The 56946-nt window shown below is 63.4% G+C and carries 56 protein-coding genes (2 of these 56 only partly in view); 25 read left to right on the forward strand and 31 right to left on the reverse strand.

The window, feature by feature from the left end:
• Positions 1-65 carry the end of a hypothetical protein gene (locus tag FR699_RS05620; RefSeq protein WP_158854635.1) on the forward strand. The gene continues 700 nt to the left of window position 1, outside the view, so 65 of the gene's 765 nt are visible here — the last part of the coding sequence; the start codon falls outside the window, past its left edge; its stop codon occupies positions 63-65.
• A gap of 18 nt (positions 66-83) precedes the next feature.
• Here FR699_RS05620 and FR699_RS05625 read toward each other — a convergent pair whose 3' ends face one another.
• Complete coding sequence (locus FR699_RS05625; protein WP_158854637.1) at positions 84-1034, reverse strand: metallophosphoesterase; 951 nt, start codon at positions 1032-1034, stop codon at positions 84-86.
• A complete protein-coding gene (locus FR699_RS05630) occupies positions 1031-1504 on the reverse strand; it encodes a hypothetical protein (RefSeq protein WP_158854639.1) in 474 nt (157 codons plus the stop codon). The genes FR699_RS05625 and FR699_RS05630 overlap by 4 nt, the downstream gene beginning before the upstream one ends.
• A gap of 151 nt (positions 1505-1655) precedes the next feature.
• Here FR699_RS05630 and FR699_RS05635 point away from each other — a divergent pair, with 151 nt between their 5' ends.
• From FR699_RS05635 to FR699_RS05660, 6 genes are all read left to right on the forward strand, one after another.
• A complete protein-coding gene (locus FR699_RS05635; protein WP_158854641.1) occupies positions 1656-3584 on the forward strand; it encodes an ABC transporter substrate-binding protein in 1929 nt (642 codons plus the stop codon).
• 104 nt (positions 3585-3688) lie between these two features.
• The gene (locus FR699_RS05640) at positions 3689-4756 is read left to right on the forward strand and encodes an ABC transporter permease (RefSeq protein WP_158854643.1); all 1068 of its coding nucleotides are present in this window, start codon (positions 3689-3691) and stop codon (positions 4754-4756) included.
• A 1-nt stretch (position 4757) separates the two neighbouring features.
• On the forward strand, positions 4758-6221 hold the full coding sequence (locus FR699_RS05645; protein ID WP_199268288.1) for an ABC transporter permease: 1464 nt from the start codon (positions 4758-4760) through the stop codon (positions 6219-6221).
• Positions 6218-7246 (forward strand): ABC transporter ATP-binding protein, encoded by a 1029-nt coding sequence (locus FR699_RS05650; RefSeq protein WP_158854645.1) that lies wholly within the window; start codon positions 6218-6220, stop codon positions 7244-7246. Before FR699_RS05645 ends, FR699_RS05650 begins: the two co-directional genes overlap by 4 nt.
• On the forward strand, positions 7243-8574 hold the full coding sequence (locus tag FR699_RS05655; protein WP_158854647.1) for an ABC transporter ATP-binding protein: 1332 nt from the start codon (positions 7243-7245) through the stop codon (positions 8572-8574). The genes FR699_RS05650 and FR699_RS05655 overlap by 4 nt, the downstream gene beginning before the upstream one ends.
• Before the next feature lie 58 nt (positions 8575-8632).
• The gene (locus tag FR699_RS05660) at positions 8633-9448 is read left to right on the forward strand and encodes an inositol monophosphatase (RefSeq protein WP_255470261.1); all 816 of its coding nucleotides are present in this window, start codon (positions 8633-8635) and stop codon (positions 9446-9448) included.
• A gap of 113 nt (positions 9449-9561) precedes the next feature.
• Here FR699_RS05660 and FR699_RS05665 read toward each other — a convergent pair whose 3' ends face one another.
• From FR699_RS05665 to FR699_RS05700, 9 genes are all read right to left on the reverse strand, one after another.
• Positions 9562-10341, reverse strand: coding sequence for a 2-phosphosulfolactate phosphatase (locus tag FR699_RS05665; protein ID WP_158854651.1), 780 nt, complete (start codon positions 10339-10341; stop codon positions 9562-9564).
• Positions 10342-10433: 92 nt separating this feature from the next.
• Entirely contained in the window at positions 10434-11408 is a 975-nt protein-coding gene (locus FR699_RS05670) for an AbrB/MazE/SpoVT family DNA-binding domain-containing protein (protein ID WP_158854653.1), read from the reverse strand.
• Complete coding sequence (gene phoU, locus FR699_RS05675; protein WP_158854655.1) at positions 11408-12082, reverse strand: phosphate signaling complex protein PhoU; 675 nt, start codon at positions 12080-12082, stop codon at positions 11408-11410. Before phoU ends, FR699_RS05670 begins: the two co-directional genes overlap by 1 nt.
• A gap of 4 nt (positions 12083-12086) precedes the next feature.
• Complete coding sequence (gene pstB / locus FR699_RS05680; RefSeq protein WP_158854657.1) at positions 12087-12992, reverse strand: phosphate ABC transporter ATP-binding protein PstB; 906 nt, start codon at positions 12990-12992, stop codon at positions 12087-12089.
• Entirely contained in the window at positions 12985-15162 is a 2178-nt protein-coding gene (pstA, locus tag FR699_RS05685) for a phosphate ABC transporter permease PstA (protein WP_158854659.1), read from the reverse strand. The genes pstB and pstA overlap by 8 nt, the downstream gene beginning before the upstream one ends.
• Positions 15159-16277 (reverse strand): phosphate ABC transporter permease subunit PstC, encoded by a 1119-nt coding sequence (gene pstC / locus FR699_RS05690; RefSeq protein ID WP_154551367.1) that lies wholly within the window; start codon positions 16275-16277, stop codon positions 15159-15161. The genes pstA and pstC overlap by 4 nt, the downstream gene beginning before the upstream one ends.
• A gap of 64 nt (positions 16278-16341) precedes the next feature.
• The gene (locus tag FR699_RS05695) at positions 16342-17478 is read right to left on the reverse strand and encodes a PstS family phosphate ABC transporter substrate-binding protein (RefSeq protein ID WP_158854661.1); all 1137 of its coding nucleotides are present in this window, start codon (positions 17476-17478) and stop codon (positions 16342-16344) included.
• Positions 17479-17705: 227 nt separating this feature from the next.
• Positions 17706-17873, reverse strand: a complete 168-nt coding sequence (locus FR699_RS13125) for a hypothetical protein (RefSeq protein ID WP_195837618.1) — start codon at positions 17871-17873, stop codon at positions 17706-17708.
• A 205-nt stretch (positions 17874-18078) separates the two neighbouring features.
• Complete coding sequence (locus tag FR699_RS05700) at positions 18079-19347, reverse strand: DNA double-strand break repair nuclease NurA (protein ID WP_154551366.1); 1269 nt, start codon at positions 19345-19347, stop codon at positions 18079-18081.
• A 168-nt stretch (positions 19348-19515) separates the two neighbouring features.
• On the opposite strand from FR699_RS05700, the gene gpmI reads away from it, so the two are divergent.
• Both gpmI and FR699_RS05710 read left to right on the forward strand, forming a co-directional pair.
• Positions 19516-21084, forward strand: a complete 1569-nt coding sequence (gene gpmI, locus FR699_RS05705; RefSeq protein WP_154551365.1) for a 2,3-bisphosphoglycerate-independent phosphoglycerate mutase — start codon at positions 19516-19518, stop codon at positions 21082-21084.
• Between the two features lie 315 nt (positions 21085-21399).
• On the forward strand, positions 21400-22206 hold the full coding sequence (locus FR699_RS05710) for a M48 family metalloprotease (RefSeq protein WP_195837650.1): 807 nt from the start codon (positions 21400-21402) through the stop codon (positions 22204-22206).
• A gap of 17 nt (positions 22207-22223) precedes the next feature.
• Here the strand turns inward: FR699_RS05710 and FR699_RS05715 are convergent, their stop codons facing one another.
• From FR699_RS05715 to FR699_RS05725, 3 genes are all read right to left on the reverse strand, one after another.
• Positions 22224-22688 (reverse strand): hypothetical protein, encoded by a 465-nt coding sequence (locus FR699_RS05715; protein WP_158854663.1) that lies wholly within the window; start codon positions 22686-22688, stop codon positions 22224-22226.
• A gap of 21 nt (positions 22689-22709) precedes the next feature.
• On the reverse strand, positions 22710-23024 hold the full coding sequence (locus FR699_RS05720; protein WP_154551362.1) for a YbjQ family protein: 315 nt from the start codon (positions 23022-23024) through the stop codon (positions 22710-22712).
• 70 nt (positions 23025-23094) lie between these two features.
• Positions 23095-24018 carry a sulfite exporter TauE/SafE family protein gene (locus tag FR699_RS05725; protein WP_158854665.1) on the reverse strand — a complete coding sequence of 308 codons (924 nt, stop codon included), beginning with the start codon at positions 24016-24018 and terminating at the stop codon, positions 23095-23097.
• Between the two features lie 248 nt (positions 24019-24266).
• On the opposite strand from FR699_RS05725, the gene FR699_RS05730 reads away from it, so the two are divergent.
• On the forward strand, positions 24267-24470 hold the full coding sequence (locus FR699_RS05730) for a hypothetical protein (protein WP_158854667.1): 204 nt from the start codon (positions 24267-24269) through the stop codon (positions 24468-24470).
• Here the strand turns inward: FR699_RS05730 and nadC are convergent.
• From nadC to nadA, 3 genes are read right to left on the reverse strand one after another with little or no spacing between them, the layout of a single operon-like run.
• Entirely contained in the window at positions 24467-25291 is an 825-nt protein-coding gene (gene nadC, locus FR699_RS05735) for a carboxylating nicotinate-nucleotide diphosphorylase (protein ID WP_158854669.1), read from the reverse strand. The genes FR699_RS05730 and nadC overlap by 4 nt on opposite strands.
• A gap of 5 nt (positions 25292-25296) precedes the next feature.
• On the reverse strand, positions 25297-26799 hold the full coding sequence (locus FR699_RS05740; RefSeq protein ID WP_154551358.1) for an L-aspartate oxidase: 1503 nt from the start codon (positions 26797-26799) through the stop codon (positions 25297-25299).
• Positions 26800-26801: 2 nt separating this feature from the next.
• Positions 26802-27920, reverse strand: coding sequence for a quinolinate synthase NadA (gene nadA / locus FR699_RS05745; protein ID WP_195837617.1), 1119 nt, complete (start codon positions 27918-27920; stop codon positions 26802-26804).
• Between the two features lie 327 nt (positions 27921-28247).
• On the opposite strand from nadA, the gene dpsA reads away from it, so the two are divergent.
• On the forward strand, positions 28248-28796 hold the full coding sequence (dpsA, locus tag FR699_RS05750; protein WP_154551356.1) for a DNA starvation/stationary phase protection protein DpsA: 549 nt from the start codon (positions 28248-28250) through the stop codon (positions 28794-28796).
• Between the two features lie 33 nt (positions 28797-28829).
• Here the strand turns inward: dpsA and truA are convergent, their stop codons facing one another.
• The gene (gene truA / locus FR699_RS05755; protein ID WP_158854671.1) at positions 28830-29639 is read right to left on the reverse strand and encodes a tRNA pseudouridine(38-40) synthase TruA; all 810 of its coding nucleotides are present in this window, start codon (positions 29637-29639) and stop codon (positions 28830-28832) included.
• Positions 29640-29719: 80 nt separating this feature from the next.
• On the opposite strand from truA, the gene FR699_RS05760 reads away from it, so the two are divergent.
• On the forward strand, positions 29720-30355 hold the full coding sequence (locus FR699_RS05760) for an HAD family hydrolase (RefSeq protein WP_158854673.1): 636 nt from the start codon (positions 29720-29722) through the stop codon (positions 30353-30355).
• Between the two features lie 69 nt (positions 30356-30424).
• On the opposite strand, the gene FR699_RS05765 is transcribed toward FR699_RS05760, so the two are convergent.
• The 4 genes from FR699_RS05765 to FR699_RS05780 form a co-directional block, all read right to left on the reverse strand.
• Positions 30425-31018, reverse strand: coding sequence for an asparagine synthase-related protein (locus FR699_RS05765; protein ID WP_158854675.1), 594 nt, complete (start codon positions 31016-31018; stop codon positions 30425-30427).
• Positions 31018-31374: a DNA-binding protein gene (locus FR699_RS05770; protein WP_154551352.1), complete on the reverse strand. Its 357-nt coding sequence runs from the start codon at positions 31372-31374 to the stop codon at positions 31018-31020. Before FR699_RS05770 ends, FR699_RS05765 begins: the two co-directional genes overlap by 1 nt.
• 77 nt (positions 31375-31451) lie before the next feature.
• Complete coding sequence (locus FR699_RS05775; RefSeq protein ID WP_154551351.1) at positions 31452-31913, reverse strand: 30S ribosomal protein S19e; 462 nt, start codon at positions 31911-31913, stop codon at positions 31452-31454.
• Between the two features lie 74 nt (positions 31914-31987).
• Entirely contained in the window at positions 31988-33016 is a 1029-nt protein-coding gene (locus FR699_RS05780) for a flippase-like domain-containing protein (RefSeq protein WP_154551350.1), read from the reverse strand.
• A gap of 128 nt (positions 33017-33144) precedes the next feature.
• Between FR699_RS05780 and thiL the strand changes: the two genes are divergently transcribed.
• Positions 33145-34026, forward strand: coding sequence for a thiamine-phosphate kinase (gene thiL, locus FR699_RS05785; RefSeq protein WP_154551349.1), 882 nt, complete (start codon positions 33145-33147; stop codon positions 34024-34026).
• A gap of 42 nt (positions 34027-34068) precedes the next feature.
• Here thiL and FR699_RS05790 read toward each other — a convergent pair whose 3' ends face one another.
• From FR699_RS05790 to FR699_RS05800, 3 genes are all read right to left on the reverse strand, one after another.
• On the reverse strand, positions 34069-35001 hold the full coding sequence (locus FR699_RS05790; RefSeq protein ID WP_233263375.1) for an LTA synthase family protein: 933 nt from the start codon (positions 34999-35001) through the stop codon (positions 34069-34071).
• Between the two features lie 54 nt (positions 35002-35055).
• On the reverse strand, positions 35056-36204 hold the full coding sequence (locus tag FR699_RS05795; RefSeq protein WP_158854677.1) for a site-2 protease family protein: 1149 nt from the start codon (positions 36202-36204) through the stop codon (positions 35056-35058).
• 135 nt (positions 36205-36339) lie between these two features.
• Positions 36340-36600 carry a hypothetical protein gene (locus FR699_RS05800; RefSeq protein WP_154551347.1) on the reverse strand — a complete coding sequence of 87 codons (261 nt, stop codon included), beginning with the start codon at positions 36598-36600 and terminating at the stop codon, positions 36340-36342.
• Between the two features lie 341 nt (positions 36601-36941).
• Between FR699_RS05800 and pyrH the strand changes: the two genes are divergently transcribed.
• The 4 genes from pyrH (at position 36942) to FR699_RS05820 (ending at position 42962) form a co-directional block, all read left to right on the forward strand.
• On the forward strand, positions 36942-37634 hold the full coding sequence (pyrH, locus tag FR699_RS05805; protein WP_154551346.1) for a UMP kinase: 693 nt from the start codon (positions 36942-36944) through the stop codon (positions 37632-37634).
• A 60-nt stretch (positions 37635-37694) separates the two neighbouring features.
• Complete coding sequence (lysS, locus tag FR699_RS05810; RefSeq protein WP_158854679.1) at positions 37695-39335, forward strand: lysine--tRNA ligase; 1641 nt, start codon at positions 37695-37697, stop codon at positions 39333-39335.
• Between the two features lie 48 nt (positions 39336-39383).
• The gene (locus FR699_RS05815) at positions 39384-41090 is read left to right on the forward strand and encodes a site-2 protease family protein (protein ID WP_158854681.1); all 1707 of its coding nucleotides are present in this window, start codon (positions 39384-39386) and stop codon (positions 41088-41090) included.
• Between the two features lie 105 nt (positions 41091-41195).
• Complete coding sequence (locus FR699_RS05820) at positions 41196-42962, forward strand: site-2 protease family protein (RefSeq protein ID WP_158854684.1); 1767 nt, start codon at positions 41196-41198, stop codon at positions 42960-42962.
• Between the two features lie 302 nt (positions 42963-43264).
• On the opposite strand, the gene FR699_RS05825 is transcribed toward FR699_RS05820, so the two are convergent.
• On the reverse strand, positions 43265-43573 hold the full coding sequence (locus FR699_RS05825; protein WP_154551343.1) for a hypothetical protein: 309 nt from the start codon (positions 43571-43573) through the stop codon (positions 43265-43267).
• Positions 43570-43923, reverse strand: a complete 354-nt coding sequence (locus tag FR699_RS05830) for a helix-turn-helix domain-containing protein (RefSeq protein ID WP_154551342.1) — start codon at positions 43921-43923, stop codon at positions 43570-43572. The genes FR699_RS05825 and FR699_RS05830 overlap by 4 nt, the downstream gene beginning before the upstream one ends.
• Positions 43924-44051: 128 nt before the next feature.
• On the opposite strand from FR699_RS05830, the gene FR699_RS05835 reads away from it, so the two are divergent.
• Together FR699_RS05835 and FR699_RS05840 are read left to right on the forward strand one after the other, a co-directional pair.
• Positions 44052-46040 (forward strand): heme-binding protein, encoded by a 1989-nt coding sequence (locus tag FR699_RS05835; RefSeq protein ID WP_154551341.1) that lies wholly within the window; start codon positions 44052-44054, stop codon positions 46038-46040.
• A 100-nt stretch (positions 46041-46140) separates the two neighbouring features.
• Positions 46141-46491: a hypothetical protein gene (locus FR699_RS05840; protein ID WP_158854686.1), complete on the forward strand. Its 351-nt coding sequence runs from the start codon at positions 46141-46143 to the stop codon at positions 46489-46491.
• An 11-nt stretch (positions 46492-46502) separates the two neighbouring features.
• Here FR699_RS05840 and sufU read toward each other — a convergent pair whose 3' ends face one another.
• Positions 46503-46937: a Fe-S cluster assembly sulfur transfer protein SufU gene (gene sufU, locus FR699_RS05845; protein ID WP_154551339.1), complete on the reverse strand. Its 435-nt coding sequence runs from the start codon at positions 46935-46937 to the stop codon at positions 46503-46505.
• Positions 46938-47094: 157 nt separating this feature from the next.
• On the opposite strand from sufU, the gene FR699_RS05850 reads away from it, so the two are divergent.
• A complete protein-coding gene (locus FR699_RS05850; RefSeq protein ID WP_154551338.1) occupies positions 47095-48351 on the forward strand; it encodes a hypothetical protein in 1257 nt (418 codons plus the stop codon).
• Positions 48352-48800: 449 nt separating this feature from the next.
• Positions 48801-50114: a PH domain-containing protein gene (locus FR699_RS05855; protein ID WP_158854688.1), complete on the forward strand. Its 1314-nt coding sequence runs from the start codon at positions 48801-48803 to the stop codon at positions 50112-50114.
• A 55-nt stretch (positions 50115-50169) separates the two neighbouring features.
• Here FR699_RS05855 and FR699_RS05860 read toward each other — a convergent pair whose 3' ends face one another.
• From FR699_RS05860 to FR699_RS05870, 3 genes are all read right to left on the reverse strand, one after another.
• Positions 50170-51417 carry a cysteine desulfurase gene (locus tag FR699_RS05860; RefSeq protein WP_158854690.1) on the reverse strand — a complete coding sequence of 416 codons (1248 nt, stop codon included), beginning with the start codon at positions 51415-51417 and terminating at the stop codon, positions 50170-50172.
• 87 nt (positions 51418-51504) lie between these two features.
• Positions 51505-51813, reverse strand: a complete 309-nt coding sequence (locus FR699_RS05865; protein ID WP_158854691.1) for a hypothetical protein — start codon at positions 51811-51813, stop codon at positions 51505-51507.
• A 14-nt stretch (positions 51814-51827) separates the two neighbouring features.
• A complete protein-coding gene (locus tag FR699_RS05870; protein ID WP_154551334.1) occupies positions 51828-52352 on the reverse strand; it encodes a DoxX family membrane protein in 525 nt (174 codons plus the stop codon).
• A gap of 308 nt (positions 52353-52660) precedes the next feature.
• On the opposite strand from FR699_RS05870, the gene FR699_RS05875 reads away from it, so the two are divergent.
• The 4 genes in view from FR699_RS05875 to FR699_RS05890 are tightly spaced (at most 47 nt apart) and all read left to right on the forward strand, a layout consistent with a single transcriptional unit that may run on beyond the window.
• Positions 52661-53209: an NUDIX hydrolase gene (locus FR699_RS05875; RefSeq protein WP_158854693.1), complete on the forward strand. Its 549-nt coding sequence runs from the start codon at positions 52661-52663 to the stop codon at positions 53207-53209.
• Positions 53210-53256: 47 nt separating this feature from the next.
• Complete coding sequence (gene tgtA / locus FR699_RS05880; RefSeq protein WP_158854695.1) at positions 53257-54747, forward strand: tRNA guanosine(15) transglycosylase TgtA; 1491 nt, start codon at positions 53257-53259, stop codon at positions 54745-54747.
• 27 nt (positions 54748-54774) lie between these two features.
• On the forward strand, positions 54775-56523 hold the full coding sequence (gene arcS, locus FR699_RS05885; RefSeq protein ID WP_158854697.1) for an archaeosine synthase subunit alpha: 1749 nt from the start codon (positions 54775-54777) through the stop codon (positions 56521-56523).
• A 36-nt stretch (positions 56524-56559) separates the two neighbouring features.
• A protein-coding gene (locus tag FR699_RS05890; RefSeq protein WP_154551330.1) for a VanZ family protein crosses the window boundary here: on the forward strand, positions 56560-56946 show its 5' portion. Its footprint extends 27 nt past the window's final position; only the first 387 of its 414 coding nucleotides appear in the window; the start codon lies at positions 56560-56562; the stop codon falls past the right edge of the window.

Here is a 56946-nt window from a genome sequence, read left to right on the forward strand (position 1 = left end):
TGCTTGCTGCTATCGCGGCCCGCCTGGAAACGATTCGCTCCCATCGAGTTCGCTGCCTCCACTGAGTGGGACCGAACGCGCCCTCACTCCGTACGCTCGACGGCCAGTGGCATCGACGCGAGGCGAGCCGCGCCGATCGACGTGAGTCCGCGAGCCGTTACTGAGTCGCGCGCCCGCCGATCGTGTGCGAGTTCGAGGCCGTCGACGTCGGCGATGGGGACGAGACGGACGTCTGTTCCTGCGGGGGTGATCTCGAGGAGAAGATACGATTGGGGGAACGAACAGGTCGTCGGCGTGGCGAGTTCTCTGACGCCACGATCGACGCCGAGCAGTGGGAGGTGGAAATGGCCAGTGAGGACCAGTGAAACGTCGCCATCGGCGAGGACGTCGACCAACCTGTCGGTCTCACGCATCGTCGGCGGGATCGCCATGGTCTCGGCCACGCGATCACGGTGGCGGCGAAGCTGCTCGGTCACCGAACCGAGATTGTGATGGACGACGACGAGAGACTCGTCCGTCCGGTCGAGCTCGCTTGCGAGCCACGCGCGCTGGTCGGCGTCGACGTGGCCGTCGTGGGTGTCAGTGAGCCGGTCGGCATGCCCGGCTGAATTCACGCCGAGCACGTCGATATCACCGACCTGTTCGTGAAAGGGGTAGGATCCGGGGCCGAACTGGTCGGCGAAGTCCCCGACCGTGATCGCGTCGTGGTCGTCACCGTCTTTCGGGACATCGTGATTGCCCGGGACAGCGTAGACGGGGACGTCGAGCCCATCGAGCGCGTCCGCGGCCGCCTCGGCGTTCCAGGGTTCCCCGTCTTTCGTGAGGTCGCCCGGCGAGACCACCGCGTCGACGTCCCGACTCGCGATGTCGTCGACGGCGGCCACGAAGTGATCGAGGGTGTGTTCGAACAGTTTCGACGTGCCGTCCGCGCGCGTCGAGACGTGCGGATCGGCAATCGCCGCCAGGCGGACCGGCGTACTGGTCGTGGGCCGATCGAGCTGCGCCATGAGGAGCCCCGGTTCGGCGTCGCTCATCGTTCTTCCGGGAAGACGTGGGCCGGATCTTCGTGGTGAAATGTCGCCAGATGGGTGCCATCGAGGAGGCGGACGTGTGAATAGAGTTCCTCGCGTTCGCGTGCGTCGACTGCGAGGTCGCTGGCCTGTTGCCGATCGATCGCCCCCACCAACACCACCGCGCGCTTGGCTTCGAGGGCCATCATCTGTGTCACGACGAACAGATCCCTCGCGACGGCCTCACGGAATACGACGTAGCGGTCGAACGTCGTGCCCGCGACGAGGCCAGGAAGCTCCGCTTCGACGCTATCGGGAGCGACATAGACGAGCCCGTGTTGGGCTGGTGATTCACCTGACGGGACAGCCGAGACGTGTCCCGCCCGGACGAGACAGACGTCCCAACCGTCTTCGCGTAGCTCGCCGGCCATCTCCTCGGCGACTTCGAGCACCTGCGCCCAGGCTGTCTGGTCGTGGGCTGTCGTAGCTGACATCGACGTAATTACTGTTCAAATATTCAAAAATATTCCGATAGAACTGAAATTATATACAAATATATAGGTATAAAGTCGGTAATTTTTGATATTACGTAGGAGGTACTGCTATTATCAACTTCTATAAATGTAGGGCAGGACCTCACAGCTGATGGCCCGTGATACGACTCGCCGTCGATTTCTGACCGTTGCCGGAACTGGTGCGCTTGGGGCAGTTGCCGGTTGTGGCGGAAACAACGAGACGACAACCGCCGACACGCCGACTGACACCGAAGCGGCGTCTTCGGGCGATTCGACCGACGGATCCGGTACTGATACTGATGGGTCGACGAGCCAAGAGACAACGCAGTCGGGAGGCACCCTGCAGATGATGGCGGATGGCTCAGTCCAGACGCTGGATCCGATCAACGCGAAGGGGTCCGGGGCGGGGTACAACCAGTACAACCAGCAGCTCATGGCCTTCCCAGACGGGCACTATCCGCCCGAGCCCGCACTTGCGACGGGCTATGAACTCTCCGAGGACGGCCGCACGTACACGTTCACGCTTCGCGAGGACGTTACCTTCCACGACGGCAGCGAGTTTACTGCCGCGGACGTTGTCTACTCGTATCGCCGCCTCGCCGAGTCGCCAAACTCCCGGAACAAAGACGACATCGTCGGAGAGACACTGACGATCGACCACGAGAAAGACCCGTCGCTGTCGGAGCCGACCGACGAGGAAACCCTTGCGGACGTGGTTCCGGGGAGTCTAGCCGTCGAGGCAGTCGACGACTACACCGTCGAGATAACCCTCGCCTCGCCGTTCGAATATACACTCTTCCAGATCGCTGGCGGTGCCTTCGCCATCATTCCGGAGAACTCCGTCGGGGACATCGAGGGCTACGACGGCGAGTACGCGTACAACGAGTTCTTCAGCACCCAAGGCGACGGACCGATGTTCGCCGCAGCCGGCCCCTTCCAGGTCGAAGACTGGGAGAAAGGCAGCCAGATCACGCTCAGTGCGTTCCCGGACTATTACGGGGGCGAACCCGATCTCGATGCGATCACGTTCACGGTCGTCAGCAGCGGCAACACCCGCCTCCAGCGGTTTGCCAACGGGAACGCAGACATCCTCGAGAGCGTGCCGACTGCCTCGTTCAACCCGAACAACGTCTCGATCGACCGTGAGGAAGGCAACCAGGCGACTGGTTCCTACGACCTCGACAACGGGACGACGGTCAACTACGGTGAGATCCCGGCGCTGACGACCGAGTACATCGTGTTCAACACGCTCAAAGTCCCGCTGGCCGTCAGGCGCGCGTTCGCCTACGCGATGAATCAACACGACATCGCCCAGAACGTCTACAAGGGGACGGGCAAGCCCGCCTATCACATCGTCCCGCCGGCGGCCTATCCGACCTTCGAGGAGGGCCAGTCCGGTGCGGACGCCTACGACCGCCACGCCGAGAACGGCTACCAGTCCAACACGGACTTCGCTGCCGACGGGTATCCCTACGGCTACGGCGAGACGCGCCTCGAAGACGCCCGGGCTGTCATGGAAGCGGCAGACTACGGCCAGGACAATCGCTTCGAAGTCACCGCGACGACGATCACCGGCAACAGTGGCTATCAGCGCGTGTTCACGCGCCTGCAGTCGAAGCTTCGCTCGGCTTACATCGACATGGAGATCGTCGAGGCGGAGTTCGGGACGATCATCAGCAAGGCAATCAGCGGCGAGATGGCCGTATTCGGCCTCGGAGACGGCATGGAGTACCCCGGCCCGCAGAACTTCCTGCGATTCCTCCACGGACAGAACCCTTCGAACCAGTTCACCCGCTGGGGAGCTGAGGGCAGCTACGCCACGGAGCAATACCGCCAGACTGCCCGGGAATCCTGGGACACCAACTACGCGGCCGACGGCACGACACGAGCCGATCACAACGAGGCGTTCCAGACTGTCGAGGAGATGAATTGGGCTTCCGTCCAGGAACTCCCCTTCGTTCACCCTGTCAGCCAGCGCTTCTGGCACGACGACGTCGACGTCGAGATGTACGGCGTCATGGAGAACCAGGCCTTCGACGACACGACGATCCAGCGGTGATGGCCCGTCAGTGACGGATGGCCGTTTCCAGAGTATATGTTTCCGAACTCAGCAGATGATTGGTGGAACCGGGACCGAACGAGACGTCGCTGGGCCAGCTATCGATGAGTAGACTCGGCTATCTCGCCAAACGGTTCGCGATGGCGATTCCGGTCGTCTGGCTTGGGACGACGATTACGTGGTTCATCATCTTCATGGGGCCGATCGACCCGGCCGCCCGGTTGCTCAGCGAAGGCCAGATGCGCAACCCCGCTGCCTACCAGGCTGCACAGGTCCAACTCGGCTTGAACCAGCCTCCGCTCCAGCACTATCTCGACTGGATGGTGAATCTCCTCACCTTCGATCTGGGCCAGACGTGGGTGCTCTATGAGGGCTCGAACGTGAACGCACTCATCCTCGATTTCCTGCCCCGGACCCTCTGGCTCGGGCTGTGGTCGGTCCTCATCGCCGTCATGATCGGGGTGCCACTCGGCTTCTACGCCGGGCTTCGCTCGAACACGCTGTCTGACTACATCGCGTCGTTCAGCGGGATCGTCTGGCGCGCGATGCCGAACTTCTGGCTCGCGATCATGCTGCTTGCCGTTCTGAGTCTCTCACCGACGCTCCCCTGGATCCACTTCGAGTTGCAGCCACTGGCCGTCTCCATCGAGTCCGTCCAGTTCGAGTGGGAGTTGCTCGCGGTGCCGATCGACGCGATATCGGGGAGTCCGGACCTCTCTCGGCTCGGAAGCGTCGAGGGGTTCCTGGCTGCGACCAAGAAAGTCCTCCCGGCGGCGCTGGTCCTCGGGTCGGCCTCGATGGGCAACGAGATGCGGATCGGCCGAATGGCGATGTTAGAGGTGCGAAACGCAGAGTACATCGATTTCGCGAAGGCAAAGGGCGTCTCCGATCGCGTCCTGGTCTGGAAACACATCTTCCGGAACGCGCTGGTCCCGCTGATCCCGATCATCACCAGCGAGGCGTTCTTGCTCATCGGTGGATCGGTGCTGGTCGAGACCGTCTTCGGCATCAACGGGATCGGCCAGTTGTTCTACGAAGCGGCCACGTCCGGCGAACTCCCGCTGGTTGGAACGCTGATGTACATCTTCATACTCATGACCGTTGGCATCAACCTCGTCCAAGACGTACTGTACACGATCATCGATCCCCGCGTCGGACTGGAGGGGAGCTGACGTGTCCGACGTCACGCCCGTCGAGGACCGACGACTGTTCGAGACGGTCGGGATCGACACGACGCTGGCGGCGTGGCTGGGGATCGGCGTCGTCCTCCTCGCGCTGGAGGCCGGTGCGGTCGCGAACTTCCTGACCGGGCTCCTGGCCGATTTCCTCGGCACACTGCCGACCGCCGGCACCGAGGGATCGCTGCTGGCGAACGCGACTGGCCTGTTCGAGGCCGCACAACAGCAGACGACGGCGATCCCGACACTGCTGTCGCGTGACGTCGTCCCGAACGGGGGCTACTGGAACGGGCACCGCTGGGTTGGAACCTTCGTGGGTCTCTCGCCCGGTGTCTCGTGGGCCATCCGGACGACACTGGTGTATGCCTACGCGTTCGCGTGGGTCGCCTGGGCGATCTTCGGGTACCGGTATTATCGCCGGGAGATGCGAGTCGCCGACTGGACGCCCCGCGACGACGTCGTCGATCGCTTCCGGTCGCACACGTGGGGCCTGTTTGGCGCACTCGTCGTGTTCATGTTCGTCGTGATGGCAGTGTTCGCTCCCACGCTCGGTCCGACGACCGTCGAGGAGAATATGCGCAACTCCTACTCCCACGAGATGCAGTACTGGGACGGGGAGTCGGGTTCGGTCGAGACGACGCTGATCGGCGACGCCAACCTGAACGCCCAGTCGACCGGCGATAGCTCCCGAGTGATGCCGCTAACGTACGACGACTACGGGCGATTTCACCCCTTCGGGACACTGCCAAACGGCCGTGACCTGTTTACGTTCATCGCGGCCGGCTCCCGGATCTCGCTGGTCATCGGGCTCCTCTCGGTCGGCCTGAGCGCGCTGTTTGCGGTCACGCTCGCGCTGGTCGCTGCCTACTACAAGGGCCGTGTCGATCTGACGACGGTCCTCGTCTCCGACGGGGTGATGGCGATGCCCCAGTTGCTCCTGTTGATCATGCTCACGACCGTCCTAGGGGAGACTTGGGTCGGCGAGGTCTACAGCGGTGGGTTCGTCCTCGCACTCATCTTTGCGTTCACCGGGTGGACGTACATGTGGCGGTCGGTCCGGGGGCCAGCCTTGCAAGTCTCGGAACGGGCCTGGATCGACGCCGCCAAGAGCTTCGGCCAGCGGCCCCGGACCATCATGCGCACACACATGCTCCCGTACGTCACCGGGTACGTCCTGATCTACGGCTCGATGACGCTTGGCGGAGCGATCATCTCGATCGCCGGCCTCTCGTATCTCGGCCTGGGGGTCGCCCCGCCGACTCCCGAGTGGGGCCGGGCGATCAAGCTCGGCCAGGATTACGTCACGACCGGCTCCTGGCACATCTCGCTCATCCCGGGCGTGTTGATCACACTCGTCGTGACCGGCTTCAACGCGCTGGGCGACGGCGTCCGTGACGCGATCGATCCTCAGTCCGACAGCGCGATGGGCTCACAGGCCGGCCGCGGGGGTGGCGCATGAGCCAGCCCGCCCCACCGGAGGGAGCTGGCGATACCCGCCGCGAGGAGCCGCTGTTGTCCGTCCGGGACCTGCGGACGGTCTTTTACACCGAAAGAGAGACGATCCACGCCGTCGACGGGATTTCCTTCGACATCCATCCCGGCGAAACAGTCGGCCTCGTCGGCGAATCGGGCTCCGGGAAGTCCGTCACGGCACGGTCGGTTCTCGGTCTCGTCGACCAACCAGGCGCCATCGAAAACGGGGAGATCCGGTTCAAGGGTGACAATCTGGTCGACGACGGCTGGGACGACCACCGCGGAGACATCTCGATCATCTTTCAGGACCCGACGAACGCGCTCAACCCGGTGTACACGGTTGGCAACCAGCTCCGTGAGGCCCTCTCGATTCATCAGGGCCTGACCGGCACGGCAGCAACCGAGCGCGCGATCGAGCTCTTCGAAGCCGTTGGCATCCCCGACGCTCCCCGTCGACTCGGGGAGTACCCACACCAGTTTTCCGGCGGGATGGCCCAGCGAGCGGTCATCGCGATCGCACTCGCCTGTGATCCGGACCTGCTGGTCTGTGACGAGCCGACGACCGCTCTCGACGTGACCATGCAGGCACAGATCCTGGATCTGCTGGCCGAGTTACAACGCGAGGAAGACCTCGCTTTGCTGTGGATTACCCACGACATGGGCGTCATCGAGGAGACCGCAGACCGGGTCAACGTCATCTACGCCGGCGAGATCGTCGAGCATGCACCGACCGAGCGGCTGTTTGCCGCTCCCGAACACCCCTACACCGAAGCCCTACTCCAGAGCATCCCCGGCCGGACCGCGCCCGATCAGCGCCTGCCGACGATCGAAGGCGAGGTCCCGACGCCCGACGGCCCGGCCACAGCCTGCCGGTTTGCGCCCCGGTGCCCGATGGCCGTCGAGGCGTGTCGCACCGACGCGCCAGACACCATCTCCGTAGACGACACAGTGAATCACACCGCAGCCTGTGTGTTTGCCGACGACGACCCCGACGGCGGTGACCAAGCATGACAGCCACAATCCCACAGCCAGCCCACGCGGGCGTCGACGAACCGGAGCCGTTCCTCGAGATCAACGACCTGGAAACACACTACACGGATGGCTCGCTGTTGAACCAGCAGCCACCGGTCAGGGCGGTCGATGGCGTGTCCCTGACCGTCCGTCGCGGTGAAACCCTCGGCCTGGTCGGCGAAAGCGGGTGTGGAAAGACGACGCTGGGACGGACTCTCGTCGGTCTGGAGTCCGCAACGGCCGGCTCCGTCACCGTCGACGGGACCGACGTGACTGAACTATCCGGTGAGAACCTTCGAGACTGGCAGCGGCGTGTGGGCATGGTCTTTCAAGACCCCCAAGAGAGTCTCAACGACCGCCAGACCGTCGGTGAGATCGTCGCCGAACCGCTCGATGCCCACGACTGGCAGACCCCCGCCGACCGCGAGGAACGCGTCTTCTCGTTGCTCGAGCAGGTCGGCCTCCAGGACGAACACTTCTATCGGTATCCCCACCAGTTCTCGGGCGGCCAGCGCCAGCGCGTGGGGATCGCCCGTGCACTCGCCCTGGAACCGGAGTTCCTGATTCTGGACGAACCCGTCTCGGCGCTCGACGTCTCCGTCCAGGCCCGAGTTATCAACCTCCTCGAAGATCTCCAGGCTGAACTGGGGCTGACGTCCCTCTTTATCGCCCACGATCTCTCGCTCGTCAGGCACATCGCCGATCGGGTGGCGGTCATGTATCTCGGCACCGTCCTCGAAGTCGGTCCGACGGAGCGAGTCTTCGACGACCCGGCAAACCCCTACACTCGGTCGCTACTGTCGGCCATCCCAGGTTCGTCGAGTCCGGCACCCGACGACCTCGACCGGATCACCCTCCGGGGGACGCCGCCGAACCCGCGCCATCCCCCCGAAGGGTGTCCGTTCGCGACGCGGTGCCCGGCGAAGATTCGGCCGGCCGCCCATCCGGACATCTCGGCCGAGGCCCTGGCCGCGATCGAGGCCTTCCGGGCCGTCCTCCGGGAGCGATCGCGGGCGAGCGAGGGACTCTCGACCCGGCTCAAGCGCCGGCTCGGGCTGGCAACGAGTGGACGGGCTGTCGATGCGATCGTGGCCGAGTTGTTCGCCGATGTCGGATTGTCCCCCGAGGCCCGCGACGTGATCGACCGGGCGGCCACACGTGCGCGGACGGCCCCCGGTGAGGCACTCACACTCCTTACCGAGGAATTCGGCTCCGTCTGTGACCGGGAGCCGCCAGCCGCACATGCGGTCGACGACACTGACCGGACCAGCCGGTGTCTCCGCCATCGGGCGGACGAGGAAAGTCCGGGAGGGGATCGCCGTGACTGAACGTGCTGGCCCCGACGATCCGCGGGTCGCAGACGATGGGAGACAGTACGGCAGTTCGATCCCACGGGCCGACCGAGCCGCGATCGCTCGCGAGGCGGCCAGAGCCGGCGGCGCCGTCGCCATGGCTTCGTTTCGGCGCGATCTCGACGCCGAGACGAAAGCCGGGCAAACAGACTACGTGACCAGCGCCGACCGGGAGGCCCAGCGCCGGATCGCTGCCATCCTCAGCGACCGGTTCCCCGACGAGCCTTTCGTCGGTGAGGAAAACGACGCCCTCGGGACGGTCCCCGAGTCCGGGCCGGCCTGGATCGCCGATCCGATCGATGGGACGAACAACTACGTCCGCGGGATGCGCCAGTGGGCAACCAGCGTAGCGTCAGTCCGGGACGGTACCCCCATCGCTGCGGCGACGGCCGTCCCGGCACTCGGGGACCTGTACGTCGGCGGCCCGGGCGGTGTGACGCGCAACGGCCGCCCCGTCGGCGTGAACGACACGGGAGAGGTGGCTCGGTTCACCGTCGTCCCGACGATCTGGTGGCCGCGCGATCGCCGCGAGGAGTATGCCCGCGCCGCCGAGGCGATCGTCACGCGATTTGGCGATCTACTCAGGGTAAAGTCCGTCCAGGTCTCGCTGGCGTTGCTCGCGGCCGGTTCGATCGAGGGCGTGCTCACGAACGTCGAGACCAACCCGTGGGATACCGTCGCCGGTGCCTTCCTGGTCGAGCAGGCCGGGGGGACGGTGACGAATCTCGATGGCGAGAGCTGGCAACACGACCACCGTGGTCTCGTCGCTTCGAACGACCACGCCCACGACGAGGTGCTCACGGCCGCCAGGGCGATCGATCCGTCGACCGAAAGCGCCGATTCTCCGTAGCGGACTGGGCACTACTGACTGGCCACCGGCCGTCTTCCTTTAAGTGCCTCTGGTTACAAGGTAGAGATATAGACGGAGTTCGAACACAGTTTCGTCGCGGTCGCTCTTCGATGTTATCTGTCCGTTACGGCCAATTTGGCAGTTCCGGTAGTCGTGGGCGAGCGAGTCGTCTCGGCCCGGATCAGTGATCCTCCCGACAGATGCGGGATTACGTGTCGGCCGTCGACGTTCATCGCGTAGTTCCGGACATCGCGGCGTCGGGTCTCGTTTTTCTGGGCGTACTCCGGACCGTTCGCCGTTTCGAGCTGGTCGCGGTACAGTGCTATTTCGGTCTCTGTCGGCGCGATCCCGTCGAGATAGCGACTGATGAGCGTGGCCCCGACGTGATCTTCGATGGCGATCTCGCCCTCGTCGCCGGCACTGACGAGGAAGACCGGCTGCTCGTGTTCTCGAAGGTGGGTGCCGATCGCCCTGGCGTTCAGCGGTGCCCCGACGTAGACATCCACCGTATCCCCACCACGCTCACGGAGCGTCGAGACGGTCCGCCCGCCGTTGGTCGAAGTCATACTCACCGGATGTCCCTCGACGTCCATTCCCTGGACGTAACTGGGGGAGTTGAAGAAGTCGTAGCCGGCTTCGGGCTCGTAGTCGTCGGTTTTCCCGCCGCCGATCAGTGTCCCCGGGTTCGCGGCGCGGTAGTCGAACTCCTGGCCCCGCTCGTCGGGGACGTGGACGGACGTGGCCCCGTTTGCCAGCAACTCGATGACGGTGTTCGAAAAGTGCATCGTATCGATGACGACGTACGCGCCCGGATCGGGCTGTTGGGGGAGGTCTTCGCACCGCTCGATGAGCCGGTCGTCGAGACGATTGTGATGTGTGTCTACGTGCCCCATACGCGTTCTCGCCCGAGACTACGTACACACAGGCTAAAAGACGTATCTATGAGAGCTACATAGCGGTCCGGAGGTCTCAATGCGAGGGCTGTCTACTGATGGGCAATCGCAGGTTGGTCCCCGAGACGCTCGACCGACCGGACGTCCGCTCGCAGCCGTCCCAGGGCGTCCCTGACCCGTGCCCGCGCTGGGTCGGAGGCCCCGTCGTCGGGACCCCCGTGATCGAGGTGTCGATCGGCACTGGGCAATCGCTGGCTCGCTGGATCGATCCGTTTTGTTTGGTCGAGAATGCACTCGCTGGCCGCTTGAAGACTCGATCCGATGGTGTCGATCTGGTCGGCGACGATCTGTGAGTGCTCGTCGCTCAGTGATACCTCCTCGACGATCTCGGCCAGGCGGACGATCGTTGTGGCGACGTCCTCGAGGCGGCCTGCCATTCGCGTGTATCGGGCGAGCGGCACGCGATCGATCCCCAGCGCGTCCAGTTCTTCGAACGATCGAAGCGAGCGGTTGTGGTGGCGACGGATCAAGGCAGCCAGTCGCGTGACCTCCGGGCGACGATGCTGGACGTGCTCGGTGATGGGCGTCCCCTCGGATAGTCCGTCGACGGTCGTCTGCAGCATCGACGTGACGATCGAGACGGCTTGATCGATCGATTGCCGAACCGAGACAGCCGAGGAATCGAGCATGGCCCGGACGACGAGTGCCGTCGGCTCGGTTTCCAGCACGTTGGTGCCGACGAGCTGTCGACTCACCGTGCGAACAGCCTGGCGATGCTCCGGAGGGAGTGAGTCTTGGGCGACGATCGTGATCCGTTCGAAGCCGGTCACGTAGGCCCCATGGACCAACTGCTCGACGGCGCCGATGCTGTGATCGTCGACGGATAGCGTCACTGACGCCAGTGGCGTTGCTTCGGATTGTTCGCCACGGACGATCAGCGAGCCGTCCCGGTGGGTGTACAGCCGCACGGCCTCACCGGTCTCGAGATTCTGCTTGCGCGCCCACTCTTTTGGCACGGAGACCGTGTACGTGCCGCCGCCGACGGTCTGGATCTTGCGAGTTTCCATCAGTAGATCAACTCCGGATCACCCTCCAAGACGTACAGCGTCCGGGCGGCAACGTTGACAGCGTGGTCGCCAACCCGTTCGAGGTCCCGGATCGTCAGTAACACGCTCGCGATCTCATCGAGTAATGGTTCGAGCGTCCAGGCGTCGATCGCCGGGTCGCGTTCGAGGAGATCCCGCACCAAGCGCTCGCTGGCCCGCTGACAGAGCGTATCGATGTCGTCGTCACGTTCGGCGATCGTCCGACACGCCGTCGCGTCTTCGCCCTCGTACGCCGTGAGTGCGTCCGCGAGCAGGGTGTGAGCGCGCTCCCCGATCGCCTCGATTTCGAGGTCGGGTAGCTGTTCACGGCGACTCGACAGCGCGTAGCGGGCAAGATTCGTTGCCAGGTCGCCGACGCGTTCGAGATCGGTCGTGATCTTGAACGAAGCGGCCACGAACCGGAGGTCGCCGGCGACCGGCTGTTCGAGGGCGAACAGATCGACACAGTCCGACTCGATCGCGAGATACCGGCGGTTTATCTCCTCGTCGCCGTCGATCACCTCACGGGCCTGTTGTGGCTCACCTGCCGTAAGCGCCTGCAGTGCCGTCTCAAGCCGGTCGAGGACGAGTTCGCCCATCTCGACGACGGCCGTCCTGAGATCGGCAAGCGCTTCACGGTAGGCCTCTCGTGCCATCGAATCACCCGAACTTGCCGGTCACGTAATCCTCGACGCGCTGGCTCTCGGGGTTCTCGAAGATGTTGTCGGTGTCGTCGTACTCGACGAGTTCGCCGCCGGTGAGGAAGACGGCGGTCTGATCTGAGATCCGGGCGGCCTGTTGCATGTTGTGCGTGACAACAACGACGGTGTACTCCTCGGCGAGTTCCTCGATGAGGTCCTCGATCTTGGCGGTGGCGATCGGGTCCAGCGCACTGGCCGGCTCGTCCATCAGGATCACCTCGGGATCGACCGCGAGACAGCGCGCGATACAGAGGCGCTGTTGTTGCCCACCCGAGAGCCCGAGGGCGTTATCCGCCAGCCGCTCATTCACTTCGTCCCACAGCGCCGCCTGCCGGAGTGTGCGCTCGACGAGTTCGTCTTCTGCGTCTTTCTCGTCGCGCCCGAGCAGTCGAGCCGCCAGTCCGCGGTTGATGTCCCCGTGCTTTCGAGGGCCATAGGCGACGTTCTCCCGGATCGACTTGGGGAACGGGTTCGGGGATTGAAACACCATTCCGATCCGCTTGCGGAGTTCGACCAGATCGACGCCCTCTTGATAGATGTCCTGGCCGTCGAACGCGACGGTTCCCTCGACCCGGGCGCTGTTGATCCGGTCGTTCATCCGGTTGAGCGAGCGCAGGAACGTCGACTTCCCACAGCCCGAGGGGCCGATCAGCGCCGTGACGCTCTGTTCGGGAATATCCATCGAGACGTCTTTGATCGCCCGCTCCTCGCCGTAGTAGACGTTCAGATTGTCGACCGACAGGACGGCCTCGTCCCCGAACGCGTAGTCGGTCCACGCCTCGCGGGTGTGCTCCGTGCTCTCGCCTTTCGTCGTCTCTATCTCCGTGCCTGTGCTGCCTTGGGATGCCATCGTCGTCTCAGTCATGATGTAGTTTCCTCCGGAAGTAGCGCCGCGAAGCGACGGCCACGGCGAAAAACGACAGGACGACGCCGAGCAACACGAACGCCGTCGCCCAGCCGAACGCCAAGTCATCAAGCACGCCGGCGGTGATGATCGCGTACAGCTGGTATGGGAGCGCACTCGCCGATTCGAGCAAGGCGGGATTGGTCACCGAAACGAACGGCGGCTGGGCCGTCAGGCCGACCTCGAAACTCGAAAGGATAGCCGGGGCGTCCGTTGGTGAAACCGGCCCGTTCAAGACGAGCAACAGCGGGGCCGTCTCGCCGGCGATGCGGCCGACCCCGAGGATGACGCCGGTGATGATCCCCGGCATCGAGGCGGGAACGACGACCTCCCTGATCGTGTCCCACTTGCTGACGCCCAGCGCGGCGCTGGCGTCGCGGTACTCGTCGGGGACACTCTGCATCGCCTCCCGGCTCGTGACCAGCACGAGCGGGAGCAACATGAACCCGAGCACGAGCTGGGAGGCGAAGATCGACCCGCTGTTGCCAAATCGCGGGACGATAAACGCCAGCCCGAACAGCCCGAAGACGATGCTCGGGGTACTCCAGAGGCCGTTCGTCGCCACGTCGACGCCCTTGGTGAAGAGGCTGTCCTCGGCGTATTCGGTGAGGAACACGGCCGCGCCGACGGCGATCGGCACGGCGAAGGCGACTGCGCCGACGACGATCCAGACGGTCCCGATCAGTGCCGGCATGACCCCACGCTGGATTCCGAGCCCCTGGGTCGGGTTCATCACGAACGGCCAGTCGAGGGTCCCGCTTGCGACCAGTCCCACGGTCTCTGTCCCGATCGACGTCCCGGTGACGAGCACGTGCAGTGACGCGGCCAGCACTCCCAGGAGGAACAGCTGCGTGCTCGCAGCGAGCGGCGGGATCGAGGCGGGCAACGGGCTGTCCTGAAACCGCGTACTCAGATTCGCGGCGATGGCGACACCGCTCAGGACACAGACGGCGATAGCGCCCGTTCCGACCAGCGGGATGCCGGCCACGGCGAGGGAACCGACGACGAGTTCGACGAGGACGCCGGCCACGAGCACGATCGCGAGACCGACGCCGGCACGCTTGAGGGTTCGGGGCCGTGGGTCGGACGGCCGCCACGGCGTTGCTTGCCTGACGGCAAGCAGGGCGAGGCCACTGACGAGGGCGGCCGGCAGCGCGCCGACGGTTGCCGTCGATTGGATCGTGGCCGTGGCTGTCGTGAGCGCGTTCCCGGTCACGATCGTGTATCCGAGGGCCAAACTGGCCAGCGCGAGCGTCCCCGCGAGCGCGAGCCACAGGTACACCGCAACGAGCGTGACCCCGGACGCGGAGCCCAGACCGCGCCGCCCGCGCCGGACCGCAACGACAAGCGGGAGCACGAGCGCGACCAGTAGCGTCCCGGCACTGACGGAGAGGTTCTCGACGGCCGTCCCGATCCCGCGCTCGGCGACGTACGCCAGGAGGAAGGCGAGCACACCCATGACCAGGAAGACGACCAGCGAGACGAGCAGGAACGCACCGTGCTGTCGGCCGCGAGCGCCGAAGCCGCCGTAGGCCTTGCCGGCGGTCCAGCCCGCGAACAGACTTCCAAGCAGTGTCAACACCGGGACGACGACGTCAGCGGGGAACGTCGCCGCGAACGCTGCTGACTCCCACGCCCATCCGGGGCCGAGCACGCCAGCGGTGACGAGTCCGCCGACCAACAGCAGGAAGGCCCCGACGGGCAGCGTCGAGCCGAGGTCCTCGGGCGACGCGAGCGTCGCATATCCGACCGCGCCGCCGACGACTGCCGCCAGTGGCCAGGCGATGGTTCCCAGCGCCCAGCTGGCCACAGCGCCAGCCGTCGCCAGCCAGAGCGTCGCGAGGACGACACTGACGAGAAGTCCGGGCGACTCGTTGGGCGTCGTCGCAACGTCAAAGCGTCGGGACCCGAGTCCGAGTGCGACGACGAGGGCCCCCAGGCCCAGCAAGGCGATGCCGAAGTACGTCAGCCCCGTGACGCCGAACCCCGCTTCGTCGGTCGGCACCCAGCCGAAGAACGTGCCGACGGCCCCAGCGAAGAGGACGAAGGCGGCTCCGACCGTTCCGGCGGCGATACGATCGTACCCCGTCGACCCTGTATCGACGAGTTGTCTTCGATATGCGTCGCTCATTGATTGCCCTGCAGTTTCCGTTCCATTCGCATCTCGACCAGCTGTGAGGCGATACCGAGTCCGGTGACGATGACCAGCAGGACGACGCCCGCGGCGAACAGCGCACTCCAGAACGTCTCGCCGGGCGTGACGTGCCCGTAACTGCTGGCGATGAACGTCGTCAGCGTTTCCGTGCTATCGAAGACGTTGTACCCTGTCGGTTCGGGGAGCCGACGGCTGTGTGAGATCATCACCGTCGCGGCCATCGTCTCGCCCATCGCGCGGCCGATCCCCAGCAGGACGGCCGCTGAGACGCCGGAGAACGCCGCCGGGACAGTGACGCTTTGCATCGTCTGCCAATCGGTCGCTCCGACGGCGAGGGACCCGTCTTTCATCGGTGACGGCACGGCCGCCAGGGCGTCTTCCGCGACCGAGATGACCGTCGGCAACGCCATGAACCCGATGACGACGCCGATCGCGAACAGCGCGCCGGGGTTGACAGAGAGACGACCCGTGATGTAGGGGTTGATGATCGTGAACCCGATGAACCCGTAGACGATCGACGGGATACCCGCGAGGATCTCGACGGCCGGCTTGACGATATCGCGGAGCCAGCCGGGCGCGATCTCGCTGATGAACAGCGCGCCGGCGATCCCGAGCGGTCCGGCGACCGCGACCGCGACGATCGTCGTGAGCACGGTCCCCCAGATCATCGGGACGAGCGAATACTGGCCCTGGCTCGCGGACCACGCGTTCCCACCGAAGGGATTGATCAGGTCCAATCCGGCCGTCTGGAACGCCGGAATTGCCTCCAGAACGAGGAAGACGGCGATCAATCCCAGCGTGACCAGGGCGGATACGGTCATCAGGAACGTCATGATCTTGGCTGTCAGGGCCTGGCGGAGGCCCCAGCCCAGTCCGAACACGAGCAGAAACGACATCACGAAAAACGGCGTCCAGACCGACTGGACGAGAAACCCGACGAAGGCGGCGACGATCAGCGAAAGCTGTCCGACGGCCAGTAGTCGACCGATCCAGCCCAGTCGCTCGACCGACCGGCGAAGCGACCGGCCACGTTTGTGCGCCCATCGAGCGACGGCGGACAGCGCGTTCGGCGACTGATATTCAGGTGTCATCGTTGGAAAGACGAATAGATACGTCCAAAGTTCCCATTCTGTATACTCCCGGAGAGCTGTCGTCTTAGACCTGATCGGGGAGCTTCGCGCGTTCTTCTTCGCGACGACTTTCCGGGAGCTTGAAGTAGTTCTGTGGCTCGACGAAGTTGGTCTGGCCGAAGTCAGAGAGAATCATGTTGAGGAACGCGGCTTCCTTCTTGGAGGTCCCGTTGTAGGTGTACATGTGGAGGTCGCGATTGAGCGGGTACTCCTTGGCACCGAGGTTCTTGCCGTACTCGTAGACAGTTCCCTCGAGGTCCAGCGCGATCGGCGGTGTTACGCCGTCGGGCTCGACGAACGCCAGCGCGATGTAGGCGATGGCGTTGTCGTTTTGCTCGATGAGGGTTTTGACCTGCTGGTTTTGCCCTTTTCGGGTGTCGGGCTCGATCGGGGCGTCGGGGTCGCCATAGAGGTTCGCCCGGAACGCGGTGTCGGTTCCCGAGTCCTCGGCCCGTCCGACCGCGTAGATCTCCTTGTCCGGGCCGCCGAGTTCGCTCCAGTTGGTGATCTCCTTCATGTAGATCCCCCGGAGCTGGTCGCCGGTGATCTGGGTCACGCCCGCGTCGTAGATCTCCCGGCTGACGACGATCGGCTGGCCGTCGACGCCCACGACGTGATCGACGATGTTATCCAGCTCTTCGTTGTCTTCACCGAGGATCGACTCGGCGGTCGAACTGGCGTCACCGATGTCGACGCGTTTGTTGATGACCGCTTCGACGCCGGTCCCCGAGTGACTGAGCGCGATCTGCGTACCGAACGGCGGGACGCTGCGCTCTTCGGTCGGCTCGAAGCCGTACTTGCTCGCCCAGTAATCGGCGAGGTGCATGTCCGTGTCGATGTCGTACTGGCCGGGTCCCCAGTACTCTTTGTCGTCGGCCGGCGGATTACCGTTCCACAGTCGGCCCGCGTCGTTCGCGATCGGGTACACCGTCGAAGAACCGTCGGCCTTCAGGGTCGAGGTGTCCCGAGAATTCGATTCCGTCGGCGTCGGAGTGTTCTGATCGACAGTATCCTGCTCACCATCCTCGACGTTGGCTTCAGGCTCAGCCGTTGTGTCGCTGCCCCCACTGCAACCTGCCAGCGCGGCCGCCCCGAGCGCGCCAGCCGACAGGATGAATTTCCGCCGTGATGCACTGTCCGGACGCGTCGAATCTCGCGTCATCAACGTAGACGGGGGCAGATTTGACTAAAGGGGTTTATAATAGGGGTATGGGAAGATACGATATGCTCCGGTCGGCTCGGTGGGAGTACGAGCAGATCAGATCGTTGTTGCGGGATATACAGCAGTACATAGTGCTCTGTAGCAGTGCCAGATATCGAGGACTGCAACCAGAGCGGCCGCTACCGACACATATGCCGACACTCGATCGCGCTTGTTCCACTCCCCTTTCAGGGCAACACCGAGTCTAGTACCGAGTGCGTTCCCCCCATTATCGTCTCCTCGAACTCGTCGTTGCCACAAACCTCACACGCCTCGGGAGCGCCCTCGCTGACGTGCATGACGAGTGTCCGTGTCTGCAGGTTGCCACACTGAGTGCACTGCCATTCTTTCGTCATGGTTAATAATCGGTATCTCCGTATATTCAATCTTTCGTCAGCAACAATCTATAAATATATTGGAGGGTTGACGCCGGAAATCCATCTCCCGTTCTGGCGTGCTAGGAAACACACCGATCGGCAGACAGCGCCAGTGAACGACAGTGTGGGCAAGTCGATCGAATCGGCGTCCGTCTGTCGAGGAGGGACGACCCGACGATCTGACTCAGGATTCGGTGACGGGGCCGTCAGTCTCGTAGTCGGCCCCCCAGCGACGGTCGTTGTAGGATCGCTGGCGGTCGACCTCGAACTCCTGGCCGATGCGGTCGCGCAACTGCTGTTTGCCCGTCACACCGATCCTGGCGAGTTCGTCGGCTTTCGCGACCGCCAGCGGTGGCCCGCGTTCGGCGGCTACGTCCGCGACGATCTGTCTGGCCAGTCGCTCCCGACGGTCAGGATCGCGCGTCACGGCGTACGGTGCTTCGACGCGATAGACCAGTTCATCGCGAGGATCGAACAGGGCGAAAAAGGTCACTTCGTAGGCTTCTGGATCGAGATGGCGGTCGATCCCGAGTGCGTTGCCAGCCGTCGAAAGCGGCCGGTCGGTCCCGACCCGAGAGTGAAACCAATTGGTGTAGGTGATCGCGTCGGTCCGGAGGTCGCCAGCTTCGGTCCGTGAGAGGACGTGTTCGAAGAAGGCGTTGTCGTTCGCCCAGGGCGCAGTCGCCTGCTCTCGAATTGCCCGAATCAAGCCGTTCGCGGCGCTGTTCTTGACGAATCCCACCAGCGGTACGTCCCGCTCGACGAACTGTTCGACCAATCGCACGTAGTTTTCGACGACGTCTCGCGGTCGTTTGTCCCCTTCGAGGAGGTCGGCGAGTTCGGGGTGGCGGTCGGCCCACGCAAGGAGGCCTGTCGGGTAGATCGGTCCGTCGAGGATCAGTAGATCCTCGACCTCGCTTGCGTGTTCGAGGGCGTGGTGACTCTCGGCGAGGTACAGCGCCAAGGCGTGAACGACGGTCTGGGCATAGCGGTCGACACGCGGGACTTCGAGTAGGCGAGTGTGTGTATAGCCTTCGTCGTCTTGTTCCCATGCATCCTGGCCCAGGGACTGGCGCTGGTCGTTGGTGTGGGCGCTGACGACGACTGTCCGCTCACGGTGGAGATCGAGCGCCGAGGGCACGCCGGCCATCGCGGCCTGGGCGACGTCCAAGACGAGTCCGTTTTTGAACGTCGTCGGGTTGATCGTCCCCGAGTCCAGTCCGTGTTGGGTGTCGAACGGTCGCTCGGCTAGGGCCACGTCGGGGAGTGGCGCTGCCCGGCGACACTGCTCGTCGAGTGGTTCGACGACTGGATCGCCGTCCCGATACAGCGGGTCCAGAAATTCAGTCCAGGCCGTCTCGGCGAGGTCCTGGTGGTCGGCATCTTCGACGCGATCGCCGAGCCGACCGGCCAGGCGCGCGATCCCCTCGACGTGCACTGGGTCCAACGTCATGGCCCCGTATTTGGTGTACGCGCTCAAAAATCAGTCGGGGCTCCGAACAGCCCCCAAAGGAGATTATATCCTGAATTATAATGCGTTATCGATGGACACACGTGCTGGCGAGGCAGGATTTACCGGTAAATATCAAAAGGTATTACGCTCGGGATCCACCCCTCGGGTATGGACGCTGGACTAGTTATCCTCGACGGCTGGGGTCTCAACGACGACGAAGACGCCCGCGACGCGGTCAAAGCCGCGGACACACCGAACTTCGACGAATACTGGGAGAGTGGGTCGCACAACCGCCTGGACGCGTCGGGCCGGCGGGTCGGCTTGCCGGAGGGCCAGATGGGCAACAGCGAGGTCGGCCACCTCAACATCGGTGGCGGCCGCGTCGTCAAGCAAGATACCACCCGCATCACCGACGACATCGAGGACGGCACGTTCTTCGAAAACGAGAACCTGCTGGCGGCGATGGACTATGCAAAGGACAACGACGGGCAGGTCCACTTCATGGGCCTGGTCAGCGACGGCGGCGTCCACTCACGCCAGACGCACCTCCACGCGCTGATCGAGATGGCCGCCGACAACGACGTCGAAGCCGTCACCCACGCCTTCATGGACGGTCGAGACACGTCCCCGACTGGCGGCGCAGACTACCTGCGAGAACTGGGCGACGTCATCGCCGAAAACGGCACCGGCGACGTCGCGACCGTGACGGGCCGGTATCACGCGATGGACCGCGACCAGAACTGGGAGCGCACGAAGAAGGCCTACGACGCCATCGTTCACCGTGAGGCCGAGTTCTCCGCGCCTGATCCCGTCACGGCCACCGAGGAGTCCTACGACCGGGAGACGACCGACGAGTTCATCGAGCCGACACTGATCGAGGACGGTGCGGCCCTCGAAGACGGCGACGCGGTCATCTTCTTCAACTTCCGGTCGGACCGGGCGCGTCAACTCACGCGGATGCTCAACTCGATCGATCCGGACTGGGAGTTCGACACGTCGCCACCCGAGACCCACTACGTGACGATGACGCAGTACGACGAAACCTTCGACATCCCAGTGGCCTACCCGCCCAACCAGCCCGAGAACACGCTGGGGGAGGTCGTCTCCGAGGCAGGCGGCACACAGCTTCGCCTCGCCGAGTCCGAAAAGTACCCCCACGTCACCTACTTCCTCAACGGCGGCCGCGAGGTCAAATTCGACGGGGAACTCCGCGAGATCGTCGAGAGTCCGGACGTGCCGACCTACGACGAACAGCCCGAGATGAGCGCCGAAGGTGTGACCGACACTGCAATCGAGTACATCGAGAGCGGGTCCCAAAGCGACCCGGAACAGTCGAGCGGCGACCAGCCGCGAGACAGCGACGACCCCGATCTGCTGGTGCTCAACTACGCCAACCCGGACATGGTCGGCCACACCGGCGACTTCGAGGCAGCCGTCGCAGCCGTCGAGGCCGTCGACGAACAACTCGGGCGACTCGTCGAGACGGCCCAGCAAGCGGGTGCCGACCTGCTCCTCACCGCAGATCACGGCAACGCCGACGACCTCGGCACGGTCGAGGACCCTCACACGGCCCACACGCTCAACGAGGTCCCGATCGTCTATCTGACGAGCGAGGGCGACGAGGGCGGTCACTCGGTCCGCTCGGGCGGTTCGCTGTGTGATATCGCACCGACGCTGCTGGAACTGCTGGCCATCGAGCAGCCGGCCGAAATGACTGGCGAGTCGCTGCTGGAGTAGCCGACACCGTTTTCTCGCCATCAACACGTTTCAGACGGCCGATAGACGGAGACGCACCGGACGTGTGGGTTTTCGGCCTCGATCCGGAATCACACAGTCGTCCAGCCCAGTCGGGCTGACCCGTCGGAATGCCCGTCCGCTGGACAGGGCCGAATTGGTCTTCTCGCTGTCAGAACCAGCAGCGTCCAGTAACAGAGCCGGTATCTCTCCCTCTGCGTGGCCGTCTTGCGGATTCGTGGTGTCGATGCCAGGAAGTTTATGAGCGTTCAGCGCCGACACACCGGTGACATGAGACATCCAGGCCTGAAACTCAGGATGGCCGTCGTGGGGTCCATCCTGTTTGGCTTCTATGCACTGGTGGCGTTGCTCGCGTACGTCGCCTTCGGCGGCGGGACGACGATACTGGGGTTGATCCTACTCGGTAGCGTCCTCTTCATCGGCGTCCAGTACAAGATCGGGAAGTGGGCCGCTCTCCGGAGCGTCGGTGCCGAGGACATGCCCGAAGACGATCCGCGCTTCCGGGAGATCCACCGCTCGATCGAGCGGATGAGCGACCGGATGGGCATCGATAAGCCCCGCGTGATGGTCGCCGAGATGGGCGTGCCAAACGCCTTCGCCGTCGGCCGAAAGAAAGCCGGCGTCGTGGTCGTCTCTTCGGAACTCATCCACATGCTCGACCACGAGGAACTGGAAGGCGTCCTCGCACACGAACTGGCCCACATCCGCAATCGCGACGTGGTGATGATGGTCGTCGGCCAGGGGATCGCCTCGATCGTCGCCCTCGTCGCCCAGTTCGCCGTCCTCTTTGCCGGGGACAACGACTTCGGCGACTTCATCATGGCGATGGTCGTCGGGAACATCGTCCAGTTCATCGTCTCGATTTTCGTCATGGCGATCTCGCGATACCGCGAGTACGTTGCCGACAGTGACGCCTCCGAAATCACGGGCGGCGAACCGCTCGCCCGCGCCTTAGAGAAGATCAATTCGGCCGATCACACACAGAGCCGGATCGACGAGCAGGCAAGCGCCCTCTGTATCAAGGGCGAGGAGCGCAGCCTGTTGTCGAAGATCTTCTCGACGCACCCGCCGACCGAAGAGCGTATCCGGCGCTTGCGGGCCTGATTTTCCAGACCGGTCGATTATTCGAGGCGAAGTGGTCCGTCGTCCGCCTCGTCGTTTGCTTCCAACAGCCAGGCGAAGACGGGCACGTACGCGAGCCAGGCCAGCAGGTAGCCTCCGCCGACGAGGACGCTTTGCGCGCCAAAGCCGCCGTAGATGCCGTCGATCGTCCCGAGCAGCGCCACGACGATCGCCAAAAGCGTAATCCCGGGGCGGTCGAGCCAGTCGTAGGCAACCCCCAGCAGCGAGCCCAGGACGTAACAGAAGGCATACCGGCCGGCCGCGACGAGGGCGACGTTGCCCCAGAACAGGACCCAGACTGGCACGTCGAAGTCACTCTCCAGGCCGGCAAGCACTATCCGCACTGCTCGATAGAACCCCTCCTGGTGGGTTAGCATGACGGCGACCGTGAGAACGACCGTCAGCGCGCCGACGAAGCGACCGGCGACCACGCCGACACTGCCTGGATCAGTCCGCTCGACCATTCGCCGTGTGGAGAGCCAGTCCTACTTGAGTGTGACCGCGGTGCCGTAGGCGATGACCTCCGAGCCGCCGTTGGCGATTTCGGAACTCTCTAAGCGGACGTTGACCACGGCGTCGGCACCCATCGAGCGCGCGTCCTCGGCCATGCGTTCCATGGCCTCGTCGCGGGCGTCGGTCAGCAACTCCGAATAGGCCTTCAACTCCCCGCCAGTGATGTTGCGGATACTCTGGGTGATGTCCCGCCCGACGTTGCGGGCTTTGACGGTATTGCCGCGTGCGATACCGAGCGATTCGTCGATCTCTTCGCCTGGGACCGTTTCTGTGTTGACGAACTCCATATCTCGGCCTCTACCGGCTTCCTACTAAAACCAGGAGCCGGACTTCACGTGGCGAAGCCCCCCCCCCCGCCTACAGAAACAGCGCCGGAATCGTCTGCCGGAAGATGTTCAGCGATATCACAAAGAGGAGCGCGACCACGAACCAGTTGAACCGCCGCTCGTCGATCTCCAGTCGCCGGAGGTAGGTACCGACGAACAGCCCAACCAGCGTCACGACGGCGATGACCGAGCCCAGCCACAGCCGGTAGGGCGTCATGAGGTCGGTGAACAGCGCCATCTGGACGATCCGGACGGTGAAGATCGCGCCCAGGACCATCGAGAGGCCACCGATGTAGCGCTCGGTATCGCGCTCGAAGGTGTGGAAGTAGGCGGGCAGGAGCGGCCCGAGGTTCGCAATTGCAAGCAGGAACCCTTCCAGTGCACCGGCGATACTCATTGCCACGGGGTGGTGGGCTTTCTCGACGGTCACGAAGCCCTGTCCGAGCTGGAAGAGGACGTATCCGAAGACGACGAGGCCGATCAGGAACGGCACCAGCGGACCGGTCTCGACCGCATCGAGGACGGCAACCCCGACGACCGCACCAGCGATCGCCAGGACGAGCAACAGCCATTCCTCACGGATGAATGCCATCCCAGTGTCGGTCTCGCCGACCTGGAACATGTTGAGCATCCAGGGCGGGATCGCGAGGACGACCACTGCCAGCGTCGGGTCGATAACGGTAGCGAAGATTGGGGTCGCGACCAGTGCGTACCCGAAGCCGATCATACCCTTGATCGCGCCGGCCAGGATCGCGACGCCGACGAAGACAACCAAGATCGTCGCCGAGACATCCGATTGGAGGCCGCTGGTCATCTCCCCGAAACCGGGGAAGAAGACGATCGAGCCGGCAATCACCGATAGCGTCGCCAGCGCCATGGTCACCTCCCGGTACCGGAAGGCCCGGAGGCCCTCGAGGAACTGACCCGGATCGACGTGGGACTCGCTGGAAGACACCTGAATCTGCTCTAAAGAGTCGGACGCATCCAGTCCAGTTGGGGGTTGAGACGCCGGTAAGACCCGCACTGACGCTGGTTAGATACATTTGACGAAATCTGCCACAAACCGTCGCATTCGAACCCCTCTGGCTGACTCTCGTGGTGCCGCCCTGTCATAGCTTCCGGGCCATGTTGCTGTGTGTTCGCTCCCGAGCGGGAATCGTCGATTCGGGGACGTTTTGTCACTGGCCGTCAAACTCACTGGCAATGACTGACGACGAGCCCGACGTCCCGATCGTCTGCGAGGAGTGTGAGACCACTGCCGAGATCCCGCTGTCTGACCTGGCTGACCAACTCGAGGCGCACAACGAGCGAATGCACGACGGCGAGCCGGTTGCCGAGGTCGATCCCGACGTGGCCGATCAGCTTGCAGACCTCATCGCCGACGAACTCGGCCTACTCGAGGGTTAATCTCCATCCGTCCGGAAGGAGAGATCGAGCGCGTCAGCGGAGTGGGTTAGCGACCCCATCGAGATCACGTCCACGCCAGCCGCCGCGTACGCCGGGACCGTCTCGATCGTGATCCCGCCGCTGGCCTCCGTGAGCACGTCGCCGTGTTTGTCTTCGGCGAGAAGCCCGACGGCTCGTTCACACTCCTGGGGAGACATATTGTCCAGCAGCACGATGTCCGCCCCAGCCCCGGCGGCTCGGGGCACGTCCGCGGGCGATTCGACCTCTGCTTCGATCTGGGTGGCAAAGGAAGCTTGCTCGCGGACGTGTTCGACAGCACCCACCAGTCCCATCTCGGCGACGTGGTTGTCCTTGACCATCGCCATCTGAGAGAGGTCCAGGCGGTGGGTGTCACCGCCGCCCGCGGCGACTGCACGCTTCTCGATCCCGCGCAGCCCCGGCGTCGTCTTCCGGGTGCCAGCGATCGAGACGTCGCCATTCACTTCTTGTACCTGCTCGACTGCTTGGCGGGTTTTCGTCGCGATCCCCGAGGCGTGGGCCGCGACGTTGACCGCAGAGCGCTCGCCGCGTAACACGTCCCGCGTCGGTCCCGAGACCGACAACAGGACGTCCCCTGGCTCGATCGCCGTTCCGTCCTCGACAGCAGACTCGACCGGACAGTCCAGATACTCGAAGACCGCACTCGCGGCGTCGATTCCGGCCGCGACACCCGCCTCTTTGGCGACGAGACGCCCCGCTGTCTCGCCCGGCAGGTGGTTCGTCACGTCGTGGTGGCCAACGTCTTCGCGCAGCCAGGTCTCGATCGTCGAATCGGTGAGCACGGGTCTCACTCCGCGAGCGGGGCGTCGGGTTCGACTAGATTGTGCGTCCCGACGCTCTCGTCGTTTTCGGCCGCAGCCCGAGCCACCAACAGCGCGACGACGCTGGCGTTGCGGAGTTCGTACAGAGACCGCGACGTACGCGTGCGAGTGTAAGAATCGACTTCGCCCTTGAGTCGCCGGAGCACGGATAGCGCCCCATCCAGTTCCGCCGGATCGCGCTCGATGCCGACGGCTTCGTCCATGACCCGACGAAGCCGGGTGAACTTCTCGCGGGCGAACGAGTCGGGGAGAGACGGATCGCGGTCGTCCAGGTCTGGCACGTCCATCGGCGCCGGGGCACGACCGGAGGCTGCTGTCCCGGCCCGCAGGCCCCAGACGAGCCCTTCCAGCAGGCTCGTACTCGCGAGGCGATTGGCTCCGTGGACGCCGGTGTGGGCACACTCACCGGCGGCGTACAGTCGATCGAGAGAGGTTCGCCCCCGGTCGTCGACAGCGACCCCGCCACACAGGAAGTGCTGGGCTGGCTGGACTGGGATACCCGATTTCCAGTCGATGTCGCGTCGTTCACACTGCTCGACTAGATCGGGGAACCGACTCTCGAAGTCGACGGGCGAGACGTCGAGGAGGACTTCGCCGCTCAACCGACGTTCCCGTTTGACTGCCCGTGCAACCACGTCGCGTGGAGCGAGTTCGGCAGCCTCGTCGTAGGCCGGCATGAAGCGCTCGCCGTAGCCGTTCCGGAGGACTGCGCCCTCGCCCCGGACCGCCTCGCTGATCAGCAGCGTCTCGCCATCCTCGACGTAGACGGTGGGATGGAACTGGACAAACTCCATGTCTTTGATGTCCGCACCGGCCAGTGCCGCCATCGCGATTCCGTCACCAGTCGATCCGGCCGGGTTGGTCGAGGCGGGGTAGAGGTCACCGATGCCGCCAGTCGCCAGCACGGTCGCGCCAGCGAAGACCGGCCAGACCTCACCATCGGATTCGAGGGACGCACCGCGGACCTCGCCCTCGTGGGTGATGAGGTCCAGCGCGGCCGTGTCGTCGAGCACGCGGATGTCGGGGTGGTCGTCGACGAACGCGAGGAAGCGTTCGAGGACGTAGGATCCAGTCGAGGCGTCGACGTGGAGGATGCGATCCTCGTCGTGGGCGGCCTCGCGGCCGAAGTCGAACGCTTCCTCGGTACTCTCTGCAGTGTCGAAAGGCACCTCGAGGGTCTCGACGAGGACGTCACGAACGGCATCGTTCGCGTTCTCGACGAGGACGTCCGCTGCGTCGGGATCGGCGGTACCTGCGGAGGCGTCGATGATGTCCTGTTTGAACTGTTCGGGATCGTCCCGAGAGATCGCGATGCCACCCTGTGCCCACCACGTCGAGGCGTCTTCCGGGCGACGGGCTTTCGTCGCAAGCGTGACGTCGGCGTCTTTCCGGGCCGCCGACAGCGCGGCCGCACACCCTGCGATGCCACCGCCGACGATCAGGACCGCAGTTGTCTGTTGATCTGTCATAGTTATAGCTCCAGCATCCGGTCGAGTGCGGTTTCTGCGCGATCGGCCGTCGCCGGATCGACGTCGATGACGTTCTGCTCGCGGCCCTCGACTAACTCTTCGAGCACCCACAGCAGGTAGTTGGGATCGATCTGGCGCATGGCGTTGCAGTCCATACAGGCGTCGCCACACAGTGGGACGACTTCCACGTCGGGGTGCCAGCGATCGAGGTGGTTGGCGAGGTGAATCTCGGTCCCGATGGCCCACGTCTCGCCGGGATCGGCGTTCTCGACGGCGCGGGTGATGTCTGCCGTCGAGCCGACCCGATCGGCGGCCTCGACGACCTCGCGGGGGCACTCAGGGTGGACGATCACGTTCGCGTCGGGGTGGTCCTCCCGGACGCCTGCGATGTGCTCGGCACGGAAGCGCTCGTGCACCTGGCAGTACCCCTCCCAGAGGATCACGTCGTTTTCGCGGATCGCCTCGCTATCAGTGTCGTCGGCCCACGGGTCCCACACGAGCACGTCGTCTTCGCGACCGAGGTCGTAGGCCGTGTTCGTCCCGAGGTGCTTATCGGGCAGGAAGAGGACTTTCTCGCCGCGCTCGAAGGCCCATTCGAAGGCCTCAGCCGCATTCGAGGAGGTACAGACCAGCCCGCCGTGCTCGGCACAGAAGGCCTTCAGATCGGCGTAGGAATTCATGTAACAGATCGGGATGACCTCCTCGTCTGTCGCGGCCGTGAGTTTCGCCCACGCCGAGTCGACCTGAAGGGCCTCGGCCATCCCGGCCATCGGACAGGACGCCTCCATGCTCGGGAGGATCACCTGCTGGTCGTCGTCGGTGATGATATCCGCCGACTCGGCCATGAACGTCACGCCGCCAAAGAGCACGTACTCGGCGTCGGACTGTGCGGCCTCCGTGCTCAACTGGTAGGAGTCGCCGATGAAGTCGGCGTGCTCGACGATTTCCTGGCGCTGATAGTTGTGGCCCAGGATTACCACGTCCTCGCCCAGTTCTGAGAGTGCCGATTCGATCCGACGCTCCCGTTGGTCCGCATCGAGGTCTCGGTACGCCGGCGGCAACTGTGAGAGATTGTCGTATTTGAATAGGCTGAGGTCCGTATCGATGTCAGCTGTTTGCATGTCGGGCACAATGGATCACCGTGTGTAGTTTGGTCCTATTGTACCAGGTATTGAAAAACATTTGTGTTCAAAATACCCATTCGAGATAGATACCACACATGAATTGCCGGAAGTAGTGGGTTTGATTTATCACTACACCGAGCGCCGGGCGGCATTCCCTCCTCGGCATTTTGGGGCTGGTACCGGCGGAACGTGACAGAGAACCGTCCGGTAGTACGAGGCGTCCAAACGTTGGAACAGCAATAGACAAACGAATATTTTTGAGATGGAAAAGATATTTTTCGAACGGGAAATCTTTAAGTGGATGGCGCTAGAACGGCTGTATGTATGAGTAGTCACAAACGCGTACTCAAGCAGGAAGGCGAAGTCGAAGGCTCCGAAGGACTCCGGATGGATGCAGAGCGCGCCGAAGAGATCGTCGAGGCACTCAACACGGACCTGGCGGCCACGTACGTCCTCTATCACCAACTGCGCAAGCACCACTGGAACGTCGAGGGTGCCGAGTTCCGAGACCTCCACTTGTTCTTGGGCGAAGCCGCAGAGAACGCCGAGGCGTTCGCCGACGAACTCGCAGAGCGCGTCCAGGCACTCGGTGGCGTTCCCCACGCCAGTGGCGCAACCCTGGAGGCCAAAGCGCCGGTCGAACCCGAAGACGAGGACGTCTACGACATCCGGACGTCCTTAGAGAACGACCTGGAGATGTACGGCGACATCATCGAGACGCTCCGGGAGCACGTCGAACTGTTCGACAGTCTCGGCGACCCGACCAGCGCCGAGATCATCCGCGAGAACATCGTCCACGTCGAAGACGACGCCCACCACATCGAGCACTACCTCGAAGGCGACACGCTGGTGACGCCCGACGCGATGGAGTAACGACGGAACAGTTTTTCGCGCTTTTCGGGACGCTCAGTCGTCGATACCGTCGGCGATCGCGCTCCCGACCCGGGCGTTCGTTCGATGGTCGATCGCTCGCCCGTCGAAGACATCACGGGCGCTTTCGACAGCGTCTGGATCGCGTTCGAACGCGATGTCCGGATAGATGACGTCCGTCAGGACGAGTGGTTCCGGCGGTGCCGGGGCGACGCCATCTGGGCCATCGAGGGGATCAGAGTCGAGCAGGTGTTCGATCCGCTCGCGTCCAGCTACCCCCCTCGCCACCACCTTAAGAACGGTGAGGAGCCGCCGGACGAACTGTCGGGGAAATCCGTCCGAACGGACTGCAACGACCAGGAAGTCCCCGTCACGCTCGACGTCACCGGTGAGGTCCCGAACCGTGCCCGTCGCGTCCGGGGTGAAGTTGTGGAAGTCGTGTTCGCCGGACAGCGCCGACAGTGCTCCCTTGGCGCGTGACAGCGACGCCGACGGCGCGTGGAGATGGTACGTGTACTCCCGCTCGACAGCGTCGTGGGTCGCGTGGAAGTCGGCAGGCACGTCGGCGCTCGCCCAGGCGCGGACGGCCGCCGGGAGTTCGCTATTGAGTGCGGCGGGCGAGAGCCACGCCGGCCCCTCGATCGTCACAGTCTGGGCCAGCGCCGAGACGCCGGCGTCGGTCCGACCGGCGGCAGCGTACCAGTCGGGGACAGTCTCGTCGATCACGTCCAGGGATCGGAGCGCGTCGAGGATCGCATCCGAGACGGTCGCCACCTCCGGCTGGCGCTGGAAGCCGTGAAACGAGCGGCCGTCGTAGGCGATCCGGAAGGCGCGTCTCGCGGTCACGGACTGGATTCGACCGTCCCTGGCTTTGGGCTTTCGCCTGTCCGGTGGGCTTTTCGCCGTCACGGCCGGAGGCCCCGACGATGAACGTCGGCTTCGACCTCGACGGCGTCTTACTCGATTCGGCGGCTGACCTCTCGTGGCTGGATCGTGGGCTCGACAATGCGCTCGCGGAACTGGCAGTCGAGCAGAACGAAGCCAACCGCCGCAGCCTCTATCCCGACGCTTTGGCGGATCTCGAATCCGTCGCCGACGAGTTCGGCGTCGAGCCGGACCGGCTCTGGCAGGTCCGCACTCGCAACTACACTGAGGCGAAAGTCGAGGCGATCAGAACTGGCGAGATCTGCCCCTACGCTGATATAGACGCCCTCGATCGAGTAACGGACGAAACGCTGTTCTGCGTGAGCAACTCGCCACAGGCCGTCGTCGACGCCTTTCTCGAAACGACTGACTTGGCCGGCGAGTTCGTCGTCACCGTCGGCCGTGGCCACTCACGGGCAGCACTGGACCATCTCAAACCCGACACCGCGATGTTCGAACCCGTCGCCGACGCGCTCGGGGACGGCGAGTACGTCTACGTCGGCGATCGTGACAGCGATCGCGAGTTCGCCGCTCGGACCGGTATGGGCTACGTCCACCTCGATCGTCGTGAGCGAACACTCGACGATGCTGTCGATACGATCGCGGCCGGCGACTGGGCGATCCCTGGGGGCGACTGACGCGGGTAATCGTGGTTCTCGTCGCTGTCGATGCAGACGACGAGAGCCGTCGTCGCAGTATTCGGCGAGTTACGTTCGGCGACCCCGGACGACGGACTGGGTGTGTTCCGGAAAGACCTCAGCGACGGCGCTGTTGCCGTGTTCGCTTGCCAGTAGCGTCCGGAGTTCGTGTTCGTAATCGCCTTTGGCCAGCGAGTCGCTTGGCCCCTGTTCGATTGCCAGCCGCTCGGCCGCGAGAGTATCGATGGCGCTCCGTCCGTAGCCAGCGAGGGGCACAACGTACTCGACGTCGTGACGGTCTTCGAGACTCTGGGCAAACGGTCGCGATACCGTCGGCGCGCGGTCGTCACGTCGGGTCCCGTCGCCGATGGCGTCGTACCCAGCCGCGGCCACCGCTTCGAGAGTCGCTTCGTGGACCTGCTGGATACCGTTGCGTGGATAGCCGTCCTCGACCATGCGTTCGACCGCTTGTTGAGCGATGGCTCGCTCGAGGCCCACCGTCTCGTGGTCGAACCCGAGGGTATTGGCAGCCTCACGGGCGTGTGCGGTCGCGTCAGTGAGGCCAAACGAGGCCGTCACGAGCGTCACATCGAAGAAGGGGTCTGCGAGCAACGCGGCCAGGGCCGAATCCTTGCCCCCGCTGAAACACAGCGCCAGGTCCATTACCGACGTTTGATGTCGAAACTCTTCGAATCGGGCGTCATCTCTTCTAGCAACTGGCGCATCTTCTCGTCGTCGATCTTGCCCTGGATCCGCCCGCTCTGGGCGATCGCGACGATCTGGCTCTCGACTTGCTCGGCGACCTGGGGTTTCGACATTTTCAGCGTGTTGAGGCGCTTTCGCGCGTCGTCGGTCAGGTGTTTGCGGAGGACTGCTTTCTTCTGGGCCTCGGCGCGCTGTTGGGCAGCTTCGCGGCCGCCGCCGTCACCACCCTGTTGTTGCTCTTTTTGCTCACGTAGCTGTTCCATTCGCTCCTCTCGGAGTCGTTCCATTTCGTCGTCGGATGGCTCGCCACTCATGGTGCTCGAACGTTGTCGGGTCTCGGGCAAAACGATTACGCTACTGCGAGAAGAATCGACTCGATCGGCGACGGTAATCAGGCGTACCGTTCGAGTGCGGGATCGTCGAGGTCTTCGAGGACATCCTCGGCGATCTCGTCGAGCAGCGCACGACCGTCGGCGGTGATTCGTCGCCCTTCACCCTCAGCAGTCAGGACGTAGCCCGCGTCCTCGAGCTGCTGAAGAGCCGTTCGAACGATATTTCGGCTGCCATCAGCCTGCTGGCTCGGTCGGACCTGATAGCGGTTCGATCCCTGTTTGGTGCCACCGTAGGCGGTCGCGAGCGTGCCGACGCCGACAGGCCCGTCGACGGCCACCTTCCGCAGGAGGCTGCCAGCGCGGCGCTCCCAAAAGTCGTCCTGTTCGGGGGCCAGTTCGCGGCCCGTGCCGGTCGTGGTGTACTCGAGCCACTCGGGGGCTTCGATTGGGTCTGCTGCCTGTAGCTCCTCGGCAACGGCCTCGATGAGGTCTTCGGCCGGAACGTCGTAGAGTGTCGCCATTACCGTCTTCTTCCCCGTGGCGTCATTTAAGCGCATCGTCTCGCGGAGCGACGGTTGCCACGAACACTGTCGAGTCAGTCTGACTGTCGCCGCCGGGCGCCCAGAACCGCAGCAGAACTCCCACCGACGAGCAACGGTAGCCAGTAGGTCGCCACTCGATAGATCACGACGCCGGCAGCGGCCACGGACGCGGCGACGCTCGTCGTCGAGATCGTGAGTCCGATAAACGCCGCTTCGATCCCACCAAGCCCACCCGGCAACGGTGTGACGGCTGCGATACTTCCGACGGGGACGACGACCAGCGCAGCGACGAACGGGACGGTGTAGCCGATCGCCAGCAGCGACAGCCACAACGCGACCGACAACGACAGCCAGCCGATCAGAGAGAACAACGAGGCCAACAGAAGTGCTCGTCGACTCGTCGCCACACGATCGATCGACGAGAAGAACCCCTCGATACTCGCCTCAATATCGGCTTTCGTAGGCGGTTCGAATATCGGGATTGCGGCCCCAACTCGTCGAATGAGCGGCGTGAATGCACGCACGACGACACGTTCGATTTTCTGCCGATACAACCACCCGAGCAGGACGCCAACGAGGAAGACACTGCCAAGCAATGCCACAGCGAATCCGGCGAAATACATGTTCTGCGTTAGTGCCACCGACTGCACGACGGTCGCGCCTAGCCCGACGGTTGCGAGACCGATCGACGGCACGAAGTGTAAGGTGTCGACGCTGGCGATCGCTGCCAGTCCGGTCTCGTAGTCGCTGTCGGCGGCTTCGGAAATGAGCAGTGCCGCGATCGGTTCCCCACCTGCCTGCCCGAACGGTGTGATCGCGTTCGTGAACATCGACGCGCTGAACGCAAGCACCGCCGTCGGTCGGCCGACAGGTGCGCCGATCGCTCCGAGGACGGTATGCATCGACAGCCCCCAGCAGATCATCCAGCACGCCGAAAACGCGACGACACCAATCAGGGCGTAGGGGTCCGAGCGCCCGAGTATTGCAGTCATCTCTCCGATCCCGACGACCCAGAACAGGATTGCCAGCACGATACCGGCACCTGCGAACCCGGCGATCGTCGTCTGGCGATCGGCCTCCATGTCCGTGTCCCTGGGTCACCGTCGGCTTGAACCCACCGAAACCCGCAGCGCTGTTGGCGTGTGGCAAGCGCCACGTTCGTCTCACCCGTCATCGTCGGGTGTTAATACCACCGAACCGAACCGCAGGTATGGACGAGCGGACCGCCCTGTCGGTACTGGCCGACCGGCTCGGGCCCGTCGGTGACGACGCAGCAGTCGTCGACGATCTGGTTGTAACTATCGACATGCTCCACGAGTCGACTGATTTTCCCGCCGGCACGACACGGTATACGGCCGGGTGGCGGGCTGTCGGCGCGTCACTGTCGGATATTGCGGCGATGGGGGCCGATCCGGTCGCCGCGGTCGCCGTCTACGCCGCCCCGTCTCTGCAAAACGAGGAATTGCTCGCCTTCGTCGATGGCGCACGCGACGTCTGTGAGGCGGTTGGTGGCGAATACGTCGGCGGCGATCTCGACGAACACCCGGAGTTCTCGGCGGCAACGGCTGCGGTCGGACGGACGGACACACCCGTTTTGCGGTCGGGCGCACAAGCCGGTGACGTCGTCTGTGTGACCGGGACACTCGGCCGGACGGCCGGCGCACTCGCGTTGTTCGCCGACGGAGAAGCCGATCGCGGCAACGATCTCTTCCAGTTTGTGCCCCGAGTTGCTGCTGGTCGTGTTCTCGGTCAGTACGCAACGGCGATGATGGATTCCAGCGACGGGCTCGCCCGCTCGCTGCATCAACTCGCCGAAGCGAGCGACGTCGGGATCGCTATCGACTCGCCGTTGCCGATCGACGATGTGGTCGAAGAGGTGGCGGCCGACGAGACAGAGCGTCAGGAACTGGGCGTGTTCTTCGGTGAAGATTTCGAACTCGTCTGTGCGATCGAGCCGGAAGAGGTCGCTGCGGCCCGCGAAGCCTCGCCAGTTCGGCTGACGCCGATCGGTCACGTCACGGCGGACAAGAGTGTGACACTCGCAGGTGACTCGCTGCCCGACCGTGGCTACACGCACGGGGAGGCCGAGTGAACGCCTCTCGGTACAGCCACTCTGAGAGGGTCGTCTCCTCGGTCAGACGTAGCCGAGGGTGCGTAATCGTTCCTGTGTGCGCCCGGAGTCCGTTTCAGCGGCGCTCGTCGTCGATGCGGTGATGTCACGCCGAGATTCGAAAGGCAACTCGACCCACGGAACGGCCGTCAGCTCCGGGTCGGGGATTCCTGGTGGGTGCCCGTACAGCCGGACTGGGAGTGGGGAAACGCGTTTTCCATAGAGGTTGCCGTGGTCGCTGGTGACAACTGACTTCCCATCGAGGGTATCGACTAATCGTTCGACGGCCGGCAACGCGACTTCTAGATTCTCCGCGTAGGCGTCCCTGACCAGTTCGATGTCAGCCTCGCCAGCGTCGAGTCGCTCCCAGACAGACGGATACGTACGGTTCCGATGCCCGTTCAGAAACGAGCCCTGTGAGTGTAAGTTCTCTCCTGTGGGCCCGATGAACGGAAAGTGGGGTTGCATGTAGTGGACCACCAATCGCTTCTTCGGGAACCGATCGGCGAGTTCGAGTGCGCGGTCGGTCATCTTCTCGGGCAAGACGGTCCGCTCACTTTCGTCCCAGTCGTCTTGCCAGACGTGCTCGACGTGGGCGAATTCACCCCCGAGCTGGGCTACCTGCGGGCTCGCAGTCACGTAGACCGTATCCGGATGGCTGTCGGCGAAGTTGCGGCGCAAGAAATCGCCGGTATGACTCGCGTTGGAGTGGACTCGTTTGGCCTCGCGTTCGAACGGGTTGTGCTCGTCGAAGATGTCGTAGCGACACGCGTCTAAGACGACCAGCGAATCCCAGTCCCGATCGACGAACGAGATTGCGTCGATCTCGTTACGGACGAACGGTCTCACAAAACGGGTTTTGGCCTCCCGTTTGAGGACACTCCAGGTAGAGAACTCTTCGGGGAACCACCGGACGAACGACAGAAACGGCTCTGGGAGGGACAGCACAATGATCACTGATTCGTAATTTGGCACCCAGTGAAAAGCCTTCGTTGTTCGGTCGCAATTTTCTCAAGCGAGGACTATTTCGACCGGTACTGGCATGAAACAAAGTGCCCCGAGGCCAACGGTCACTGCAGCCAGTCCCCATCGCCAGGGGCCGATCGGCGCTTCGTCGAGGGGGGTTGCCGAGCCTGCCCGAACCATGACGAACGCGATCACGCCCCAGATCACCCACAGTACAACCGAGTGTGTGTAGTCCGTCAGGAAGTACAGGCCGGCGGCAAGCGAGAGGAGCAGCCCTGGAATGGCTGCCGCGACAGTCTCGTGGCGGCTACCGAGCGCGGCACGAAGAATGTGTCCGCCATCGAGTTGGCCAACGGGGATCAGATTCAGGAACGTCACGAACATGCCGACCCAGCCACCGAAGACGACTGGGTTGACGGCTTTGGTCGGGTCGCTGGCATAGTCAGTCGGCTGCCCGACCAGATCAGCCAAGAGGTCCATCAGGAGTGGGTCGTTGAACCGGATGTAGCCGCCTCCCTCCCCGGCTGCCTGGGCAACTGATCCCGGGACGGTGATTGGATCCAGTTGTAATCCGATAACTGTCACGACGATCGTCGCGATCAAGCCGGCCAGCGGGCCGGCAATGCCGATGTCGAACAGTGCCTTGCGAGTTGGAATGCGCCCTCGCATTCGAATGATGGCACCCATCGTCCCGATCGGTGGCGGCACCGGGATGAAGTACGGCAGACTAGCATCGACGCTGTAGTACCGGCTGACGACGTAGTGGCCGAGTTCGTGGGTCGCAAGGACGCCAAGGACGGCCGCGGTAAAGGGCCAGGCCTCGACGATCGCCAGTGGATCGTTCGCCAGATCGATGTGATACCACCACGTGCCCGCGTACAGCGTCGTGACCACTGTGAGCACGAACATGATGACGTTCCCCCAGGGAATGCCATCGACACCGACCGATTTCGGCTCAGCGACGATAGCGTAGGGGGCTGGTGCACCCTGACGGTCGTTGCGTCGCTCGACAGTGATCTCGTAGCCACGACGGGCAAACAGCGGGGCGAGTTCCTCGCCGAGCTCTCGCGGAGAGACCAGGGGCTCGCCGATGTACCGGACCGTCTCCCCCTCGCGTTCGACTCGATAGGCATGGAAGGCTGACGCAAGGGCACCAACAGCAGGTGGATCGTCGGACGACTCCTCGGCAGACATCAGTATGTGGATAAGGGATTTCGCACGTAAAACACCGACGCCCGACTGGGCCAAAACGGCACACGAGCACCGCCCGGCGGGAGGACCATGCGGGCGGTCGTGGTGGACAGACCGGACGTAGTTGTGGTGGACGTATCAGGCTGGTTCGACGCGCCAGGTGGTGGCGCTCGTGTACGACCACTTCTCGACGGAGAGGTCACTCGCCGACTCGCGCAATTTCACCATGAGTGCCCCGATCTCCTTTGGTGAGAGATTGACCTCGTCAGCGATGAACTTGCTCTTGAAGTACATCTCTCCGTCGGCGGCTTTCTGCTTGAGGAACGAGCGGAGTCGCTCTTCTTTGTTTGCTGTTGCGGTCTCGTCGCGTTCCCCGGAGGGCTGGGTTTCTGCGCTCATGTGAGTCACCTCACCCATCAGTATTGCATGGAGGAGTATATATAGGGGAGAAGCTTCGGGTTGGTTCGGGACGTTTTAGGCACCGACGTCGTGAACTGGTACCTTTTAGGACGTTTTTAGATCCGATAAGATTTTTCATAAGAGTGTCTTAGAGATTGTTTCTTAGTAGTATATTGAGAATATATTCGCCGTAGACCAGATGCAAACCGTCGAAATCACGGGTATACTACCACATTCGGCGTGAGAGAGTGACGCTCTGGGCCATCGAGTGGTCGGTTCACACGGGCCGTAGACGCACTGCTTGACAACCCTTAAGAGTGAATCGAAGCTACGGCGACCCAATGAAGATAGTCGTCTCGATCGGTGGGAGCGTACTCGCGCCCGATCTGAACGAAGCGCGCGTGGCCGAACACGCAGAGGCCTTGACCGAACTGGCAGCTGCTGGCCACGAGGTTGGCGCTGTCACTGGTGGCGGCAGCGTCGCCAGAGACTACATCGGGACAGCGCGGGCACTCGACGCCAACGAGATGGAACTCGATCATATCGGGATCGCCGCGACACGGCTAAACGCCAGGCTGTTGATCGCCGCACTGGGCGATCGAGCGGCCCCCGAACCGATCGAAAGCTACGAAGCTGGTCGTGAGGCCCTTCGACGGGGCGACCTGCCAGTATTGGGCGGCATGGTCGCCGGCCAGACGACTGACGCCGTGGGCGCGGCTTTCGCCGAGTACGTCAATGCCGATCTGCTCGTCTATGCGACGAGTGTGCCTGGCGTGTTCAGTGCCGATCCGGACGTCGATCCCGACGCCGCAAAGTTCGACGAGCTGTCTGTCGGCAAGCTGGTCGATGTGATCGCCGATATCGAGATGAACGCCGGGAGCAACGCACCCGTCGATCTGCTGGCTGCCAAGCTCATCCAACGGTCCGGCATCAGGGCCATTGTCCTCGATGGCAGCGAGCCCCAGCGGATCGTCAACGCCGTCCTGGACGACGCCCACGAGGGGACAGAGATCGTTCCGGACCACGACGCCTAGTGTATGCAATGTACCGGAACGTAAACGCAGAACGCGATTGTCTATCGACGCCACCGAACCATGACTGAGCACGATCCATACACGACAATCGAAGAGAGCGACCGCGCGTTCTGGGGACAGGCCGTCGCAGACGCGATCGAAGCGCGTGAGCCGACAGAACCCATCGTGATCAAGGGCGGAGTCTCACCGTCAGGTGTCCCACACATCGGCCACCTCAACGAGATCGTCCGTGGGTACGTCGTCGCGGAAGTCCTGCGCGATCGTGGGCACGACGTTCGGCAGGTATTCACGAGTGACGACAAGGACCGGCTGCGGAAGCTGCCCCGGCGGCTCGCCGATCTCGACTGGAATGTCGTCGAACTGGGAGACGTTGACGCGGGCGCGCTCGGGCGCAATCTGGGCAAACCCTATACGGCGATTCCAGACCCGTTCGGCTGTTGTGACTCCTACGGGGCACACTTCACGACCCTGCTAGCTCGCAGTGCGGAGCTGCTCGATATCCCGATCGAGGTCGTCTCGAATACCGATCTGTACGCAGACGGGACGTTCGAGGAGCTTACCAAACACGTTCTGGCCAACCAGCAAGCAGCCCGTGACGTGCTGGCCGACTACCAAGACAGCGTCGGGGAGGCTTACGTCCCGTTCCAGGCCGAGTGCCAGTCCTGTGGGATCCTCACGGACGGCATCACCGACGTCGATCCCGACGCCGGGACGGTCTCGTATACGTGCCAGGACGTTACTGTCGGTGACGAGACCATTGCGGGCTGTGGCCACGAAGGGACAGTCGGCATCCAAGACGGGAAACTCCCGTGGCGCTTCGAGTGGCCGGCCCAGTGGAGCGTCCTCAACGTCGACTTCGAGCCGTTCGGCAAGGATCACGCCGAGGGGTCCTGGCCGTCGGGTGTCGACATCGCCCAGAACGTCCTTGACGTCGAGCCGCCGGTCGCAATGGTCTATGAGTGGTTCACGCTGAACGGCGATGCGCTGTCCTCCTCGGCTGGGAACGTCGTCACGGCCGCGGAAGTCCTGGACTTGCTCGAACCGGAAGTGTTCCGGTACTTTTTCTGTAAGGACCCACGCAAACAGCGTGACTTCAATATCGCCAACATCGATCAGCTCGTCGACGAATTCGACCGCCTCGAACGGGTGTACTTCGGCGAGATCGACGCCGACACCGACGAGCGCGAGCGGGCCACACAGGTCTACCCCATCGCCGTTGGGAACCCGCGTGAAGAACGCGTCCGGATTCCCTACACGTTCGCCGCCGTACTGGCCATGACCGACGACCCCGACCTCCGGGAAGAGATCGCCCGGCGCGAGGGCCACATTCCCGATGATGCGCCGGCGTGGGCTGTCGAAGACGCCCTCGCTCGCGTCGAGAAGGCCCGGACGTGGGCGCGTCGGACGGACAACGCCTTCAACTACGATCTCAAACGCGAGGAACTCCCGGCCGTCGAGTTCGACACCGAGACGGCAGCCGCACTGGACGATCTCGCCGAGTTCGTCGCGGCAGGGCAAGACGGCGAGGCGATCCAGAGTCGGATCTACGAACTCGCCGACGAATACGACCTAGACGTCGGCGACTTCTTTTCGGCCGGCTATCGGTTGCTGTTCGACCTCGATGAAGGGCCAAAGCTCGGGCCGTTCCTCGCGGCGTTAGATCAGGAGTTCGTCGTCGGTCGGTTGCGCCGCGAGCGCTGAGCAGCGATCGCAACGCCTTTTTGAGGGGAATTGTTCTTCACTGATACGATGGTCGGGACGCTTACGCTGATACTGGTTGGGATTCTCGCGTATTCGATTGGGGCGATGGCACTCCAGCAGTGGGGATATCTCCCTTCGTCTCTGCGCGTGTCGGGTCCCATCACGACACTGCATACCGAGCGTGGCAAGGCATTCCTCGACTGGCTGGCTCGCCACCGTCGCTTCTTTCGGGCCTGGGCCAACGTTGGCCTCGGATTCGGGCTGCTCGTGCTCGTGGGCATGTTCGGTACTGTCGTCCTCTCTGGGATCCTCGCCCTCCAGCAACCGTCGGCCAACCCGATCAGAGAACCGACCGATGCCCTCGTCATCCCGGGTGTCAACGACTTTCTACCACTGGCAGCCGCCCCCGAGATCATCTTCGGGCTTGCCCTCGGTCTGATCGTCCACGAGGGCGGTCACGGACTGTTGTGCCGAGTCGAAAACATCGATATCGAGTCGATGGGGCTGGCATTGTTCACCATCATTCCGATCGGTGCCTTCGTCGATCCGGACGAACAGGACCGCCAGGACGCCGACCGAGGCGCACAGATGCGGATGTTCGTCGCTGGCGTCACCAACAATTTCGCACTGGCAATCGTCGCGCTATTGCTGTTGTTCGGTCCCGTCGCCGGGTCGATTCAGGCCGTCGACGGTGTCGCGGTGGGTGGCGTCGCCGCGGGGTCGCCGGCTGATCAGACTGGAATCGAGCGCGGAGACGTCATCACGGGCCTCAACGAGACGACGATCACACTCCAGGAAAAAGGAACAGTCCCGCTCGAACGGTCAGTCGTCGTGACGCGGGCGGTCGTCGACGGGCCCTTCGACCTCGCGGCCAACGACACGATCGCCAGTGTCAACGGGACCGCGATCGAGACGCTCCAAGAGTTCCGGAAGGCCGTCGGGAACCGGACAGTAGCGACGCTCCGGACACCCGATGGCACCGAGACGACCGCTCCGGTCGGTGCATACGTGGGCACAGTCCTCGAAGGCGAACCCCTTGCAGGCGCCGGTGTGCCGGCTGGGAAACCAGCAGTAATTACGCGCGTCGATGGCGATCGGACGCGAGACAGAGCGGCCCTCCTCTCGGCGTTGAACGGCACGGCCCCCGGCGACGAGATCAAGGTCGAAGCGTACGTCGAGGGCGATCGGTCGACGTATGCCGTTACGCTCGGCAAACATCCGGACGACGGCAGTGCGTTCCTCGGCGTCGCGAGGCTACAAGCCGGCTTTTCTGGCCTTGAGGTCGGGGACTTTGGCTTTGGTGTCCAGAAGTATCCCACCGAGCGGAACCTCGCAGTTCTGGGTGGAGAAGGGACTGGACTCTCGCTGTCGTTTGCCGAACAGTTCTTCTGGTTTTTGATGGTCCCGTTCATCTCGCTGCTCGATCCTAGTGCCTTTGGCTTTGCCGGCTTCCTGGGGCCGGTGACGAATTTCTATACGCTCTCTGGGCCGCTCGCGTTCCTGGGCGGGGGCGTGTTCACGCTGGCAAACGTCCTCTTTTGGACCGCCTGGATCAACGTCAACGTCGGCATGTTCAATCTGATTCCGCTGTTTCCGCTCGATGGTGGGCACCTGCTGCGAACAGGGACAGAAGCGATCGTCGCCCGGACGCGGTTGAACAAGCGCTGGGCGGTCCGAGCCGTGACGGTCTCGGTGGGGCTGGTGATGTTCGCCAGCCTCATGGCGATGTTGTTCGCGGGGCAAGTGCTCGGGTAAGGTGGTGTTGTCGGGTACTGGTCGCGCATCTCACGGCAGGTGCCGAGTGGACACGGAGACGAGATGACGCAATTCTCTTGGCTGGTGAACCCGTCACACCGGTAGATGGTCGATACGCTCACGCTCGTCCTCGCTGGCGTTCTCGCCTACGTCGCTGGGATGGGTGCCCTTCGACGCCGCGGGTATCTGCCCTCGTATTTGCACGTCTCCGGGCCGATCACGACGATTCATACCGAGCGTGGAAAGGCACTGCTCGATCGCCTGGCGCGCCACCGCCGGTTCTTTCGAGCCTGGGCCAACGTCGGGATCGGCTTTGGCCTGCTGGTCCTCGTCGGCATGTTTCTGACGGTCGTGGTCTCCGGGATTATGAGTCTCCAGCAACCAGGGACGAACCCGATCCAAGAGCCCAAAAACGCGCTGGTGATCCCCGGATTCAACGATTTCCTCCCACTGGCAGCGGCCCCAGAGATCATCTTTGGGTTGGTCCTCGCGCTCGTCGTTCACGAGGGGGGCCACGGACTGTTGTGCCGAGTCGAAAACATCGATATCGAGTCGATGGGGCTGGCACTGTTCACCATCATTCCGATCGGTGCCTTCGTCGAACCCGACGAACAGGACCGCCAGGACGCCGATCGCGGTGCGCAAACGCGGATGTTCGCGGCGGGCGTCACCAACAATTTCGCACTGGCAATCGTCGCGCTATTGCTGTTGTTCGGTCCCGTCGCCGGGTCGATTCAGGCCGTCGGCGGCGTCGCTGTCGGTGGTGCGATTCCCGGTTCGCCGGCCGACACCGCGGGCCTCGGGCAAGGGACCGTCATCACCGACGTCGACGGCACTCCAGTCTCGAACAGGACTGCCCTCACGGAGACACTCGCTGAGACGGACGAACAAACGGTCACCGTGTCCGTCCACGACGGCCAGGCTGTCCAGATCGAACGTTCCGTCTTCGTCACGTCGGCCCTAAAGAGCGGGCCACTCGCCGTCGACAGCGGCGACCGGATCGCAGCCGTCAACGGGACAGCCGTCTCGACGGTCACTGAGATGACAGCCGCACTCGAAAACCGGACGATAGCGACCCTACAGACCGAGAATGGGACCGAGACCACGGGACCGATCGGCGCGTACGTGAGTCGCGTCGCCCCGGGCAAGCCACTTGCACAGGCTGGCGCGCCAGCTGGCGGGTCGCTTGTCATCACACGCTTCGGTGGCGAACGGATCGTCTCCCAGACGGATCTCGCTACCGCCCTCGACCGGACGGTTCCCAACCAGTCGGTCCAGGTGCAAGCGTCCGTCCAGGGCCGCCTCAAGCCATTCACCGTCACGCTCGGGGAGAATCCGCGCGATGACAGTGGCTTTCTCGGCGTCACCGGCATCCAGCCGGGGATCAGCGGCGTTGCTATCGACGACTTCGGTATCCGAGAGTACCCCGCAGAAGCGTATTTGACGATTCTCGGCGGCAATGGCGGAGCAGACACGAATCTCCCCCTCGGCCGCCAGATCCTCTCGATGGTCACGCTGCCCTTTGCCACTGTCGCGAATGCGATCATTCCCTACAACTTCGCCGGCTTTCTGGGGCCAATAACGAACTTCTATACGATCTCCGGACCGCTCGCGTTCCTGGGTGGAGGCGTGTTCACGCTCGCGAATTTGCTCTTTTGGACCGCCTGGGTCAACGTCAACCTGGGTGTGTTCAACTTGATTCCACTGTTCCCACTGGACGGCGGTCACCTGTTGCGGGCAAGTGCGGAAGCGATCACCAGTCGGACGCCGTTTGCAAAGCGCTGGGTGGTCCGGACCGTGACGGTCTCGGTAGGGCTGGTGATGTTTGCCAGCCTCATGCTCATGCTGTTTGGGCCGCTCCTGCTCTCGTGAGTGGGTTTAAACCTTTCCCCGGGCTGCCAGACCGGAAGGTCAGGTTCGTGTACTAAGGGGACCCAGGACCAAGCGTGTATTGCCGGATCCCGGTTGACGCCATCGGCCCTCCAATCCGCCGGTTTACAGAACTTCCGTCGAGACTGCGACGGACTGCCCGTGCCCACTTTTCGATTGGCGTCCCAGGTTGTACCCAGCTTGGCCCGCTTTGTGGTCCACAGCCCCCCAGCTACTCGTCTAGACTGGACGGTGCCGACGCCGGCCGCAGCGGCCAAAGGGTGTGCCCAACCCAGGTGTCCGCCCTACGGACGTCGATACAGCGAGTAGGTGATCAACGCCAGGCCGGCAAACTGCGTAATTCGGGCCACGAGCAGGAGTGGCGTCTCGGCAGCAAGGGGCAAGAGCCGCCAGCGGATCAACAGCGTCCCGAACGCTGCAAGCGAATAGGAGACAGCCGTCAACAGTATCAACCCGAGCGAGAGGTAGCGCATCGACGGGCTGTCGTGGCGACGAAAGCCCCGATAGGCCTGATAGCCGATCACCAGGCCGAGAGCGGCCGACGCCAGCGGAATCGAGATCGTCGCCACCTCGACGGGAACGAGATCGATCATAGATCTTGCCACATCCTGGTGAATCGGTCCGCCGGGTCCGGCGCCGTGGGTTGGCGTCGTTGCAGGTCGATCCGGTAGTCGCCGTCTTCGAACGTGACGGTCACCGACTCCAGTTGTGAAATGTAAACGCTATAGTGGTGACCGTCCGGATCGATCCGCGTCTGTTCGTCGAGCAGATCGTGGTCTTGCAGGCGGTCGACGCGCCGGTAAATTGTCGAATCCGAGGCGTCACACCGCTCGCTGAGCCGTTCGGCTGACATGGGTTGGGCACTCGTGGCTGCGAGGATCGCTCGAGCATAATCGTCCTCTAAAAGGGCGAGCAGCTCTCCGTCGTCGCGGTCCTCGCTCACACTGGACTCTGACTGCCGTCGGCGGTTAAAACCCTCCCCTCGGCTGCAACCCTCGCAGTCGATCGGAAGGGGGCGGCTTTGTCGGGAGGGCAAGGTTCCTTACCAAGAGGCTCGAACCACCGAGTACCATGAGCAGACGAAAAGCGCCGCCCACGGCGGAAGGGTGGTACGTGCTACACGACTTCCGAACGATCGCGTGGGACGACTGGCGGGACGCACCCCAGCGAACGCGGGATGCAGCCCTCAAAGAGGGCCAAAAACACCTCGAAGACGCGGTTTCGGTGGCCGATGCCCAAGAAGGCACATCGGCACTCTACGGTGTCTTGGGCCAGGAAGCCGATCTCATGTTCGTCCACCTGCGACCGACGACCGCCGCTCTCGATCACCTAGAGCGGGCCTTCGAACAGACGACACTAGCCAGGTTTACCGAGCGAACAGACTCGTTTGTCTCGGTGACGGAAGCATCAGGGTACTCCGAGCGTGCCCGAGAGTTCTTCGACGGTGATCTCGACGAGAGTTCCGGCCTCGCGAAGTACATGCGCTCACGGATCGAACCCGACATCCCAGACGCCGAGCACGTGAGCTTCTATCCGATGGACAAACGGCGTGAACCGGAGTACAACTGGTACGACCTGCCCTTCGAGGAACGGGCCGAACACATGGACGCCCACGGGGATATCGGTCGCGATTACGCCGGCAAGGTCACCCAGATGATCTCCAGTGCGATCGGCCTGGACGACTGGGAGTGGGGCGTGACGCTGTGGGCCGACGATCTCACCGACGTCAAGGATCTGCTCTACGAGATGCGTTTTGACCCGTCGAGTTCGAAGTACGCCGAGTTTGGCCCCTTCACGATCGGCCGTCGACTGGCCCCGGCGGACCTCGACGCGTATCTCGCTGGAGATGCGATCGCCCCTGAGACGGGTGAGACCGCTGAGGGGCAGGCTGCGCCGGCAACGCCGGCCGATGCCGTCGAGCACGACGGCGATACGTCGGGCCACCCACACGGTAAAGCGACCGACGACGGCCATCCCCACGCCGAGCAGGCCTCAGAGAGTGACGATCCCCACGCCGAACCGGAGGATGACGGTGACAGCGGGCATCCGGGGGGCGGCTCTCGACCGGATGTCTCGGACAGCGAGTATGCGACTGTCGACGACCTCGAACAGCGACTGTTCCAGCTTGGTATTCGTGAGGGAGCGGACTACGAGGGTGGCGAGTATGGCCTCCTGTTTTATTCGAATGTCGACGCCCAGGAGTTGGCTGAGGACGTCGCCGGGTTGCGGGAAAACTTCGATCACTACGACCGACACGTCGCCACAGTCGTACGAGCCTCGAGCGGGCGTTCGGCGGTCGCGTCGCTGTGGACGGCCGAAGACGCCGCCGAGACCGCTGCTGGCTTCCTGGGTGATCTGCCGGGAATCGACGAACGATACGGCGGGGTACTCGACTCTCACGAGGCGTCGTCTGCCCAGGACAGTACCACAGACGACGGGACCGACACCGCCAGTGAGGCTATCAGGCGTGAGCTCGCCGAGCACGACGTCTACGCCGGCCAGCCCCACGGCGAAGACGTCTACGCACTGGTCGTCTATTCGACGGCCGGTATCGAGTCACTAATGAGCGACGTCGCCGAGCTCCGGGAGACGTTCCGGGCCGACGACGCTCACATCGAGACAGCGGTCTACGAGACCGGACCCGGCGAGGTTGCGGCCGTCGACGATACCGAGCCGACAGCGGTCGTGAGCCGCTGGGAAACCGAATCAGCAGCCCAAGCGGCCGGAGACGCCCTCGCTGACCTACCGGAAGTCGTCGGCCGGGCCGGTGAAGGCGAAGGGTTCGGGACGATGGGGATGTTCTACACCGTCAAATCGGAGTACCGCGAGGAATTCCTCGAGACCTTCGAGACTGTCGGTGAAACGCTCGGGACGATGGACGGCCACTACGGCACCGCACTACTGGTCAACCACGAAAACGAGAACGACATGTTCATCGCTTCGAATTGGGCCAGCCGCGAGGACGCGATGGCGTTTTTCCGCTCCGAAGACTTCCGTGATACCGTCGAATGGGGCCGTGAGGTACTCGCTGATCGACCACGGCACGTCTTCCTGGCCTGAAGCCGTTTTCCCCCGCCCGAGAGCTATCTCTCGGAGTGGACGATCGCCTCGCTCGGGATCGAAACACAGCTTCAAGCCTTCGCCGAGCCTATCACAGGCGATGGCAGACCGCAAAACTGACGAGGAGCCACCAGCGAGCGAGGAAAACGTCCCGACCGTGAGCTGCGATCGTTGCGGACGCGAGTGGGACCTCGGCTACGAACTCGAAGCGATGGCCGTTGGCAACCAAGCGATCGAGCAGTTCGCGCTCGATCATCAGCGACACACCGGGCACTTCCCGGATGGACTGGCTGTCTGGCAGGCAGACTGTCGGCACTGTCCCGAATCAGTACAGCGCTTAGAAGAACGTGGCGCCCGTCGGTGGGCAGCAACGCACGCCCGCCACACGAATCACGACGTCACGCTCGTCGGTGACGATGGCCACGAAACGATCGTCCACGCACCAGAATGACGAGACGGGAGTTATTCGGGATCGTCGTCTTCAGTCGTCGTCTCTTCGAGGTCTTTCTCGCCGAAGTAAATTTCGGCGCCGTCCTGGGCGACTTTTTCAGCCAGGACAGCACACTTGACGCGCATCGGCGAGATATCGACGCCGAGCATATCGATGACGTCGTCACGATCCAGCGCCTCTAAGTCCTCGATCGACATGCCTTCGAGTCGCTCCGAGAGCATCGACGCCGACGCCTGGGAGATCGCACAGCCATCTCCCTGGAAGGCGACGGCGTCGATAGTCTCTTCGTCGTCGTCGAGGACGACATCCATCTCGATAGTGTCGCCACACATCGGATTCTCGCCGACGTGGGTGAACGTCGCGTCCTCGATCTCGCCGTAATTGCGTGGGTTCTTGTAGTGATCGAGGATCTGCTGTCGATACATATCGCTGCCGCCGATGCCCATTGGTAGGAAACGATTAGCGATACCGGCGGAAAAACGTTCCGCGGCAAATCCTCTCATGTGAACGGCCCCTCCAGCCTCGCGAAATGAATTTCATCAGTAATATTATGGTCCCCCGTACAGTGTATCCGGTCGTTGGTTGCAACGAGGGGGCACGTAAATGTTCGATAGCATACAGGAGTTGCCGGACACGGCGCTAGGAAACGTTGCCGGGGCTGGCTCGGTGAGCGATCCGATAGACGGATTGCTGAGAGAACACGAGCAGCCACGGACTGTCTTGGTGGGCGAGAGCGTCGAGTACACGACGGGAGAACGGACGACGACGGTAGAGCCCGACGGTGAGTACCACACCTATCTGATTGCAACCGACGAACGCGTGTTGGTCGTACTTGGAGAACAGCCCTCCGAGTGCGAGATCGAGTTCGAGTTACCATCGATATCGCGAGCAGCGGTCAATAGCGGGTTACTGAACACGACGCTCGTCGTCGAGCAGGGAGACCAATCGATACGGGTCTCGCCCACACACGGCGATGCACAAGCGGTCGCAGAGTACATTACGGTGATGGCAGAGGCCTACACCGATGTCGAAGACGCCATCGCGTCGGCCAAGGAGATGACCGAAGAACTCGAAACGAAGGTCCGAGAGGGCGGCAAGATTGGCTATCTTCGCCTCCAAGTCCAGTCAGAACTATCCGACGCACGCCAGTCGGTCACACGGGAGGCAGTACAGACTGACCGACTGCTCGAACGAGTCGAAACCACCGAGACGGAACTCAACCGACGGTACGCCGACGCCTGGATCGACCGCGTTCGCGACACAGTTGGACAAGCCGAGACCGCACTCGACCAAGGCGAGTATGCGGCATTTTGCGAGGCTTACGTCGAGGCGACGGATGGGGTGGCTTCACTGCAGGACGTACTCGCTGATCTCGATTCCCCGTCCGAAGAAGTGACCAGCGAAGCGGCCGAGATGGACCACAAACTCGAGGAATTCGCCGAGAGGTACGTCGAATCGACCCGCGAGGCACACGAGAACGCAACAGAGAGTGACGACCCCGCAGTGACTGCCAATTGCTGGCTCGAAACCTACCGGCGTGTGCGGGCCGCCCGCGACGCCGGCTGGGCGACAGCAGTCGATTCGTGTGCGCTGCCACTCTCGGAGATCGAACCGATCGCCGAGGCGACAGTCGATGCCTTAGAGCATCACGCCGATACGCTCCAGAAAGCCGGTGAGCAGGAACTCGAGACGGATGCCGCCGAAGCTCGGCGCTACTTCGAGCAGGGAGTTACGCGTATGCGCCAGGCCCACGAGATCGTCGACACACAGCCAGTCGGAGACAGTGCAGCGATCGATCAGCGGCTCACGGAACTCAAAGAGAAAGTCGAAGTCACCGAGTGGGAGTGGGGAACGGATTGAGCACTTCCAGTGACTGAACTGTTTGGTCGGTGGCAGCGGCCGCCACCGGGCAGTGTAAGGCCTCTCAGTGGGCCGCCAGGTAGGCCGAATCAGAAGCCACATGGCCGAGATGCGACAGTGAGGTCGTTGGCCGTCGCGTCACTGAGTCGTCGCGTCGTCGGTTCTTGCCCGCTGCTGTGGGTCGTGCCTCTCCAGGGCGGCTGTGTCCCGAGAAACAAAGCGTTGGGCCTGCGATGCCTGCGTGCTGGCGTGAGTACGTCTCGTGAGCGAGACGGCGTTGGAAGTGCATACTGCTGGCGAGACTGGACACACCTAGCGGTGCCACAAAACGTCAGCCGGCGGCGAGGGCCACGCAGCTAGCTGTTTCACACAGCAACCGCCGAAAGGCGCACTATTAATATCCCACGTCTGCACAGCTTGGGGTACGAAGTGATGATTCCCAAGAGACCATGTTCGAGAGAGTAAACGACCTGTCGGGATCGTTGATCGGTGGGAACGACAGTGAAGCCGAGTTGGACGCCGGCCCCTTCGCTGCATTACTCGACAATGGAGAACGTCCCGAGCACGTCCTGGCCAGCGATAGCGTCGAGCACACGACTGAAGGCCGAACGACAACCGTCGAGCCGGAGGGGGACCACGATGCCTACCTCGTCGTGACCGACGAGCGACTGCTGGTCGTCCTGGGCGACCAACCCGAGGTCGTCGAGATCGCCTTCGACTTCGAATCGGTGACGACGTGTAAGCTGAAGAGCGGGTTTCTGAACACCAAACTCGTCGTCGGGCACGAGACGGAATCGATTCACTTCGCCCCGACCGACGGCGATCCCGATCGAGTTACGGACTACATCCAGAACGTCGCCGACGTATACCGATCTGTCGACCGGTCGATTGGGGCAGCCAGAGACGTAATCGACACACTGGAATCGAAGATCGAGGGGGAGACCGGGCAGCAACGCGGTACCGCCACGCAGAACCTCCGACTCCGTGCACGATCGCAACTCTCGGATGCGCGCCATCAGGTCAGCAGCCTCACTGACACGCATCCGCTCGGCGACGAGGGCGACGACGTTCTAGCCGAGAAACTCGAAGAGCGCATCGAGTCGGTCGCCCGAGAGTGCGATCGCCGATACGTTGCCGTCTGGCTAGACCGCGGCGAGACTGACATCGAGCGGGCTGAAGACGCGCTGGCTGGCGAGGAGTTCGAACCGTTCTGTGGGGCGTATACGACAGCTGTCAGAGCGCTTTCGAGGCTCCGAGAGGCGATCGACGACGTCGAGGCAACGCCAGACAACGCCGGCGAGCGGATCGACTCGCTGGCCGATCGCGTCGAGGGGCTGGACGAACAGTACGTCTCGGCGACCACGAAGACGTTCGAAGTCGCCCGGGAAGCTGATCGATCCGACGTCGCTGCGACACGCTGGCTCGAGGCGTATCGCCGGATCAACGCCGCCAGTGAGGCCGGCTGGAACCGGATCGACGGCATCGCGACCCTCGACGTGGCTGTCGACCTCTCGTCGATCGCGGCGTCGACGCTCGAGGCGCTGGAGACCCACGCCGAGCAACTCGAAACGACGGGCGAGCAACGCGAAGACGAAGACGCCGAGGACGCCAGAGAGCAGTACGAGCGAGCGGTCGATCGGCTACGAGACGCCCAGTCCGTCGCCGAGACGGCATCGTCGATCGACGCCGACGACTACGAGAAGCAGATCGACGCGATCAAGGAAAAGATCGACCGGACCAAGTGGGAGTGGGGCGGCGACTAAGGGCTATTTCGGCCTCGCCTCGGATCGGCGAAACGCGGCCACAGGCCGCGTCTGCTCACCCAAACAGTTCGCGGGCGTCGTCCATGGCATCGATCAGTACGTCGATTTCTTCCCGCGTGTTGTAGATGTAAAACGAGGCTCGGGCCGTCGCGGCGACGCCGAGTTTGTCGTGTAGGGGTTGGGTACAGTGATCGCCCGCCCGGATGGCGACCGCGTAGTCGTTGAGGATCGACGAGAGGTCGTGGGCGTGGACCGAACCCAGGTTGAACGAGACTAACCCACCACGCTCTTGGCCCGCAGGCGGACCGAACGTCTCGATATCGTCGAATTCGTCGAGACGTTCGAGGGCATACTGGGCGAGTTCGTTCTCGTGGCGGGCGACCGCCTCCATACCGATCTCGTCCAGATAGTCGACAGCTTCAGCCAGTGCGATCCCCTGGGCGATTTTCGGGGTCCCGGCTTCGAACTTCCAGGGCAACGCGTTCCAGGTGGCATCATCGAAGGTGACCTTCGTGATCATTTCGCCGCCGTAGTTGAACGGCTCCATGTCTTCGAGAATCTGTTTCTTACCGTAGAGGCAACCAATCCCGGTCGGCCCGGCCATTTTGTGGCCGGAAAAGGCATAGAAGTCGGCGTCGATGGCCTCGACGTCGACTGGCCGGTTGGGGGCGGCCTGTGCCCCGTCGACGAAGAGCAACGCGTCCTCGGCGTGAGCGAGGTCGGCGAGGTCCGCGACGGGGTTGATCGTCCCGAGCGTGTTCGAGACGTGCAGGACCGACACCATCTTCGTATCGGAGCCAATCAGCTCTTTGGCGTGGTCCATGTCGAGATGGCCGTCATCGGTCACCCGGATGTACCGGACCGTCGCGCCAGTCTTCTTTGCGATCTGTTGCCAGGTGACCAGCGAGGCGTGGTGTTCCATCTCCGAAAGGACGACCTCGTCGCCGGGGCCGAGTTCGTTCAGCCCCCAGGCGTAGGCCACGAGGTTCTCCGATTCGGTGGTGTTGCCCGTGAAGATCAACTCTTGGCGGCCGCCGCTCGCGCCGACGAATTCGGCGACGCGGTCGTGGGCCTCTTCGTAGGCTACCGATGCCTCCTGGCTGAGGTGATGGAGTCCGCGGTGGACGTTGGCGTTGTAGCGCTCGTAGTACTCGACAATGGCGTCGACGACCGGTTCGGGTGTGTGGGTCGTCGCTGCGTTGTCGAGATAAACCAACGGCGTGCCATCGAACTCCCGTTCCAAGATCGGAAAGTCCTCACGGATAGCCTCGACGTCGAAGTCCCCTGCTTCACGTACCGTCATCAGGCAATACTCGGGGGCCGAGACTCAACTTTCCTTCGGTCGGCCTAGAAACGTGGGCGAGTGCAAAACGGGGAGATGATCGTTCGATCAGTCGAGGTGCTGCTGGGTCGCGAACGCGTAGATCGCGAAGACGCCCAGGATGACGAGGCCGAACGTGAGCAGGTATGCCCGCACGTTCGGCGGGATGACTGGTGCGTTTTGCACGGATTCGACGGCAGCTTCCGATATCGCGTTGACGGTTTCGCCGTCGGCGTTGGTACCGACGACCATCGGGTTCATGTTCCCTGCGATTATTTCGAGCAGGCCAATACCGACGGTCCCGAGCAAGAAGAGTCCGCCGCCGAGGCCCATTGCGATCTGATCTGCCAGCGTCATGTTGTCTGTGTTAGTTGCCATAGTGTGTCACCTCCTTAACCGAGCAAGTATCGAAGCCACGGGTTGTTCTGGACGAACGCCATCTTCTCGACGTAGGCGTCCAGCCCCCAGACGCGACCAGCACCGAGCACGATCATTGCCACGAAGAGCAACAATCCCATCAGATCACTGGTCACGATACTGTGGCCCCAGCCGTTGTTGATCGTCACGAAGAACAGCATCAGGAACACGCCGAAGAACGACGCGAGCCTGACGAGGAGCCCGACCAACACGCCGAGCCCGATGAGCGTCTCCCCGACGGGGATCATGAAGTTCGCGAACTCGAGTCCGATCCCGCTTGCGAACGGACTCACGATCGGTTCCATGATCGTATAGTCGGCCGCGAACTTCAGATACCCTTCCGCGCTGAACCCATCGATGATCTTCGTGATGCCAGCGTGGAAGAACCAGTAACCCACGACGGCGCGTAGGAGGAACGTGAAATACGCCAACCACCGTCCATCTATCTCGTACGATACGTCTGTCCCGAACAGGGTCGTATCCACCTCGGTGTTTGCCATTCGTGTCTACCTCACGTACAGATGTTCACCAGTTCCGTATATTAATGGAGCCCGTGATTTTCACGTTCTGGGAACTATCCCAGGAGCAGTATTTGGACGGAAATATTATTTGGAGTTCCAAAAGCTCGCTTATTTGTACACGTTCGCGGACCTACGGTCGGATCGTTGATCTATCTAGCACTCATATGACGGATCTGAATAATACCAAGCTATAGTATGTTCATTGTCGTTTATTGTGCACTGCCGCAGGTTTGTCATAGAGCCTCGCCATCCCTGCCAGTTTTCCGTGTCCGGATAAATCGCCGTGCATGGAGCGAGCTGACCTCGCCTGGGAAACACTCTCAAGCCAGACCGCCTACACCTGTCCGGGATTCGATGTGGTGACCGACACCGTTGCACTGCCCGACGACACCGAAACGAAGTTCGACTATCTCACGGAAGGCGAGAGCGTCGTGATACTCCCGGTGACGACCGACGAGGAGGTTGTCGTCATCGAGGAGTGGCGCCAGGCCGTCGGTGCTATCAACTACGGGTTGCCCGCCGGGAGCCTCGAACCCGACGACGGGGACCCCGCGGCGGCAGTCCACCGCGAACTCGAAGAGGAGACGGGCTACCAGCCTGGCCAGGTCGAGCATCTCACGACCGTCGAGCCGGCCAACGGCTTTGCCGATGCTGTCTTCCATTACTTCCTGGCCGAGGACTGTGCACCAACCGGGGAACGCGATCTGGATGACAACGAGTCCATACGGGTCGAAACGACGACTATCGAGGCCCTCATCGCGGCCGCCCGCGAGGACGACCTCCGGGACGGGCGGACGATGCTCGGTGTCCTGTACTACGCGCTGTTCGAGCGATAGGCCGGCGAAACGGAATGCTTAGGCCCGCCGACTCCCCACGAGCGGTCATGCGCGAGCACTTCGAACTCCAGGGGTACGACGCCGGTGGGCGGTTAGGAGAGCTAACTGTCCCACGGGCAAATACCACCGTCGAGACGCCCGCCCTGTTGCCGGTGATCAACCCGCACCACGAAACGATCGCACCCAGCCGTCTCGGGGAGTTCGGAGCCGAGATGCTCATCACCAACAGCTACGTCATCTACGGGAGCGAGGAGGTCCGAGAGCCGGCCCTCGAAGATGGCTTGCACGATCTGCTCGAGTTTGACGGCGCGATCATGACCGACTCGGGGTCGTTCCAACTGGCCGAGTACGGGGAGATCGACGTTACGAGCCCGGAGATCCTCCGGTTCCAACAGGAGATCGGCTCCGATATCGGGACGCCCGTCGACCTCCCGACGCCACCGGACGTCAGTCGGGAACAGGCTGAATCGGAACTCGCGACGACGGCCGAGCGGATCGAAGCCGCGACAGAGATGGATCTCGGTGAGATGTTGGTCAACGCGCCAGTCCAGGGATCGACGTATCCCGACCTCCGAGAGCGGGCGGCCCGAGACGCCTACGCCAGCGGCCTGGACGTGTTTCCCATCGGCGCGATCGTCCCCCTGATGAACGAGTATCGATTCGCGGACATGGTTGATGCTGTCGCCGCAGCCAAACGTGGGCTCGGGGCTGACGCGCCAGTCCACCTGTTCGGGGCGGGCCACCCCATGATGTTTGCCCTGGCGGTCGCGCTCGGCTGTGATCTGTTCGACTCGGCAGCCTACGCGCTGTACGCCAGAGACGGGCGGTATCTGACCGTTCGCGGGACCAAACACTTAGACGAACTCGAATACTTCCCGTGTGAGTGTCCGATCTGTTCACGATTCGGTCCCGAGGAGGTCCGGAATCTCCCCGAAGATCAGCGCGTCGAGAAACTGGCCGAACACAATCTCTACGTCTCCTTCGGTGAGATGCGCCGGATCAAGCAGGCCATCCGCCGCGGTGAGTTGCTCGAACTCGTCGAGGCCAGAGCGCGTGCCCACCCGACAATGCTTGACGGGTATCGCGCGTTGCTCGATCACACAGACCAACTAGAGACGACCGATCCGGCCTCGAAAGACGCGCTGTTCTACCTCTCGGCCGAGAGCGCCCGACGCCCGGAGGTGCGGCGACATCACGACCGCCTCGACCGGATTGGGCCCGCCGGTGAGCTCCTGCTGGTCGCCGAGGACGCGACGCGACCGGACGGCGAGTACGACGAGACCTGGACGGTCGTTCCACCCTTTGGCCCTGTTCCACCAGAACTCGACCAGACCTATCCGCTGACGGCCGAGTTGCCCGACCGGACCGATCGGGCAGCCTACCGAGCAGCGGCCCGGGGAATCGATCGGCTCGTGGCCGAGAGTGACGGGTCGATTACGTTCGCTCACGACGGGTGGCCTGCGGCCGCCCTCGCGTCGCTACCGGCGGCGCTAACAGTGATCGATGCGCGTGAGACCACCGACGACAAGGAAAGATAATTCATCGCCCGGACCGTCCGGATGGCCATGACCGAGTACTTCGAAGTGATCGACCGCGACGGGGCCGCCAGGATCGGCACCCTGCGGCTCGCGGACGCGATCACCACGCCGGCCCTCGTCGACGACGTTCTCGAGGAGACAGGCAGTCTCTGGAGTGGCGAGCAGGCCGTTCCCGACGGGGACGAATCGACGCTGTCGGTACTGCCCCACCGCGCGTTCCCCGCTGGGACGCCCACAGAAGTCCAAACAGCCTTCGAGCCGAACTATCCTGACGTCGCGTTCCCGAGTGCCGCTGTCGTCTCGCCCGAGACAGCCGGCGACCACGGGACTGACGCGTACGTCCTCGCTGGCGCGTCCGGGTTTACGGGCCACAGTGCGGCCTTCGTCGAGGCGATCATTGCGACCCGAGAGGCGATCCCCCCGGACGCCGGAGTGTACCTGCCGGGGATCGCGACGCCCGGCAACGTCGCGACGCTCGCCGCCGCCGGCGCGGATCTGTTCGACACCGACCGGGCCGTCGTCCGGGGCACACAGGGGTGGTATCTCACCGCGGACGGCGAGTACCGCCTCGGCAATCTGGACGAACTGCCCTGTGCCTGTTCGGCCTGCCAGCAGGGGATCGAGGCGTTCGATCGCGAGGATTGTGTCGAGCACAACGTCGCCACCCTCGAAGCCGAACTCCGGACGGTCCGCAATCGGATTCGACAGGGCCGACTGCGAGACTACCTCGAAGGCCAGGCCCGTCACGAACAGTGGTTGACGGCCACGATGCGGCGGCTCGACGACGAGTACGACTATCTCGAAACCCGGACGCCGCTGGTCCGGAAAGCCGAGATAACCGCGGCAAGTGACGACACGCTCGGCCGAGTCGAGATCCAGCGTTTTGCCGAGCGGGTTACCGAGCGCTATCAGTGTCGCTTCGACGCGCCGCTGGTGCTCGTCCCGTGTTCGGCGACGAAACCCTACAGCGAGTCCCAGAGTCACGACCAGTTCCACGACGCGATCAACTTCCGGGGCCATCTGGCCTCGATCACGTCGCCCATCGGCGTCGTCCCCCAGGAACTGGAACTCACCTATCCCGCCCAGCACTACGACACCGTCGTGACCGGACGCTGGTCAGAGACAGAGATCGCATTCGTCGCCGACGTACTGGAGGCGTATCTCCGAGACAACGACTATCCGCGCGTGATCGCCCACGTCCCCGAGGACTACCGTGAGATTACCGAACGCGTCGAAGAACGGCTCGGCGAGTCCTTCGAGTACACGGTCGCCGATCACCCGACGACCGAGGAGTCGCTGTCGACTCTCTCGGAAACTCTCGCTGGCGAGTCCAAATACCGCAAGCGCGAGCGCCAGCACAACGTCGTCCGGGCGATTGCGGACTACCAGTTCGGCAAGGGAGCCGGCGACGCGCTGTTCGACGATCTGCAGGTCGAAAGTCGCTATCCGAAGCTTCGAGTCAACGATGCCGATGGCGAACAACTCGCCGCGATGGTCCCCGAGTACGGCGTCCTCTCGTTGACGCTTGCCGGTGCGCGCCGCTGGCTGGAGGCAGACGTTCCGGTCAAGCGCGTCGAGATCGACGACTTCGTGCCCCACGGCAGCGTCCTCGCACCGGGTATCGTCGACGCCGACGAGTCGATCCGCGTCGGGGACGAAGTGGTCTTTGAGGGGCCGTCGGCGCTCGCGGTCGGCCGGGCGAACATGAGCGGTCCGGAGATGGTACAGAGCACACGCGGTATCGCCAGCGACGTCCGCCACGTCACCGAGCGCTGAGAAGGAGTTTAGTCTGGGGCCCCGGAAACGGGAGCTATGGCTCACGTGTCGCGTCGCGTTCCCCGGACGATCCGATGGCTCCTGGCGATCGTCGTCGCGACGGCGATTGTTCTCGGCTCGGTCGTCGATCCGGGGGCTGGCATCGCTCGTTCCGGCCCGCTCGGGCTGACGTGGGCGAGGTGGTCCCATCTCGGCGGCTACGGGTTTCTGACCCTGACCGTCTATTACGCGCTACTTGCAAGCCCCCTCAAAACCGCCGTCTCGGCCGCCACAGTTCCGATCGCAGTGAGTGGGTTCGGGGCAGTCATCGAACTCCTCCAGGCGACGCTGCCGTATCGGACCTTTGCCATCGGGGACATCCTCACGAACGCCGCCGGCGCGGTACTCGTCGCGGTCGTCTGGTCGCTGGGCCGTCGCTGGCTT

Origin of the sequence: Halorhabdus sp. CUG00001, assembly GCF_009797925.1 — an archaeon.
Classification (GTDB): domain Archaea; phylum Halobacteriota; class Halobacteria; order Halobacteriales; family Haloarculaceae; genus Halorhabdus.

Coding starts and splice junctions, on each gene's coding strand:
- FR699_RS05625 (WP_158854637.1), bottom strand. CDS start 1,034: ATGAGCGACGCCGAACCGGGGCTCCTCATGGCGCAGCTCGATCGGCCC.
- FR699_RS05630 (WP_158854639.1), bottom strand. CDS start 1,504: ATGTCAGCTACGACAGCCCACGACCAGACAGCCTGGGCGCAGGTGCTC.
- FR699_RS05635 (WP_158854641.1), top strand. CDS start 1,656: ATGGCCCGTGATACGACTCGCCGTCGATTTCTGACCGTTGCCGGAACT.
- FR699_RS05640 (WP_158854643.1), top strand. CDS start 3,689: ATGAGTAGACTCGGCTATCTCGCCAAACGGTTCGCGATGGCGATTCCG.
- FR699_RS05650 (WP_158854645.1), top strand. CDS start 6,218: ATGAGCCAGCCCGCCCCACCGGAGGGAGCTGGCGATACCCGCCGCGAG.
- FR699_RS05655 (WP_158854647.1), top strand. CDS start 7,243: ATGACAGCCACAATCCCACAGCCAGCCCACGCGGGCGTCGACGAACCG.
- FR699_RS05665 (WP_158854651.1), bottom strand. CDS start 10,341: ATGGGGCACGTAGACACACATCACAATCGTCTCGACGACCGGCTCATC.
- FR699_RS05670 (WP_158854653.1), bottom strand. CDS start 11,408: ATGGAAACTCGCAAGATCCAGACCGTCGGCGGCGGCACGTACACGGTC.
- phoU (WP_158854655.1), bottom strand. CDS start 12,082: ATGGCACGAGAGGCCTACCGTGAAGCGCTTGCCGATCTCAGGACGGCC.
- pstB (WP_158854657.1), bottom strand. CDS start 12,992: ATGACTGAGACGACGATGGCATCCCAAGGCAGCACAGGCACGGAGATA.
- pstA (WP_158854659.1), bottom strand. CDS start 15,162: ATGAGCGACGCATATCGAAGACAACTCGTCGATACAGGGTCGACGGGG.
- pstC (WP_154551367.1), bottom strand. CDS start 16,277: ATGACACCTGAATATCAGTCGCCGAACGCGCTGTCCGCCGTCGCTCGA.
- FR699_RS05695 (WP_158854661.1), bottom strand. CDS start 17,478: ATGACGCGAGATTCGACGCGTCCGGACAGTGCATCACGGCGGAAATTC.
- FR699_RS13125 (WP_195837618.1), bottom strand. CDS start 17,873: ATGACGAAAGAATGGCAGTGCACTCAGTGTGGCAACCTGCAGACACGG.
- FR699_RS05700 (WP_154551366.1), bottom strand. CDS start 19,347: ATGACGTTGGACCCAGTGCACGTCGAGGGGATCGCGCGCCTGGCCGGT.
- gpmI (WP_154551365.1), top strand. CDS start 19,516: ATGGACGCTGGACTAGTTATCCTCGACGGCTGGGGTCTCAACGACGAC.
- FR699_RS05710 (WP_195837650.1), top strand. CDS start 21,400: ATGGCCGTCGTGGGGTCCATCCTGTTTGGCTTCTATGCACTGGTGGCG.
- FR699_RS05715 (WP_158854663.1), bottom strand. CDS start 22,688: ATGGTCGAGCGGACTGATCCAGGCAGTGTCGGCGTGGTCGCCGGTCGC.
- FR699_RS05720 (WP_154551362.1), bottom strand. CDS start 23,024: ATGGAGTTCGTCAACACAGAAACGGTCCCAGGCGAAGAGATCGACGAA.
- FR699_RS05730 (WP_158854667.1), top strand. CDS start 24,267: ATGACTGACGACGAGCCCGACGTCCCGATCGTCTGCGAGGAGTGTGAG.
- FR699_RS05740 (WP_154551358.1), bottom strand. CDS start 26,799: ATGACAGATCAACAGACAACTGCGGTCCTGATCGTCGGCGGTGGCATC.
- nadA (WP_195837617.1), bottom strand. CDS start 27,920: ATGCAAACAGCTGACATCGATACGGACCTCAGCCTATTCAAATACGAC.
- dpsA (WP_154551356.1), top strand. CDS start 28,248: ATGAGTAGTCACAAACGCGTACTCAAGCAGGAAGGCGAAGTCGAAGGC.
- FR699_RS05760 (WP_158854673.1), top strand. CDS start 29,720: ATGAACGTCGGCTTCGACCTCGACGGCGTCTTACTCGATTCGGCGGCT.
- FR699_RS05765 (WP_158854675.1), bottom strand. CDS start 31,018: ATGGACCTGGCGCTGTGTTTCAGCGGGGGCAAGGATTCGGCCCTGGCC.
- FR699_RS05770 (WP_154551352.1), bottom strand. CDS start 31,374: ATGAGTGGCGAGCCATCCGACGACGAAATGGAACGACTCCGAGAGGAG.
- FR699_RS05775 (WP_154551351.1), bottom strand. CDS start 31,913: ATGGCGACACTCTACGACGTTCCGGCCGAAGACCTCATCGAGGCCGTT.
- FR699_RS05780 (WP_154551350.1), bottom strand. CDS start 33,016: ATGGAGGCCGATCGCCAGACGACGATCGCCGGGTTCGCAGGTGCCGGT.
- thiL (WP_154551349.1), top strand. CDS start 33,145: ATGGACGAGCGGACCGCCCTGTCGGTACTGGCCGACCGGCTCGGGCCC.
- FR699_RS05795 (WP_158854677.1), bottom strand. CDS start 36,204: ATGTCTGCCGAGGAGTCGTCCGACGATCCACCTGCTGTTGGTGCCCTT.
- FR699_RS05800 (WP_154551347.1), bottom strand. CDS start 36,600: ATGAGCGCAGAAACCCAGCCCTCCGGGGAACGCGACGAGACCGCAACA.
- pyrH (WP_154551346.1), top strand. CDS start 36,942: ATGAAGATAGTCGTCTCGATCGGTGGGAGCGTACTCGCGCCCGATCTG.
- lysS (WP_158854679.1), top strand. CDS start 37,695: ATGACTGAGCACGATCCATACACGACAATCGAAGAGAGCGACCGCGCG.
- FR699_RS05815 (WP_158854681.1), top strand. CDS start 39,384: ATGGTCGGGACGCTTACGCTGATACTGGTTGGGATTCTCGCGTATTCG.
- FR699_RS05820 (WP_158854684.1), top strand. CDS start 41,196: ATGGTCGATACGCTCACGCTCGTCCTCGCTGGCGTTCTCGCCTACGTC.
- FR699_RS05825 (WP_154551343.1), bottom strand. CDS start 43,573: ATGATCGATCTCGTTCCCGTCGAGGTGGCGACGATCTCGATTCCGCTG.
- FR699_RS05835 (WP_154551341.1), top strand. CDS start 44,052: ATGAGCAGACGAAAAGCGCCGCCCACGGCGGAAGGGTGGTACGTGCTA.
- FR699_RS05840 (WP_158854686.1), top strand. CDS start 46,141: ATGGCAGACCGCAAAACTGACGAGGAGCCACCAGCGAGCGAGGAAAAC.
- sufU (WP_154551339.1), bottom strand. CDS start 46,937: ATGGGCATCGGCGGCAGCGATATGTATCGACAGCAGATCCTCGATCAC.
- FR699_RS05850 (WP_154551338.1), top strand. CDS start 47,095: ATGTTCGATAGCATACAGGAGTTGCCGGACACGGCGCTAGGAAACGTT.
- FR699_RS05855 (WP_158854688.1), top strand. CDS start 48,801: ATGTTCGAGAGAGTAAACGACCTGTCGGGATCGTTGATCGGTGGGAAC.
- FR699_RS05860 (WP_158854690.1), bottom strand. CDS start 51,417: ATGACGGTACGTGAAGCAGGGGACTTCGACGTCGAGGCTATCCGTGAG.
- FR699_RS05865 (WP_158854691.1), bottom strand. CDS start 51,813: ATGGCAACTAACACAGACAACATGACGCTGGCAGATCAGATCGCAATG.
- FR699_RS05870 (WP_154551334.1), bottom strand. CDS start 52,352: ATGGCAAACACCGAGGTGGATACGACCCTGTTCGGGACAGACGTATCG.
- FR699_RS05875 (WP_158854693.1), top strand. CDS start 52,661: ATGGAGCGAGCTGACCTCGCCTGGGAAACACTCTCAAGCCAGACCGCC.
- tgtA (WP_158854695.1), top strand. CDS start 53,257: ATGCGCGAGCACTTCGAACTCCAGGGGTACGACGCCGGTGGGCGGTTA.
- arcS (WP_158854697.1), top strand. CDS start 54,775: ATGACCGAGTACTTCGAAGTGATCGACCGCGACGGGGCCGCCAGGATC.